Source organism: Bacillus sp. FJAT-47783 (assembly GCF_022808615.1).
Taxonomy (GTDB): domain Bacteria; phylum Bacillota; class Bacilli; order Bacillales; family Aeribacillaceae; genus Bacillus_BZ.
On record NZ_JAKZKS010000009.1, the window covers coordinates 1 to 57,671 of the forward strand.

Genomic DNA, 57,671 nt, shown 5'->3' on the forward strand with positions numbered 1-57,671 from the left:
CCATATTATCAGGGATTTATGCCGCTTACGATATCCTTGGTGTAGAAAGCTATGAACAACTTACAAAGCAAATATATAAAAGCTATGATGATTCGCTCGTTTTACGAAGAATGGTGGAAAAGCTGGATAACGAAAAACTTGATCTTATCGTCAAGCAGCTCGACGGTTACATAGGCGAAAAGTTGTTCCAACACACAAGGCTAAACCCGATTAAAGTTGCAAGCTTTTTCCTACGCCCGTTTCTAACCTAATTCCGTGTAAACAAATAAATATTTTGACATCGAATTTATAAGAAAAGGACAGCACGCTTGCTGTTCTTTTCGTTTTGGGCAAGCAGAAAAAAAGCGAATCCGCAAGTCATACAAGATATACGCAAGTTCATAAAAAAAACGCAACCGCAAGAGGGACGCGCTCACACCTTTTTAGCTGAAAGCTTCTTAAGAACGAAACCGAGGCTGTCCGAAAAGTAGTATTTACGCCCCTAAATCTCAAAAGGTAGACCTAAAGAATGTTGATTTGACAGCATTCTTTAGGTCTTAATTTTGGATTATTTTACCCTAAAATCGAATTTTTAGACAGCCCCGGTTTTTTTACTCAATGTTTATTCGGTACTTTTCAAACCAAACATGAACTTGTGCCAAAAAGGCGAGCAGCTGAGGGCCGGTCATGAGCTGGCCGAACCACGGTGTTTGGAACGTTTGTCCTTTTGAATCCATTAATTCGTTTAGTGCTTTTTTATTAAACAACTCGTGGAGAATCGAATCTTTATGTTGTAAAATCGAATTTAGCCATTTTAATACTCGTTTTGTATATTCGGGATGATGTGTTTTCGGGTATGGACTTTTTTTGCGGTACAATACTTCATCTGGAAGAGTTCCTTCTAATGCTTTTCGTAAAATTCCTTTTTCACGATTGCCGTGCATTTTCATTTCCCACGGGACATTCCATACGTATTCTACTAGCCGATGATCAGCAAATGGAACCCGTACTTCAAGACTTGCGCCCATACTCATTCTGTCTTTTCTGTCTAATAATGTCGTCATAAACCAAATCATATTGATATAAAAAAGTTGTCGGCGCTTCGTCTCTTCTTCGGACTCTCCATCTAATACAGGTGTTTCATTAATGGATTCTCGTAATTTTTGAATCGAGTATTCTTTCAATTTTAATCTTTTTTGCCATTCTTCTGTAAATAAACCCATTCTCTCTTCTGTTGAACGCATCCAAGGAAAGCCAGTTGATGCTAAATCTTCTTTACGATGGAACCATGGGTATCCCCCGAATATTTCATCCGCACATTCGCCTGATAAACTGACAACAAAATCTTGTTTTATTTCTCTACAAAACCAGAGTAAGGATGAATCAACATCCGCCATCCCCGGCAGATCACGAACGAGCACTGCTTCTTCTAAATGTTCTATAAGTTCTTTTTGCGTAATCATACAATTATGGTGAATCGTTCGGAATGTCGAACTCATCTTTTGAATAAAAGAAGTATCGGAATTCGGTTGAAATTCATTCGCTTTAAAGTGCTCATCATTTCCTTCATAATCGATGGAATACGTATGCAACCTACCTTTCCCTTCTTTTTCAAAGGCTTTTGCGGCGATTGCCGTTATCGCACTTGAATCAACCCCACCGGAAAGAAATGTACATAAAGGGACATCGGATATGAGCTGTCTCGTTACAGCATCTGTCAATAAAAAACGAATCTTTTCAACGGTTTCTGAAAAGGAGTCCTGATGCACATTACTTTCTACATTCCAGTATCGCCAAAGACGGAGACCTTCGCGAGAGAACGTTAATGCATGGCCAGGCCTTAGTTCCTTTATTCCTTTAAAAACACCCGATCCTGGAGATCTTGATGGCCCAACTCCAAACACGTCTGATAATCCCTCATCATTTACCACAGCCGAAATATCAGGATGGGCTAAAATCGCCTTTAATTCTGATCCAAAGAGGAGAGAGGGACCTTTTTGCGAATAAAATAACGGCTTTACACCAAGTCTGTCACGAGCTAAAAATAACGTCTGTTTATGTGAATCCCAAACGGCAAAAGCAAAAATACCGTTAAAGTAATCTACACACTTTTCATGCCATTCTATATAAGCCGTTAACAATACTTCTGTATCCGAATGCCCTTCAAACGTATAACCTTTACGTAGCAATTCTTTTCTAATATCTTCAGTATTGTAAAGCTCCCCATTATAGCAAACCGTATACGTCCTTTCTCCTTTTTTACGAACCATCGGTTGCTTTCCACCAGTTGGATCGACGACAACGAGACGTTTATGTCCAAAAATCACATGTTCTTCCGCCCAAATATTCGTATCGTCTGGCCCACGTTTCGTTAACGTCTCCGTCATTTTCGACACGGACTTCTTCTCGTTTGCGAGTGGGTCTTTCATATGAACCCATCCTGCAATACCACACATGCCAATCATCTCCTTCTCATGTTTCAGAACGGTATGGATCTATAAATGAAACTTTATATAGAGTGAAGCCTTTCTTTTCATTTCATTTTGAATGTTCTCTTAATGTTTTTTAGGCGAGGTCTCACCGTTAGTGATAACAACCACTTTATTTATGAAAAAATCATGTAGTTATTGTATGCAAGAGCCCATGTTGATTTGAGTTGTCTAAATGAATAAATTCCTTCACTTTTGTCCAAAACGATGAAAAAAGCTATTTGGAGGTGAATGTTCGTGATTTCAGAAGCAAAGGATCAGTTATTACGCGAACAAAAACGTTCATACATAGTGGGTACCTTTCATCAAGATGAGACAGAATGCTTTTTATCCTCTGAAGACGATGAATACATTCCCTTGAACGAAATCCACTTCAAAGCCGTTGAAGTAAATTTAAATGGAAGATGGAAAAATGGTGAATGGCTTGGAGATGGCTGTATTGATTTATGTGGAAACCATTATGAATTACAAGAAGGTGAAGTCATTCGCTTGAAGAAAAATTTAACTTACTGCTTTGAGCAAATGTTAGAAGAGCTGGCAGATACGAGTTTTATCATGTTTATTCATCACTTAAACAAACTTTCATTTTCAATATACGATTTCATCTATGGATATAACCAACGGATGTTTGATCACAAAGGTGCTTCCATTTATGTATTTGATAATGAAGAAAAAATTTGTTCCGTCCAACACGTTTTCAAACGAACAAATGGTTTTTCAGACCGCTTCGAATTTACGTTAAGCACTGGAGAGCGGAGTATCATTTCTACTTTCCAAAAGGAATAAACTTTCAGTGATTGACCGTCAAAAAAAAGCACTGGACGTACCCAGTGCTTTTCTCAAATGATTATTATACAAACTACATTCCTAACGGTAAGCGGAATCCAAGTAAAATGACTAAAATTAATACAACCCAAAAACCGATATAAATTCCTTTTGATAAATTCCCTTTCGTTTTACGAATGAGAACCATTTCCATTAATCCGATTAAAACAATTGCTAACACCGTTTTTCCGATATATTCACCAACAAATTTAGTCATTTGAAACACATTAAAGCGGAAAATAAGTTCAGCCCCTGTTGCAATGACAACTAAATAAAAAAGACGAACCGCCATATGTAGCCCTTTTGAATATTTCGCAAATGCAATAAAGAATAAAATAAGTAAAATCACCCAAGACGTAATGTGAAGATGCGTCATTTATAAAACCTCCTTTTTAATAACTATTCTAAAATAATCTTAACAAAATTCGTATAAAAAACATAGTGCTTACCCTCGTTTCCCTACTCATTTTTCCTGTAAGATTCATAAAATCGACAAATAGTGTGATAAAAATCACTAATTCAATGAGTTCAGAAAAGCGCAAGCGCCTTGCTCAGCGTCAGACAAACATGTTCTACGACGAAAAGGCGCTCTTTGCCTTTATTGGATGAAGGGTATTTGACTTCGAGAGAGTATAACAAAGCTCCATTCATTGCATTTTAACGCATTAGCGAATGTAAACTTTCTGAAACAACGAAAAAAGCAAAATCGGTTCATCCGATTTCGCCTTTTTTACTATTCTTTTACTTTGTTTTTAAGTGTACCGATTCCTTCAATCGTTACTTCGATTGTATCGCCACGTTGTAAGTATTTAGGTGGTGTGAAGCCTTTTCCGACGCCTGCTGGTGTTCCAGTAGCAATGATGTCGCCCGGCTCTAATGTCGTCCCTTTGGAAATAACAGAAATAATTTCTGGAATCGAAAAAATCATTTGTTCCGTATTCGCTTTTTGACGTATTTCACCATTTACTTTCGTTTCAATCATTAAGTGGTGAGGATGTGGTAATGAAGACTTATGTACAAGAACAGGTCCCATTGGACAAGATGTATCTAGACTTTTTCCTAATAAAAATTGCTTATGGCGACTTTGCAAGTCACGGGCAGTTATATCATTCATAATCGTATACCCGAAAATATACTCCATTGCTTCATCTGGATGAATCCGCTTACCTTTCTTCCCGATGACAATCGCTAATTCTCCTTCATAATCTAATTGTTCCGTAACATCCGTGTGTGGATCAATTTCTTCTTCATGAGCTATAACGGTTGTCGGTGTTTTCGAAAAAAGCATCACATGTTTTGGGATGTCTTCCTCTGTTCCTAACTCTAATGCATGATCTCGATAATTTTTTCCCACACAAAAAATATTTTTCATCGGCCTCGGAATTGGGGCTAATAATTGAATGTCCGAAAATGAATAAACATAGGATTCCCTTTCTTCTTGCTTTTTCACTAATTCCATCAATGTTTCAATATAATTGACAAATTTATCTCCTTGCTTCATACATTCCACCATTGAGACTGGTGTGAATTCCTCATCGTATAACTTTTTCTCTGCTTTTTGAATATCAATGACAAATTCTTCTTCAAAGATGAGCCCTAAAAAATGCCGGCCGTGTATTTCTGCTGTAACGAATTTCATATTTACCCCCATTTTGTTTTAAATCATTTCTTCTCATTCAATGCCGTTTGAATCATGACATCTTCTACATCTCTATGCTTACTATTCGCCAATACTTTACAAATTTCCTTTAAAAGTAACGGAGTTGTTTCAAAATTTTTAAATGGACTGACCACGGCCCATCCGTTTCGATTAATTTAGGTTTCCTTCCAATCGCTTTGTTAACTTGGTTAACCTTCTAGTAAACATATGGGAATTTTATTAATTTTTATTAAAGAATTACATTTTCTTCCGATAAAAATAATATATAATGATATTAATCCTATATAGAATGTGGATTAGCCTATACTGACTGATTTTTCACATTATTACCAACCCCATATGTGTAAATAATTGTATAATAATGCTTTAGTCGATTAGTCATCTATTGTATAATATTTTTAATTCAACAGGCAGAAAGTTGGGTATGCAGTGATGTCCATTAATCAAATTGAAACGGTAAGGCTCAAATTAATTGAGACAGCTAAAAAATACGGAATGAATTCAACGAAAACGATTCAATGTAGCCAAGAACTTGATACATTACTAATAGAAGAAATGCGTATGAAAAGGGAAGCAATGAAAAAAGCGAATGATTCATGAATTCATTGCCTCCTCTTTCTTTTTTTACCCCGGTTCATCTTCTTCCATTTATACACCTCCTCTAACACTTCGACATACAATGTATATCAAGACTAAAGCCTAAATTAAAGGGTGTTTTAAATGCCAGCCATTGTTGGAGCATTCAAAGTTAACAGCGTCGGAACGAGCAGTGTCGTTCACGTTGGTGATGTTATTACTATTTCTCCTAATAGTGTCGTTAAAACATTTGCAGGTGCTGGGTCGTTCAATACAGGTGACGGCTTATATGTAGTAAACCAAAATAGTGTCACAAACACATACGATAGTGATTTAGTTGACCAACCAATGGTACTAAACGCTTAGGAGTGGAAGTATGAATTTTTATATTCAACAATCGATTAATATTCAATATTTGCGTGTAGGCTCCGTCAGCAATTCTTCTGTTTTACAAATTGGAAGTGCCGGCATGATTAAACCTCTTTCGAACCTTTATAATACAGGTGGTTTTACGGGACCTGCTCCGTTACCGAAAAAGCCAGGTGTTGGCGTTGTAGAGCCTAGCTCTGCTCAGACGTTAGTACCACTTCAACCACCGGCTAGTTCTTAGGCATTCACCTAATTCCTCTCATCTGCATACAATACTAAGACTAATCATGCAGAGTGAGGTGACCGGTGATGAATTTCGACCCCTACCGCTTACAACAATATTTGGACCAATTGTACCAATATATTCTTCACCAAAGTGAGCGAATTGACTACTTAGAGAAAACTCTGCATTCCTTGACGGACGAATTAGCTGAAATAAAACAAAAGCCTTACACCAATATAGAAAAAGTCGAATATAAATTCGATCAATTAAAAGTTGAAACATTAGAAGGTGTGTTAAATATCGGTTTAAACCCAACAGACCCAGAGAGTATTGATCAATTTGATGTAGAGCAAAAAGGACTTCAAGTGAATGAAGTTCAAAAAGAAATAAAAAATCAAATTCAACAACAATGTCATACGAATGTGATGAATTATTTACAAAATGAATGCCCATCTAAAATAAATGAACTCGCTAAAAAACATCATGTGAATATAGAGGAAACGTACCAATTTTTAATTATTGAAGACATTAAAAAGCAAATTGATGGGCGAATTATGTATTACTTACAATCACTCCGTATTCATGAAAACGTTGATGTTAAACAGCAAGTAGAATTTGTTGAACGTAAAGTAAAACAAGACATTGAAAATTCCATTGTGTACTTCCTTCAAAAGATACCAAAAGAAATGAAAGGGGACAACACAGAATGAATTACACCGTCGTGAATAAAGATTTATGTGTCGGCTTCGTCAATATCATTGGTGTCTCAAGCTCCTCCGTGTTTTTAATTGGGGATACGAATACGATCTCTTTATCTTCCATTTTTGATACGCCGCCAGAAGCATTAATCGTAGGCGCATTCGTGCCACTATCTCCAGAGTAATGAGACTTCTTAACCGGATCACAAATGTTCAAGCGGCGTATATTAACTCGGTCGGATTAAGCTCCGTTTTTCAAATCGGGGATTCATGTACCATTACACCTACCGTCAAAGCTTTAGCTGTACAAAGGGAAGCTGACATATTTTTTGCACGAGAGGGAAACTTAAATGAATATCCGATTTTTTCGGAATCCATCCCACAACCAACATTTACGGAAGATTTTCAAGGTGCGACACATAATGAATGTCCATCCATTCAAGTAAAAGGAGTCCGTGTTTTAGCGATTTCCTCGTCTGCTGTTGCCCATTTCGGTTCAACAGATGAAATCCGAGCGGAAGCCCGTGTGAAACATATTCGTCAATTATTACACGGAGAATGACCTTTTATAAGCTCTTACTTTTTGAAAAAGTGAGAGCTTCTTCTTGTTATAATCCTAACAGAATTGTTGATTCGGAACTTGTTATCAAATGGATGCATATGATACAAGTAGTTCAAGAAAAAAAGGATGTTCGAAATGCCCGCAATTGTAGGTCCTATTAAAATTAATGAAGTATCTGGTGGTGTTATTAACTTCGGTGATTCCTTTTATCTTTCACCGAAAAGTGCTGGGAAGAGCGTATCGGGTTCAGGGAGTGGTAATACTGGAGATTTCCAAATCATCAATAATGGTTTCAGTGTATCTAGCGGAATCGATCCTGATATTAATGACCAAAACCAAACAGCGAATGCGTAATTCCATTATGACCCTAGAACGATTCAAATGTCCATGAATACACTAAGAATATACTATGAGAAAAGGTGTTTCAAATGCCCGCAATCGTTGGTCCAATTAAAATTAATTCCGTTTCCGGAGGGATTATCAACTTCGGTGATTCCTTTTATCTTTCACCAAAATCTGCTGCTAAGTCCGTATCTGGTTCAGGTGGAGGGAATACTGGAGATTTCCATATTGTCAATAACGGCATTAGTGTGACAAATGGTATAGATCCAGATGTGAATGATCAAAACCAGACGGCAAATGCTTAAAATATGTCTGGTTTTTCCTTTTTTTGTACGTAAAAAGAGGACAGCCTTTACGCAGACTGTCTCCTCCTTTAATTTATATTGTCTCGATTTTCACTCGCGTCCCACGGCCGGATGGTTCGGCTTGTTCAACGATGAGTCGCTTCGGAAGTCGGGCTCGTAACTCTTGTACGTGACTAATGACACCGACAGACAAATTGTTCGAGTGTAGTTTTTCAAGAGCGGAAACGACGGTATCAAGAAGGTCTGAATCCAATGTCCCAAACCCTTCATCTAAAAAGAAGAATTGCAACGGGTATTGACCACGAAGCTGTATTTGTGCTGATAAAGATAGAGCGAGTGCGAGTGACGTCATGAACGTTTCTCCTCCTGATAGCGTTGTGACAGGTCGTTTCACACCACCGTTGGCGTCATCCCGTATAATAAATCCACCTTGTGAATCTACTTCAATAGCATATCTTCTTCGCGTTAGTTGTCCTAATCGTTCCGATGCATCGAAACTGACTTGTTCTAGCTGTTCTTCAGCAATGTATTCTACAAAACTATTACCTTTAAAAATCGATTGCAGTTGATTGAGTTGTTCGATATGACGTTCTAAATGGTGCTTTTCTTCTTCTATTTCCATAAAGCGCTCGTGCTTATTTAAAATCGTCGTTAATTGTGTTTGAGCGGCCCCTTTTTCAGCAATGGCATTATTTAATCGTTCTTTCATTTCTCGTTTTTTAGTCTGTAATTGCTCCCACTGCTCTTTCGTAATCGTACGCCCATTTAATTTTTCAGTTACGTTTTGAAGAGCTGTTTCGATTTCTTTTACTGCTTCCTGATAAACCGTTACTTTTTCTTTTAGTCGCTGTTTTTCTTCGGCTGGTAGGACAGCCATTAAAGCTTCTTCAATTTGCTCGAACTTGGACGATTGCTTTTCTTCGTGCCATCTTACTTCCGCTTTTTCCAGCTTCTTCTGGGAATCTTCCCACTGTTTTTTCGCAGTATACCACTTACGTTGAAGATCGTGTAATTGATTGGATAATTGCTGCCATTCTTCATAAGCTGATTGTTCTTGTTGTTGATAATGCTTTAATGTATGTTCAACTCGTATTAACTCTTCATGAAGTGTGTGAATATTAATATTTTCTTCTTTAAATCGTTTTTCTTTCTCTTGAACCGATTGCTGTTTTGCTTTTAATTCAGCCGTTTTTGCCGACAATTCATTGGACGTTTTATATTCTTGTTCTTTTAACACTTGTTTTAATCGTTCTTTTTCTTCAATAAAAGCCACGCTTTTTTCGATTCGCTCCGTTAATTGTTCAACAAGCTCCTCTTTCTGTTTTAACCGCTCAAGTTTATCCTCTACTTCATCGATAGGAACATCTTCAAAAGCAGCTATCCAATTTTTCTTTTCTTCTTCTAGTTGTTCATATAGCCACTGTTGTTTTTCTTCCAGTTCCTTTACTTCTGTTTCAATGGAATGGGCTAACGGTTCTTGTTGTAGCTTTATTTCCTGAAGGCGACGAATTTCTTCATGTATATTCGTCAGTTTACCTTTAATTGATAAAAAGTCTTGTTGTAATGCCTTAGTTTCTGTCACAAATTGTTTAAATACATGTTCGATCGATTCATTTTCAGAAAGCGCATCATAGTGTATTAATGGTTCTATCGTAGCGGCGGTCACATCACGTACTTCTTGTAAAATGATTTGCTCTTTGACGATCGTTTCTGATAAGTCTTCCAGTTTTAGTTTTAACGTGCGAATGTGCTGTTCTTCTTTCATGACTGAATCAAGATCGTTTTCGAGTGTATCGAGTTTTTTTTGCCACTTCGAAAGTTCTTCAGCTGAGGAACTGATTTGTGGTGCAGGATGGTCGGTTGAACCACATACAGGGCAAGCCTCCCCTTCAATTAAATCTTTAGCAAGTTGCTTCGCTACTTCATGTGTACGAACCTTTTCGATATTGGCTCTGACTGTTTTTATTTGAATTTTTAACCACTGTCCAAATCGTTCCATTTCACGGTGACGCTCACTAACTAGCTCAAATAAACGATTTAGCGCAAAATATTTTTCAACTAATTGCTTCTCTAAAACACGCTTTTTCTCATCGATTTCTATCCATTGCTTAGAAAGCGATTGAAGCTGATCGTTTTTCTTTTGTATTGACTGATGAATCTCGCTCACTTGTGTATTCAGCTGATTGATTTGTTGCTTTTTCTGTAATGCCGTTTGGAGCTTTTCACGCTCTTCTACTCTCACGCTCGTTTCTTTTAGCTCTTTTTTTAGTTGAGCTTGTTTCTCAAGCGCTCTTGTTAAAATATCCTCAATTTTTCTTATCTCTGTTTTTGTTTGCTCAAATGAAGATTGCAACGATTTACATTCTCGTTGTAGCGAGGTTACTAGTTGTTCATCGTTTTTAAGCTCCTCGGAAATGTCTTTGAATTGGTGGAGCTTTTCACGTCTTTTCATTAAAACGGGCTCCTGTTGAGCTCGTTCTTGACGTATATGTTCAAACGCTTGTTTCTTTTCTTCGAATTGTTTTTTTGTGATCTCTACTTTTGCTGTTAATTCGTTCGTTTCAGCTTCATATGTTGATTGTTCTTTCGTTAACTCCTTGACAGCCTCTGCATAGGGCTTTAATCGTTCTGCCTCTTCAGCATCGATGAGCTGCTTTTCGATTTTCTGAAAATCTTCCTTCTGTTTTTGATACGTTTCCTGTTTTTGCAGAAGCAACTGCTGTTCATTTAGCCATTGCCAAATTTGTTGTTGTTCGTCATATGCTTGTGTGAAATGTTCATGTTCTTTTTCAACTTGTTCTAAATGCTTTATACGCTCATTTACCGCTTCTTTTGCTTGTTCAACCGCTTCCTTTGAAGCATCGCCAAGTCCGGTTTGCTCAGCAGAAAGTTCATTATACGTCGCTTTTGATGTTTGAAGTCGTAGCTTTAACTTTTTCGTTAATACATCACCGTACTTTTCTAAATGAAAGATTCTTTGTAGCATTTGCCTGCGTTCAGATCCTTTTAACGATAAAAATTCAGCAAATTTCCCTTGCGGAAGAACGACCGCTCGTGTAAAGTCATCAATCGTTAATCCTAATAATTCATGAATTTTTTCATTGACTTCATTGGCTTTATCAGCTAAAACAACGGTTTCGTCCCCTTCTTCCATTAGGCGGCAAATGGACGTTTTAATGCGGATATCGTCCGTTCGTTTAAATTTACGTTCAATTCGATAACGTTTCGTGCTCTTTGCATTGGCGAGTTCAAATGTAAAACTAACGGAAAGTTGATTTTCTGCATGGTTCATAATACCTTGCGTATTATTGGAAGCTCTTTCGACTTTCCCGTACAACGCAAGGGTCATCGCATCTAAAATGGATGATTTTCCGCTTCCGGTCGGTCCAAAGATACCAAAAACCCCACCGCTACATAACGCTTCAAAATCAATTTCTTGTTTTTCGCGGAAGCTATGCAAGCCAGCTATCGTTAATGTTATCGGCTTCAATTCGAATCAACTCCCACTTTCTCGTCTTCTGCTATAAGCTCTAAAAATAGTTGTACGAGCTCTCCTTCCGGTTCAGCTCCACCCGTTTGCTGCGCATAAAAACGTCTAAACACTTCATCGATCGGGACATTCTCTTTTCTGCTTTCTCGTTTCATTTCCTTGTCTGTTTGGAAAATAGGTCGAATATGAATAAAGCCATCATGGGCTTTTCTTAGGCGATGAATTTCTTCGAGTGATAAGTTATTTGTGAGCTGGATTTCCAGATCAATCCACGCATCTCTGTCCTTGCCTTCTTCCAGCCATTGATATACTTCTTTAAGCCCTGCTTTCGCTTTCCATTTGACAAGCGGCTTACCACTTGTTATATACACTTCTGAAACGGACGCTTCTTCTCTTGGTTTCACATCAATAATCGAAACGCTTTTCGCATAGCCTGCTTCCGAAAAGCTATAGGCTAATGGTGAACCGGAATATCTCGCCTTCGTTAGTGCCTTTTTCACATTTTGCGGTCGATGTAAATGACCGAGTGCAACATATTGCGCGTTCTGTGGTAAACTCGTTGCGCGTACTGTATAAGCTCCTCCGACTTCAATCGGCCGCTCGGAATCTGTCGATGCTCCTCCTTGAACATATAAATGACTCATCGCAATATTAACCGTATCTTTCTTAAATTGCTCAGCCATCAATTGAAACAAGTCACGAATTTTTTCATCATATTGATCGCGCAGTAGAATTTCGTCATGCTCCTCTGATAGCAATTGTTCTAACCTTGCTTCCGACGGATAAGCTAATGCTGCAACGTTTAGTCCTTCATTCAAAGAAGGTACAGGTATGGTGACAATGTTTGATGTCGGATAACCGATTAAATGGATATTTTGTTCTGTTGCAAGCGGCGATGAAGCAGAAAGCCTGTCTGGGTTATCGTGGTTCCCAGAAATGACTACAACCGGTCTTTTTCCTTTATCGGATAGCCTTGACATACTATCATAAAAAAGCTGTTCAGCTTGAGCTGGCGGATTCACGGTATCAAATACATCACCAGCCATTAAAACGACATCTATTTTTTCCTGTTCAACGATTTCTTGTAGCTCGTCTAAAAATTGTGCCTGCTCAGGAAGACGACTTCTTCCTTCAAGTGTCTTTCCTAAATGCCAATCCGCTGTATGCAAAATTCTCAAAGTTTTCATTCCTCCCTTACTTGAAGAAAGCTTGGGGCTGTCCGAAAAGGAGTATTTACGTCCCGAAAGACCGAAAGAATGTTGATTTTACAGTATTCCTTTGGTTTTAATTTTGGAGCATTTTACTCTAAAATAGACTTTTTAAACAGCCCCGGAATTCACGTTGTGAGTTATATTAATCGATTCCTTATTATAGCTTAATCGTTAACGGTCCATCGAAAAAGTATAAATATTTTTCAGCTAGCTGTTTCTTTGTAATTTTCTCAATGGCTCGTGCGTATAAATCGATTTGCACACGATAACGATTTTGCAAAGTTGGAATGGCTTCCTCGACAGTGGAAAATCTTCCACGAATTGTATCGGTCTTATAATCTAGTAACACGAGGCCTTTTTCATCTTCAAATAAGCAGTCGATAATCCCTTGAACTAAAACCGCTTCCCCTTCTAATCCATTTATTTCTTTTTCATATATTTCATTCGCTCGCATCGCGAAGCTAAATGGCACTTCTCGCTCTATATTTATAGCTCTTTTCAGTCTGTTTCCGATATCCGATTCCAAAAAGGCTAAAATTTGATCAACTTGTATTGATTTTGCTTGAACATCTGTTAAGATTTCTCTTTTTACTAAGTCTTCAATTAAGAATTCGATGGATTGTTTCGTTACTCCTTCGTTAAACGTCATATGTTGCATGACCGTATGCATAGCCGTTCCGATTTCTGCTTTCGATAATGACTTTTCTTGTAAAAACGTTGGGCGGTTAAATAAATAAGGAGACGACTGAAATACCGTATTGTCGCTATATTCATCTTTATTTAGCGTTTGGGATCGTTTAATATCTGAAACCGATTGTTTTGAGCGATGAGTCGTAGCTGCTTGAAATGGATATTGCCACTCAAGCCGAGACGTTACTTTCTCTTTCCATTCGCTTTCAACAGTTACTACTTCACGGTTCATAATGGCATTCATTTTTTCTTCTAATTGGTCGGTTTCTTCTCTAACATGGTCGTGAAAATGTGAATCATGAATAAGCTCGATCTGAAACTTTGCTTGGTATGAATATATGTCATGTTCCATCTTCATGTCCTCTTCACGCAATATATGTGCATCCTTATGACGAATGAGTGCAGGACCAATCCAATCTAAATAACATTTCGCTTTCGACCGTTCAAAATCAGGAAGTAGCCAATCTGAATGTGAAATCATCTGGCGCCATTCCGCAAACGATTTTTCTGCTTCTTTTACGGTGCCGATAAGCATAAGCTTCTCTTTTGCTCGTGTTAAGGCAACATATAACACTCTAAGCTCTTCTGAAAGCATTTCGATTTTCATTTTCTTCTTCATCGCAATAAGCGGAAGTGTCGGATAGCTAATTCGCTTTTTCGGGTCAATATATTTGGAAGCAAAGCCTAACTCTTTATCAAGTAAATACTTTCGGTTTAAATCCATCATATTAAACGGCTTCGAGAGTCCAGCAACAAACACAACCGGAAACTCCAAACCTTTACTTGAGTGGATCGTCATAATGCGTACGACATCTTCTTGTTCCCCTAACGCGCGAGCAGCCCCTAAATCATCCCCGCGATCTTGCATGCGTTCAATAAATCGTAAAAATCGAAATAAACCTCTAAAGGATGTTGTTTCGTATTGACGTGCTCGGTCATATAAAGCTCGTAAGTTCGCTTGACGTTGCTTCCCCCCAGGCATTCCCCCGACAAAATCGAAAAAGTGTGTGTCTCGGTACAACTGCCAAATAAGATCAGATACCGGCCCTTTTCTTGCTAAGTCACGCCATGTTGAAAGCCCGGCAACAAACGGTTTTATCTTTTCAACTACATAACCGTCTTCAGCACTTGACTGTTGTAAAAAAGTTTGAAGCGCTTCATAAAAAGCTCCTTTTTTCTTATACGTACGAATAATGGCTAATTCATTGGCATTTAGTCCGACAATCGGCGAACGTAAAACTGAAGCAAGCGGTATATCTTGATACGGGTTATCGATTACTTTTAATAACGACAACATAATTGCGACTTCCGTAGCTTCAAAATATCCTGTTGAAAGATTGGCATAGACAGGTATTCCTTGTTGTTTGAACTCCTCTATCAATTGCGGTGCCCACGGCATTGCCCGTAATAAGATGACGATGTCACGATAGGTGATCGGTCTTGTCCGACCGAGCTTTCGATCAAAAATTGGAAATTGCTTTTGGATCATTTCTTTAATTTTTGTTACCATTAATCGCGCTTCGAGCTGAGCTGTCTCAAGCTCTTCTTCTTGAAATAGCGCGATGTCGCCTTCTTCCGTTTCTTCTCGTTTAGCTCGGTCAATGATATACAATTCTGTCTTCATATCATCATTGTCCGGATACGAAGCGCCAAGCTTTAATTCGGCATCTTCGTTATAATCAATCTCGCCGACATTTTCTCCCATCACTTGCTTAAAAATATAGTTCGTACTATCTAATATTTCGGATCTACTTCGAAAGTTTTTCGCTAAATCAATGCGAAGACCGGAGCCTTCTCCTTCTGGTGTAAACCGTTTATATTTCGATAAAAACAAAAATGGTTCTGCTAAACGGAAGCGATAAATAGATTGCTTAACATCGCCAACCATAAATAAATTTCCGTCTTGTTCCTCTCCACTTTTGACGAGCTTTATAATCGCTTCTTGGACAAGGTTTGTATCTTGATATTCATCGACTAATACTTCCGCGAATTGCTGTTTGTAATATATTGCAGCATCACTTGGAATAAGCTCTCCATGCTCATCTTCTTCCGTTAATATTTTTAAGCAATAATGCTCCAAATCAGAGAAATCAACGAGCGCTTTTTCTTTTTTTACCGCCTCAAAACGGTTAGCAAATTGTTTCACTAAATTGACTAGTACTGTCATGACTGGAGCCATCATTTTCAAATCTTGCATGTAATACTGAATGTCCCGATTAAACAGCTCATCTTTCAGCTTTTGCACTTGCTTTTTCACGCTATCTCGCATTTTCGTCACTTGCTCAAGAAGCTTAGGGTCATATTCATCCCCTTTACACGGTTTAGCGCGTGAAGGCTTAAAGCTTTGTACCTTTTTCCCAAGTTCTTCCCAATCCGTGGCATGAATCATTTCTTCCATTTGCGCGATGTCATCCGTTAAGTTTTCAGCTCTCGGCGCAGGACCTCCGGCAATTTTCGTAATCTCTAACGCTCTTTTTAACTGTGTGATGCCACCTGCTAACTGCATGTGGACGTCCTTTTGTAAATATTGAAAGAATGGCAGTTCTTCAAAAGAACTTGTTTCATTGTGTTCATACATAGCAACAATCGTATCAAGCCACTTTTCAGGAGTTGGGTGCGAACGTGAAAATAAATATAAAGAACGGATTAAGCTTTGCAAATCCGTGTCCGTTCGATCACCTGTATACCGATCAACGAGATCAAAAAACGGTTCATTGTTTTCCATTCCATACTGTTCTTCAAATAGCTCATCTAACACTTCATCCATTAATAATTCGATTTCCGTCGCATCTGCAATGCGAAAACCTGGGTCTAAATCGATTTTATAATAGTACTTCCTAACAACATTCAAACAAAAGGAATGTAATGTCGAAATTGATGCTTTATTTAATAGTGTCAATTGTCTTCTTAAATGAAGGGATGCAGGATTTTCTTTTAATGCTTTTTCTAATGCCTCCCCAATTCGGTTTCGCATTTCCGCTGCAGACGCATTTGTAAAGGTTACGATGAGCAAACGGTCAACATCGATGGGATTTTCCTTCGAAATGATTTTTCGAATAATCCGCTCGACTAACACGGCTGTCTTCCCTGAACCAGCCGCCGCCGCTACTAAAATATCGCGGCCAGTTGACACAATCGCTTTCCACTGATCGTCCGTCCACTGGCTATTTTCTGGCTTTTTCATCCAATCACTCATCGCCATCCTCCTTTCTTATGATCTCTAACACTTCTTGTGCTTTCATATTTTTTAACGTTCGATATTCATTCTTTTCTAATGATTCGTCAAATTGACAGATCGTTTTAAATGAGCAATACGTACAAGGCTTTTTATCTTTTAGTTTGTAAGGTGAAATCGAAACCGTTCCATCCGTTATTTCCGATCCGATACGAATAAATTCCTTTCGAATATGGTGACGTAATACATCAAACTCTTGTTCACTTGCGATCGATGAATACGAATAAAAGCCACCCGTCTTTTTGATTCCCGCTGCTACAATATTAGAGCGTCCATGTTCAAGTGTTCGGTCCATTAATTTAACCGCTTCTTCTTCTCCTAGTAAGAGACCATTCATCTTAAAGCTTTTGAAAATTTCTTCTTCAATCACATCATCCGTTACTTGACCAGATGTTTGGATAAACGGGTCGTGAATATGGAAGTATAGTACCCCAGCAGGTGTCGCTTTTACCCCTAGCCATTCTTGAGAGTGGGAAATGACAATATCTAAATAAGTTAGCATTTGTAAGGCAAGTCCATAATAAACTTCCGTTAAATCAAGCACTTTGTCACTTGATTTAAAATCGATAATGCGAAGTAACGTACCTTGTGAGCTTTCCGCTTTATCCACGCGATCGATTCGACCGATTACCTCCATCGTGCAGCCATTTTGTAACGTAAAGCGAAACGGCGGAAGTTGTTGACTTTTTCCGAAGCCAAGCTCAATTTCAACTGGAGCAAAACCACTCATCCGTGCATGATCACTTAAAATAGACGACGCTCGAGTCATAATTTTTTGTAGCTTTCGCTTTAAGTAATGATGACGATTGGAACTTAATAATATTTCCCGCTGCAGCTTTGGTGCGAGCTGTTCCACTGCATCGAACGAAAGCTTTTCACACTGATTCTTCGTTAAATCACGCCAATCAAGTTGTAATTGCTTAAGACGATCAGACATCTGCTTTAACGCCGCATGGAATAATTGCCCGATGTCTGGGGCATTTAAGCGAAATGTTTCACGCTCCTTTAGCTTTAATCCATGCGAGGCAAAATGGGAAAACGGACATCTACGGAACAATTCCATCCTTGATACACTGCCTTGAATATGTTCTCCGTATAGCTTCCGGCTCACCTTTTTGTCTAACGTTTTTTCTTCATTTTTATAAAATAAACTGCTGATCACTTTAATAGCATGCTGCTTCCATTTTGAATTCGTCATAAAAAAGTTATAAACTTCCCACCAAACATCATGAATCGGATATTGTTTCTTCCAGTTTTGCAGTTGAGTCGTCAAAAGCGATAATGTTACATTTGGACTAACAAGAAACGAGAGTTGTTCCTCCTCATCCATCGTTTCCGGTTCATTCACAAACACCGTTTCCTTTACTTGTGGGAATAAATCGTTGAGACGGCGAATGATAACGGATGGAAGGAGCGCTTTTCCTTCCTCATCTGCTAACGGGTACGAAACGTATAAATGATTTTGAGCACTTGTTAAGGCTAAATAAATTAAAAAGTTTTCGTCTAATAACTGCCTTCTCGCCGTTGGAGCTAGCTCCAAGCCGCTATGGAATAACTGTTCACGATCTTCATCAGATAACACACCATCATCATTCGGCTTCGCTGGTAACACCCCATCATTCACACCGATCAAAAAGGTTGTTTTTAACCCGTAAAAGCGCGAGCGATCCAGACTTGCCACAAGCACTTGGTCGATGGCTGGAGGAACGAGCGCAAATTTCATCGATTCCATCCCTGCATCTAATACGTCTACAAATAAGGAGACAGAAATGCTTGCATCCCCCATCATTTCAACGAATTCATCGAGTAAATCCATTACGGCATTCCAAACTTGACCGTGTTCTCTTGCTTCTATTAATCTACCTTCTTTTTCTGCTTCCTGGCTTAATACTTCAAGCTTTTCCGGTACATTTAATTCTTCTAAATATAAATAAAGGGCTTCTGCCATTTTCCGCCCTGTTTTTGCTCGCTTCAATCGTTTACGAAGCGTTTCGATCGGCGGGACAATTACCTCTCTTAAATCATTGATGAGTTCCTCCATCTCTCGTTCTTCATCTGTTTTAACATAATCGTCCTCTAACGAATAATAGCGCCTGTATGTCCATCGTTCATTTGCTGTCCACTTCGACCCTTGAATGCCATATGATAGACAGTAGTTTTCTAGTACATCCATTTGTTCACGCATTTTTTGTTTCGATACATCTTGTGGATAGAGAAGCTCTGTTTTGACGCAGCGAAAGACCGCTTCATATCGCCAATTCCCTGTGATCACTTCAAATGATGAACGAATAAACTCTATAAGCGGATGATAAAGCATGGAACGCTTTTCATCGATAAAAAACGGAATCTCAAAATCTTTAAACACTTGTTCTATTAAATCATGGTAGCGATTCATATCCCGAATGAGCACGGCCATGTCACGATATCGAGCCCCTTCGTCCCTAACTAATCGTTTCATTTCTCGGGCAATCCCTTCCACTTCTGCCCGTTTATTAACAGCCTGTGCGATCGTCAAAGCTGGTTTCTCATCATAAGCTTTGGTCGGGCGGGATTCATAATAATTTTCTAAATGGATAAGGGACGGCTCTTCTTGAAATCGAACCATTTCCGTAAGCGTCACTTCATCGATATCGTGACCATTTAATCTCGCTAATTCAGCGAGTTTATGATACGTCATTCCTGTCATATGAAATAAATGTAATTCATGTGGTAAATGCTCATGGAACGGCTTATCAGCCGTAATGGCAATCGTTATGTTTTGAGCTGTTTTCATTAATGAGTCGATCACTTCATATTCTTGTGGAGTAAAGCTATGGAACCCATCTATATAAATCTCTGCTCCCTTTACATAGTCCGACTCGATTATTTTTTCAGCGAGCAATTTCAAATAATCTTCTGAATCAATATATTTATTAGCTAACTCCTTTTCCAGCTCACGATAAAGGAGCAGCATATCATGCAACTTATCTGCGAGTGCTTTTTCATGACTTAAATCATTTGCAAGCAAGCTTTGATAGCGGCCTTCAAGCTCTTCAGGTGAAACCATATATCGTTTAAACTCTGTTATCATTTGCTCGACATGGTCGATAAAACCTGTTTTATCACTCGCTTTTACGAACACTTTAAATTCATGTTTTTTCTTATCGATAATTTTTCTCAGCATCATGTGCACACCCGTTGATGATAAGTGCTTCCGGCTGATGCCACCCGTTTCTTGAAGAACACGCCAAGCTAAACGACTGAAGCTTAATACTTGTGCACGTACCATTCCATTTAATTCAGGTGCTTTCACAAGTTCATATTCCATCGCAAATGTCATTTGATCTGGAACAATATACATAATGGCAGGACCTTTGAGCGGCTCTTCTGTTAGCTGACCTTTTATTTCGCGTAAACATAATGCCGTCTTTCCTGTTCCGGAACGACCAATTAAAAAACGAACGCTCACACCATTCTCTCCCTTCATAAGAAATGCGGAAGGCTCCCCAATTGCGAATAACTCTCGCCCACTCTGGTAAGAAACGTCGCCTTCCTGGCTCCGCGAAAAACAAGCAAGCCGGCTAGAAGGTTGCTTTTCACCTTCTAGAGGACCCTCTTGTGACTCGAGCCGATGACGCCTGGAGCTGGACACAAAAAAGACTTTCTAAAAAACATGGAAAAAGGGACAATCGATTTGTCCCATTTGTTTCGCATTCCGTTTTTATTTTTCTACCTCTATTTTACTTGATTTATAAAAAAAAGTGTATCCGCAAGTTCGGTTCAAATTCGCACAAGTTTAGATCATAACTCCGCAAATCACAAAAGAAATCCACAACTTCGTAAAAAAAGCGCACGAGGGACGGTTCTGGTGATATTTTAAATAAGGCTGCCCACATGGACAGCCCCTAATCATTATATTTCTACTTCAACCCCGAAGTGGTCAGAAACGACAGGTCGATTTTCACCGTTAAAAACAACAGCTGACGTTTGCACAGGTATTTTTCGATTCGTGAAAATGAAATCAATGCGTAAATCGTGATGATTATCGTTCCAACCAGCTATTTTTCCTTTAACCGTAATCCCACAGTCTTTTTCCTTCGCTAATTCATACGTGTCATACAAACCGCTTTTCACCAAGTAATCATAGCCTTCATTTCGACTATTAGCATCATTATTAAAGTCACCCATTAAAAATACCCATTTGTCTTTATTTATACGACTTAATAACTGATCGACTTGATCTTGAAACGGCTCTTCCACATCCGTCCACCAACCGAGGTGACAAGAATAGAATAGTAGTTCTTCATTCTTTATCCTTACTTTTGCTTCTACAATTTTTCGAGATTTCCATTGATGGATGGAGTTGCTTCTCGATACATAGAATGATCTTGCTTTTTCAATGGGGTGTTTCGACAAAATCGCGACCCCTTCTTCATATGTATCATAAGCTAAATGTGACATATCCCAATAACAATGATAAGTAGGCCCTCCCATTTTCTTCAGTTGTTGTAAGATCATGAAGGCAAAATTATCTTCCTTTAGCTGACCTTTTACTCCTTTAGCATCGATAGACTGACTGACTTCTTGTAAAGCGATACAATCGTATTCATTTTCTAAAATAGCCTCTGCTATCCATTTTATTTTTTCCATTTGGTTTTCTTCTTGCCAAGAGTGACAATTTAATGTTAATAATTTCAAGGTTTTCACGCTCCTAGTAAATCTTGTATGTCAGACTTTATGACATCCGCTTTTGGACCGTAAATGGCTTGAACGCCATTCCCTTTCACAATTAAGCCGAGAGCACCTTGTTCTTTCCATTTTGCTTCATCTGCAACTTTTGACATATCGGTAACCGTCACACGGAGGCGTGTCATACATGCATCTACTTCTTCAATATTGTTTTCTCCACCTAAGAGTGCAATGATTTCCGCTGCTAGTGAATGTTCTTTTCTACTTACTTTTTGAGCATTTTGAGTAGTTTCTTCTGATTCGATATAATTTCCAGCGCGCCCTGGTGTTGGAATATTCATTTTCTTAATTAAGAAATTAAACACGACAAAGTTTACACTAAAGAATACGACACAAGAAATGACAAAATTAATGAGATCACGGATCAAGCCTGCTTGGACAATCATCGGCGTACGTGTTAGTAACTCAATGAAACCAAAAGAATGAATACGTAAGTTGATCATATCACTAATTGCAAACGAAATACCGGTTGTTATCGCATACACGATATACAAAATAGGTGCAATAAACATAAACATAAATTCAATCGGCTCTGTCACACCTGTTAAAAATACGGCTAACCCAGCAGATAAGAACATCGATTTATATTTTGCTTTTTTATCTTTATCGACATTGACATACATCGCTAACGCTATACCGAGTAAAGAAGCCGTTGAGGCGATGACTTGTCCTACTTTAAAACGAGCCGGTACGACATCAGCTAGTAACGCTTTATAGCTTTCCATATCACCAGCTGCTTTTAAATGGTTTAAATCGGTTACCCATGCAAGCCATAATGGATCTTGACCCGCTACAATTTGTCCAGCTTTCTCTCCCGTTAAAATCGTATATGTGCCACCAAGCTCCGTATAATTCATCGGTACGGTCAGCATATGGTGTAAGCCGAACGGAAGCAATAATCGCTCTAACGTACCATAAATAAACGGGGCAATAATGGGTGCTGAATTACGTGAAGAAGCGATCCAACGACCAAAATCATTTAATAACCCTTGAACAAATGGCCATACAAAAGCTAAAACAACAGCTGTTCCGACAGAATAGACGATCACGACAAATGGAACGAATCGTTTTCCATTAAAAAATGCTAAAGCTTGTGGCAGTTTGTCGTAGTTATAATATTTGTTAAATAAATTCGCGCCTAAGAAACCAGAAATAATCCCGACAAACACACCCATGTTTAAAGCAGGGGCACCTAATACAGATGTAAAGTAGTCTTTTACAAGTAGTTCACTATTGAATAACGATTGAATCGTTGCTTCAGAATCTTGAAGCATCGCACTGTTTACCCCAAAAATCGCCCCTGTGACACGATTAATCAGGATAAAAGCTAACAGAGCCGCGAATGCGCCTCCTGCCCGCTCTTTCGCCCACGATCCCCCTATGGCTACAGCGAATAATATATGCAGATTCGTAATAATAGCCCAACCGATATCTTCCATAATACGGGCAATCGCTTCAATTAGCGCAACATCGCCTCCAGCCATCGCAATGAGCTTCCCTAACGAGATCATCAAACCTGCTGCTGGCATTACCGCTACAACGACGATTAACGCTTTCCCAAACTTTTGCCAAAAATCAAAAGAAAACATTTTTTTCATGTTCGAACCCTCCTAATAATTCAAATATTGTGCAATCGTTTGCATTTCACTTTAAAAATTTTTTACCATCTAAAGCAATCGGTCTTTATCCGATTGCTTCAAGTTATTCAATTCGGTACACTCTCGTCTCGTACGGTTTTAACGTTACTTCTGTAATAGGTTCTCGCTCTTTCACATCATAATTATGCAAAAGTAATTGTTCAACGTGTAGTGTCATATTGTCATGTTTAAAAACAACTTCTTGCTCACTTAAGTTACAGATTACTAACACTTTTTGTTCCTCTAATGTACGTGTATATGCATAAATAGTAGGGTGCTCTTCCAATAAAAGATCGTACGTTCCATACGTCAATACGGCATTTTCTTTTTTCAATCGGATCATCTTTTTATAAAAATTTAAAATAGACTGTGGATCTTTTTTCTGTTTTTCCACGTTTATATTTTTATAGTTTGGATTTATTCCGATCCAAGGAGTACCTGTTGTAAACCCTGCATTTACTTCATCCGACCATTGCATTGGCGTTCGTGAATTATCGCGTGATGATGCCCATATAAGCTCCATAATTTCCTCATGAGGCATGCCTTCTTCAAACTTAATTTTGTAGAAATTTTTCACTCTTACATCGTCATACTCGTCGATTGTTTGGAAATGAACGTTTGTCATGCCAATTTCCTGACCTTGGTAAATGAACGGTGTTCCTTGCATAAAGAAATACATCGCTCCTAGTGCAGTAGCACTTTCACGCCAATACGTTTGGTCATTTCCCCACGTTGATACAATTCGTGGAATATCGTGATTTTCGATATATAACGCATTCCACCCTTTGTTTTCTAACCCTTTTTGCCATTTTGTTAACACTTTTTTCAGTTCAACAATATCGACATCCTTTTTTGATTCGGCATCCCAAAGGTCTAAATGCTCGAACTGGAACACCATATTAAATTTTCCACGTTCTTCACCGACCCAAAGCTCTGCATCTTCCACTTTTACTCCGTTCGCTTCTCCGACCGTCATAATATCGTACTTCGAAAAGGTTTCTTTTTTCAGCTCATCTAAGTACGTATGAATACCATCGACATTCATATGTTTTTTAAAGGATGGCACATATTTTAAACCTTTTGGGTTTGGCATATCAGGAAGTCCATCTTCTTTTTTTATATGGCTGATTGCATCAACACGGAATCCGTCAATTCCTTTATCAAGCCACCAATTCACCATCTCGTAAAGCGCTTTCCGAACCTTTTCATTTTCCCAGTTTAAATCTGGTTGCCTGCGAGAGAAAAGGTGTAAGTAATATTGATCTGTCGTTTCGTCATATTCCCATGCTGAGCCGCCAAAAATACTTTCCCAGTTGTTCGGTTCTTTCCCCTCTTTTCCGTCACGCCAAATATACCAATCGCGCTTCGGGTTATCTTTTGATGAGCGGGATTCAATGAACCATGGATGCTCATCACTCGTATGATTAATGACTAAATCTAAAATGAGCTTCATACCGCGTTTGTGAACTTCAGTTAACAACTCATCGAAATCGCCCATAGTTCCAAAATCTTTTAATATCGCTTTATAATCACGAATATCGTAACCGTTATCATCATTTGGCGATTGAAAGATTGGACAAATCCAAATAACGTCAATTCCTAATTGTTTTAAATAGTCTAGCTTCGAGATGACCCCTTTTAAATCACCGATCCCGTCACCATTTGAATCCATAAAGCTCCGCGGATAAATTTGATACGCGACCGCTTCTTTCCACCACGTTTTTTTCATTTCGATCCCTCTCTCTTTTTGTGCAATCGTTTGCATAAATTAATCATAACAATTTTTCATAAAATTTCAATGACCTTTTGTAAGTTTTGTCATTTTTTTCTTTAGAAATAAGATAGATCGTAATAAAATTGAAACAACTTCACTTTAATTGAGAAGTTCTCTCATTCTTACGGGAGTACGCCTTCCACTGAATGAAGTTTCACTTTATCGTGTTAAAAGCACTTCATATCATCATTGCCTTGTTTGTAATTGTGTTAGCGGCTTATGGTTATTTTGCCAATCAAGATGAGGTCCTTCCATATGTTATGACTTTATTAGGCGTTATGCTGCTTGTTGTGGGGCTTTCAGAAATGAAGCAGCATCGAAAAACGATTGCTGTTATATGTTTTGCAGCCTCGCTTTTTATATTTTTTGTCGTATTTTTTTAAACGTATACAATAAAAGAAGGTGCCAAACTTAATGGACACCTTCTTCTTTCTACCGGAAAAACCAACTCTACACATTTTATGACGGATTTACTTTTCCAACGACATCTTCCATTTTAACAAAGCCAAAGTGGCGACTATCTCGACTATTTAACCGATTATCTCCAATGACGAAAATACAATCATCAGGGACTGTTTTCTCACCTGTCACTTCTTCTAGCGTAAAATCTCCTGTTAATGGACTATTAAATCCTTCACTTTTTTCCTTTGGCAAAAACGACTCTTTCCTTTTCTCTCCATTCACATACAGTTGATCATTTTTATATTCAATTTCATCTCCAGGAAGACCGATGACTCGTTTTACTAATATATCCTTTTCCTTTGGAAGTTGGAACACGACAATATCGAAACGATCCATATCTTGAAACTTGTAACTCCATTTATTAATAGAGAAATGTTCACCCTCTGGCAACGTTGGCTGCATTGATTCGCCGTCGACCGTATATTCAGCAAAAACAATATTTTTTATTCGTCCTATTGAAACAACGAAAGTCAAGATGATAACCATTAAAAAGAATTTCTTCAAAGGACTCACCTGCTTTTTTTCTTTTTTTTGCTTTTTTCAATGAGTGAGACATTTAACCGTGCTTCAATTTTCCTTCCAATGAACCAAAGCACCCCGACAATAATGGTAACAACGACTGTTCGAATCGGCTGTTCCACAAGTGCCCGCAAATCATGCCCGATATAGCTAACTGTAAAAATCATAACAGCTTTTCCTGTAATGACAGCAAGGACAAATTGCCAAATGTTTATTCTTGATAAACCAGCGACTACATTGATGGCCGATGATGGTGTAAACGGAAAACAAAGCATAATAAATAGTGGGCCAAATCCATGCTTTTCAACCCAATGCATCATTTTACGAATTTTTTCATGCTTACTTAAAAAGCGGAAGAAGCGTTCCTGCCCAAACTTCCGTATAAGCAAAAAAACACCAATCGAGCCAACGACCGTTCCAATCCAAGATAGTAATGATCCAAGCCAAAGTCCAAATGAATTGGCGTTTGCAAACACAAATAAAAATAACGGAAGAAACGGTAAAAAGGCTTCAAGCATCGGTAAAATAATGCCTGTTAACGGACCTAATGCCCGATATTCAACAAACAATTTTTCAATATCTTCTAAATCGATAGAATTTAAAAAATTTATAAAATCCATTAGTACAATAGCTCCTCAAATCGTAACAGCTTCTATATTTATTGTACACCTTTTATGAGAAGTTTAAAATAGAAAAGCACAAGCGCCTTGCCCACCCTCACACAAACATAAACAACTTGTTCAATATTTTCACACTTTAGTGATGGTAAATTTTACAAAATAGCTTTTCCATACTTGAAAAAAAGAAATGAATCAAGTAAAATAAAATACGAACAAACGTTCTAAGAAGTGAGGGTATTACTAATGAATCGAATTCCAGAGACGATTCGTGATGTCATTGAACAGTCGATTTATTTGCCAATGACCATTACCGTTTTAAACCGAGATTTAAACATCGTAGAGAAAAGTCCATTCAAGCTCAAACAACCATACGTACACATCATCGAAGAAGCGATAAAGCTTGCTCAAAAAGACTTAGCTCATGCAAAACGTGAATTGCGGAAATTAAACATCAAAGTCCTTCGGCGAAAACAAGACGAAGCCTTTACCTTATATAGTTTTTTCTATAAAGGGTACGAAGAACAACACAACTACTTCAATCCAAGAATTCGCAACAAAGTATCCGAGCTGTTAGAGCATTATTTATTTGAAGCGAAGAAGCCAAAAGAAGAAGCTTAAGGGGCTGTCCGACAAGTCGATTTTCCGACTATGGTTGCCCCTATTACATCATATTTCAAGAGATTTGCCCTTTTCGGACAGCTCCCCTTATTGCGAAAATTTATGCATACAAATGGCTCGCTTTAAATTGTGCATACATCTCTCCTCAAAGTAGAACAATGGTTACGAATCCCGCTACCTATATTCCTTACGAAAAAACATCAAAAAACTGGTTAACACTCTTTCATTCCTTTGCGGAGCTCTCGTACAATTTGTTCATATAATAATGCTTTGGACCCGTCTGGAAACAATAAGAAATCCATTTTTCGTTTCTCTTCTTCCATTCTTGATGAAACAACCGTACGAAGTTGTGCTGTTCGATAAAATTGGTTACGAAAAGATGTAAATGAAATATCTAGCTTGATTGACTCATTATTATGAAACGTAACAATCGTTTGGTCATGTGCTTCCTTTTTAAAACCGGAAATGTGAGCATGTGAAAGCCATGCACATTGGGGTTTGGCTGGAGAATTTGTCGGGAAGAAATAAATCGTATTTGCTGGATCAATGACAATAGGCGGTTTATGAGTGATACCGATAAGCTCCTTCGTCCCGGTCTTTCTCCCTTGAAAGCTAGCGCCATAATAACGGCAACTTTTGTCAATAACTTGGGTAGTGCGAGTGTTAACATACACGACTTTTTGAAATTCAATAATTTTGGCTACTGGCTGATTAGAGTCAAAGTGGGGAAGAATCGCCATTGTTTGAGCATTAATGATATAATTGTCCAATATTTGTGCATCATTCCAGTTCGTGTTCATATACACAACTCTCCTTCAAACAATCTATACACAATTTACCATCTTCTTATGTATTTTTCTATATGTTAAACGTATTGAAATCAAAAATTGACATTATTTACAAAGCATTCATACTTCCTTAATAAAAAATAAAAGCTTGCGATTCAATTAATTAAATTTTCTAAAAATTATAAAAATTTGTTGATTTTTTAAGCTAATCACCATATAATAAAAAAAAGGCATCAGGGGTGATGTTCCATGAAGGAGCGCAAGTCTTATACAGAGATGATGAAGGCACGGTCATCAAAGGGTAGTTCGCAGGACTTTATGTTAGATGTTTATATTCAAATGGTGTTTGACGAGGCGGTGTTCAATTACAAAAAGCTTCAGCTAGAAGAGAAGGTGAATGAAGCGTTAGATCAATTAGACAAAGAACGGTTTCTTAAGCTTTCTGAAGAATATGCACAGTTTGTAAGGTTTGCATAAATCGTAGCCAATCCCTTTGGTGGATTGGCTTCCCTCTGTCATCATGAATGTACAGCAAAAGATGTTCCTATAAGAAAGAGCCAATCCTTTTATCGGATTGGCTCCCAAATGTGCGTCTTTTTCCCATCACCCTATTTTGTGCTTGTAAATTGTTCGGCTTCTGTGGAACCTTTAAGCGCGGTTGTTGAAGACGTTCCACCCGTAATGACTTGCGCGACTTCATCGAAATAACCTGTACCGACTTCACGTTGATGACGTGTTGCTGTATACCCGTACTGTTCACGATCAAATTCAGCTTGCTGAAGCTCAGAGTATGCTGCCATGCCTTCGTCTTTATATTTTCTAGCAAGTTCAAACATGCTGTAATTGAGTGCGTGGAAGCCTGCTAGTGTGACAAACTGGAACTTATAACCGAATTTTGCGATTTCTTTTTGGAAGCTTGCGATCGTTTGGTCGTCAAGCTTTTTCTTCCAGTTAAAGGATGGTGAACAGTTATACGCTAATAGCTTTCCTGGATATTTTTCATGAATCGCTTCTGCGAAACGACGTGCCTGCTCAATATTTGGTTCAGATGTTTCACACCAAATTAAATCCGCATACGGAGCATACGCTAATCCTCTAGCAATCGCTTGATCAAGACCTGCACGTGTACGGTAGAATCCTTCTGGTGTACGCTCACCTGTAATAAACGGTTGATCACGCTCATCAATATCGCTTGTAATTAAATCAGCTGCGTCCGCATCCGTACGGGCAATAATAATTGTTGGTACCCCCATAACATCTGCTGCGAGTCGAGCGGAAATTAAATTACGGATGGCTGTTTGGGTCGGAAGTAATACTTTACCGCCTAAGTGACCACATTTTTTCTCTGACGATAATTGGTCTTCAAAGTGAACAGCAGCCGCACCCGATTCAATCATTCCCTTCATCAACTCAAACACGTTTAACTGTCCACCGAACCCAGCTTCAGCATCCGCAACAATTGGTGCGAAGAAGTCAATGTCATCTCGCCCTTCTGCATGATGAATTTGATCAGCCCGTTGCAACGCTTGATTAATCCGTTTTACAACATGTGGAACACTGTTAGCTGGATATAAGCTTTGGTCTGGATACATTTGGCCAGCTAAGTTTGCATCAGCCGCTACTTGCCATCCGCTTAAATAAATGGCTTTTAATCCTGCTTTTACTTGCTGTACCGCTTGATTTCCAGTTAATGCACCTAATGCGTTAATAAAATCTTCTGTTTGCATGTAATTCCAAAACTTTTCAGCCCCACGCTTTGCTAGCGTATATTCAATGTCGATGGACCCTCTTAATTTAATAACCTCTTCTGCCGAGTATGGACGTGTAACCCCTTTCCATCTTTCATCCATTTCCCAGCTTTCTTGTAATTTCTTTACTCTTTCATTCATTGTCATTTATAATCTCCCCTTTGTTTTCTAATGAAATCTATAAAAATTGAAGTGGCTGTTCATAACGTAATCGCTGGCAAAATTCTTTGCTTTTTTGAACACCACACTCTAACTCCCTTACCCCAAAATTGTCGTTAAGCTAATTGTTCATATCCAGGAAGCGTTAAAAACTCTGTAAATTGTTCTGAGCGAACAAGTTTATCAAAAAGAATAGTCGCTTCTTCAAATTTCCCCTTTTTAAATGCTTCTTCCCCTAATTCCAATTTGATTTTCTGTAGTTCTTCTTCCTTTAATTGTTCATATAATTCAACCGTTACGTTACGACCGTCTTCTAACATTCCTTTTGGATGGCGAATCCACTGCCAAACTTGGGCTCTTGATATTTCAGCGGTTGCTGCATCCTCCATTAAGTTGTGAATCGGTGCAGCTCCACGTCCAGACAGCCATGATGCGATGTAGCGAATCCCAACATCAATATTTGTTCGAAGTCCTTGTTCGGTAATTGTGCCATTCGGTACCTCGAGCAACTGCTCCGCCGTAATCTCCATATCATCTAGCTTACGGTCTATTTGATTTTTTCCTTTCATGTATTGATCAAACATCTCTTTAGCCACAGGTACAAGTCCAGGGTGGGCAACCCATGTCCCGTCATGACCATCACGCGCTTCACGTTCTTTATCTTGACGCACTTTTTCAAAAGCAGCTTCATTTTTTTCCGGATCGTTTTTAACCGGAATTTGAGCAGCCATCCCGCCAATAGCAGGTGCTTCTCTACGGTGACATGTTTTGATCGCGAGTAAAGAATACGCTCTCATAAATGGAACCGTCATCGTAACTTGGGAACGATCTGGTAAAATCACATCTTCGTGATGGCGCATTTTTTTCAAATAGCTAAAAATATAATCCCATCTACCACAGTTTAACCCTGCAGAGTGTTCCTTTAGCTCATACAATATTTCATCCATTTCAAACGCAGCTAAAATGGTTTCGATCAGAACGGTCGCTTTTATGGTTCCTCTATCGATACCTAATTCATCTTGAGCAAAGCAAAATACATCGTTCCAAAAGCGGGCTTCTAGATGACTTTCTAGTTTTGGTAAGTAAAAATAAGGACCGGTGCCATTATCGATTAGTGTTTTTGCGTTATGATAGAAAAACAAACCAAAATCCATTAAACTACCAGACATTCTTTTACCATCTACAAGAATATGTTTTTCTTCTAAATGTAAGCCGCGTGGGCGAACAATTAATGTAGCTGTTCCTTCTTTCAGTTTGTATGTTTTACCGTTTTCATTTTCAAACGCAATCGTTTGATTGACTGCATCTCGTAAGTTAATTTGCCCTTCTATTAAATTGTCCCAGGTCGGTGATGTTGCATCTTCAAAACACGCCATAAACATTTTAGCCCCTGAGTTGAGTGCGTTAATCACCATTTTCCGATCAACTGGACCGGTTATCTCTACTCGTCTGTCTTTTAAATCTTCTGGTATTGGAGCAATGGTCCAATCGCTTTCTCGAACGTGCTTTGTTTCATCTAAAAAAGAAGGTTTTTCTCCCTTGTTTAAACGCTCTTGCCTTTCTTCCCTTTTCTTTAATAACTCTTTGCGTCGCTCTCCAAACTTCTGTTCAAGCTTTTCTAGAAATTGAAGTGCGTCTTTTGTGAGGATCTCGTTGTACGCAGGAGACTTAATCGGACCAATTACTTGAATACTTGATGTCGTCTTCATGTCCATTACTTTTATCACACCTTCCTATCTGTTGTTATAATACAGATTATTAATCTTTGATATTAATATATAACAGAGTGTTAGAAATTGAAATACTTTTTAGAAAATTTATCCTACACATTTTCTTATCGATGTTTATAAGTTTTCGTTAATGAGAATGAATCTAGAAAGACGAGAAAAGCGAAGGGCGCCTTGCTCACCATCGGACCAAAATGTTCTTCATTCAATCAAGTCGCTCTTTGCCTTTATTGGATGAAGGTTATTTGACCTCGAGGGGGTAAGTCATTAGTGAATTTAAACTTTCTGAAACAATAAAAAAGAACAGCCTTTCGCTGTCCCTCCCAAAAATATCCGCTTTTTATTGTTCATCTTCCTCTTGTATATAAAGAATCCGCTCCATTAAAGTTGGGTGTCCATATCGGAATATTTTAACGAGCCTTGGTGGATTTACTTCACTTAGTCCGTGCTTTGATAAATCTTGAAACGTTCTCACTGCAGCATCAGCATTTTCCGTCATTTCAATTGCATACAAATCGGCCTTTTTCTCTTGCACCCGTGACATCATGTTGGAAAATGGACTTACGGCAAACGACAGCATACCGATTATCATTAAAAACAGCGGAAGCGAAGAAATGTCGCGGATGCTCGTAATCTTCAGCTGCTCTTTCCATTTGCCACAAACAAAGCGCATGAGGCGACTCGTCAAGTACAGTCCAAAAAAGGAAAGGAGTAAATAGGCGCCTATGCCATAATAAATATGCTTCATCACGTAATGACCCATTTCATGTGCCATAATGAACAAAATTTCATCTTCCTCTAGCTTTTGTAACGTCGTATCCCAAAGCACGATACGAGAATTAGAACCAATTCCAGTTACATAAGCGTTTAACGCATTCGTTTTCATCGACATGTTGACTTCATACACATGTTCTGCAGGTATATTCGCTTCATCTGCAATCGCTAAAATTTTTGCTTCAAGTTCCTTATCTTTAAGCGGATAAAAATCATTGTATAATGGGTCAATAACAACTGGTTGAATAAACATCATAAAGAGAGAAAACGGGACTGATAATAGCCAAGCATAGAGCCACCAGCGTTTTTCAAACTTCCGAATCAACCAATATAAAACGACGACAATGAGCAACATTAAAGCATAATTAACGAAAAAATCGATGATTGAATCACGAATCCATCCAGATAGTGGCTGGGTTGTAATTTGGTAATCTGTTGAAATTTTATATCCGATCCATTCCAAAGGTAGTGTTAAAACCGTGACGAATAAGGATAGCCAGAAAAAATAAAGAGCTGTTTGGATGACGGAAATCTTTGACGCGGTTTGTGCCCACTCTTGAAACTTTTTTGATACCCCAACGCTCAATATGACAAAGAAAAGGAACCATTCGAGAGGAATTCCGATAAAAAATAGCAAATTTTTAATCCTCGAATAGTCTTGTGAAAGAACTAACTCTCTCCCATTCATAAATGTTTTTGGATCTACAGCTGTTCCTTCATATCCAGAAGGAATCGAATTATTTGTAACATAAAATAAATACCAATAAATAAACAAACCGTATAAAAAATAAAGAATTACGGATGCCGTGAGCCACTTTCTCATGGTAAGCCCCCTTCGTGTAGTCAAACTCTCTCTTTATCAGTTTAGTTAAAAGCTTGTCAAATTAGAACAAGCATTTTTAAAAAATAAAAAACAGGAGAAAAACCCCTGTCTTCCGTTTAGCGAGTTTAAATTGACTAAAAAAATACACTATAAAGACATAAAACAGCGATCGATGACATAACTACAATGATCGCATTTGCACCTATATAAGCAACAACAAACGCTGTTACGGCACCGATGACTCCAAATATAACATCTTCTTGAATGAAAAATACGGCGGGAATAATGAGAGCCCCTAGCGTTGCGTACGGTACATTTTTCAAAACGTTTTGCCAAAAAGGCGGCAAGTTCATATTTTGAAACATAACAAGCGGGAGCATTCGTGGAACGTACGTCACAATCGCCATTCCGATGAGAATGAGCATGATTTCCTTATTCATCTTCTTTCACCTCAAGCTTCCATTTTGTCCAAATCCACTCGACAAATATCGAGGCTGACAAAGTTCCAACAACGATAGACCATCCAGCAGACAACCATTCCATTAAAACAAATAATGAATTCATGACAGCAGCAAAGGTAGCTAATAGTAACACTTTCCGATGTCTTTTCATAGAAGGAACGAGAAGCCCAATAAACAATGCATAAAGAGCAATGGCCATACTCTCTTGAAGCACAACAGGTAAGTTGACACCAACAACGTGACCGACCCCTGAATGAATGACCCAGCTTGCATAGGAAATGAAGATGAGCCCAAACATATACGAGGTTGAAACCGTTCCTTGTTTTACCGAAGCAACCGAAAACGTTTCATCTGTGATCCCGAAGCTATAGAGCATTCGTTTCCAAAGTGAATCTTTTTCCATCTTTTCATTTAAAGAAGCAGACATTAAAAAATGTCGAATATTCACAATAAAAGTCGTTAAAATAATTTCTGCCGCTCCGACTCCTGCAGCAATAAAGCTAAGAGAAATATACTGGGCAGCACCAGCAAAGACAAACATGCTCATCATTACCGTTTCCATCAAGGTTAAGCCTGTCTGCTCCGCCAACAGTCCAAATGTTAACGCAACAGGAAAATATCCAATCGCAATCGTTAAACCAGCTTGAATACCTGAAAAAAATTCTGATTTCTGTTTTGTTACGGCCGATGTCGAAATCACTCTTCCTTCCCCCACTCTTTTTTACGATTCTGGATAATAAATAATTACGGTAAAATGCGTCATAACATCTGTTGAATTTCGGTAAATATGTGGTTCATCTGCTTGAAAATGAATCGCTTCTCCTTCTGTTAACCTGTACAATTCCCCATTTACCGAGAAGTCTAATGTTCCTTTCTGTACAAGAATATACTCTTCTACTCCCTTTAGGTGCCCTTCAGCTTCATGGGCATAATGAGCATCAAGCGTAACAGAAAACACTTCAAATTGCTTTCCGAATTCATACGGAAATAAAGGAAACACTTGATATTTTCCATCCTCATCTATAACTGGTGCAACACGATTTTTTGAAACAATCTTTACTTTCTTCGTTTCTTCTTTCATCAATGAAGAAAATGACACATGTAGCCCATTTGAGATTTTCCACAGTGTCGAAACAGTTGGATTGGATTCCCCCCGTTCGATTTGACCTAACATCGCTTTACTTACCCCCGTTAACTCGGAAGTTTTATCAAGGCTTAACCCTTTTTCTTTTCGAATTTTCGATAAATTTTTTGCAATATTTTGCTGAATTGATTCCATCATTTACACCTCGAAATCGTTTTGTATATTGTAACATACATTTGTGCGTTTTACTATACACTTATCCATGAGCAGTAGGAAATGACTATATGAGCTATACGACTCAACAGGACTTATGATATGATGTGTTATGGAGTAATCTGAGGATGTTTCAATGCATTTGTTGTACCATTTAGGAGAATTGACATGTTGATTAATATTTTGAAACCTTTAATTGTAAACTATATGATTATCATATCATTTACAGTTAGCACGAATCTTTTCTTTCCTTTTAAACGAAACAAACATTCTACGATGAAGGAAAAAGTGGTTTATGCATTGATTGGGTCAATCGCTGCAATACTATGTATGGTTTTTCCGATTGAAGTGCTATCGGATACGAATTTTGATTTACGCATGGTTATCGTTGTGGTCATTACTCTATATCAAGGAGCTGGGGTAGGTTTTGTTACCTTTGCCGCTGTCTCTATCATGAGATATCTCATTGGGGGACAATTTATTATACCCGGCATTATAATTAATTTTATTGCTCTTCTTATAGGCATTGTCTTTCAAAAACCATTCAGAAGAACTCAAAGCAAATGCAAAATCGCTCTATTTATTTTCAGTTTATATACTGCCTTGGCAATCATTACTCTGGAATCATTTGTTCCATTTTTACATTTAACCTTTTATTTAACTTACTTTTCTGCTTTTTTATCAACCATGATTGTCTTAATTTTTATGGTGGAAAAATTAATTACGATTAACGATCGACTTGATGAAGCTGTATATTTAGAAAACTTAAAAACTGTTAGCCATATGGCAGCCATTTTTGCTCATGAAATTCGAAACCCATTAACGACGGTTCGTGGGTTTATTCAATACTTAAGTTCAGATCATCGTCATCAAGAACTACCTCAATATTCTAACCTTATTCTAGATGAACTTGATCGAACAAACGATTTTATTTCAGACTACTTATCCTTAACGAAGCAAGGAAAAGGAGAGAAAGAGACGGTAATTGTTGAAACGATTTTACAAGAAACGATTGATCTGATGAACCCGACAGCTCAACTTAAAAAGATCAAGATCGAGGCCAATTTATCTAAGCAGCATTTCATTCATATTGAAAAAAATATGTTAAGACAGGCTTTGCTAAATATAATGAAAAATTCGATTGAAGCGATCGAAAACAAGCATGTAACTTCAGATGGAAGAATTTCCATCACAACGATCACGCTGTCAAATCAAAAAGTTGCCATTCATATTGAAGATAATGGCGTTGGTTTAACGAAAGAAGAGCTGCAAAGAATCGGACTTCCTTATTACACGACCAAATCGAAAGGAACCGGTTTAGGCACGTTAATTATGAACAAATTGATTCGTGATATGGGAGGAACGGTTCAATACTATAGTCAAAAAGGTCACTGGACGAGAGTCGAAATTATCTTTCCAATTACAACAAATAAAAGCCCCTGCTAACAAGATTAGCAAGGGGCTTCTTTTTTCAATCGTTTAATATTCTAGGAACCTAACAATACTCGGTCTGATACAGATCCGTTAATTTTTTCAAATTCTTGCATGAGTAATGGAATGGTGAGTTCTTTTTTCTTTTCCTCTAATGCTTCAAAAATAATTTCACCTCGGTTCATCATGATGAGACGATTTCCAAGGTCGATTGCTTGCTGCATGTTATGAGTAATCATGATCGTTGTTAATTGATATTCTTCAATAAATTTTTTCGTTAAGGAGAGGATCACTTCTGCACGTGCTGGATCTAACGCAGCGGTATGCTCATCTAGCAGAAGGACTTTTGGTTTTGTAAAGGTTGCCATCAACAAAGATAACGCTTGACGTTCCCCTCCTGATAATAACCCCACTTTTGCATGAAGACGATTTTCAAGTCCAAGCCCGAGTAATGATAGCTGTTCTTTGAACTGTTTTCTTCTTTTCGATGTCACACCTTTTACTAATGTGCGCTTATGAACACGCCCGTAGGCAATGGCTAAATTTTCTTCAATCGTTAATGTTGGAGACGTTCCAGCAAGAGGGTTTTGGAATACGCGCCCGATATATTGAGCCCGTTTATATTCTGGTAATGCTGAGATTTCGATCCCTTCTAACCATACTTCCCCATCATCAGGAAACAACTTTCCAGCCACAATGTTTAATAATGTAGATTTTCCTGCTCCATTACTTCCAATGACCGTTATAAAATCACCTTTATTAACTTCCAGATGTAAATCATTTAAAGCGACCTTTTCATCTAGAGACCCTTCATTAAAAACTTTATATATTTGCTTTAGTTGAAGCAACTTCCTCACCCCGCTTTTTCTCCATGACTTCTCTTCTGCGCAATATTTTTCGCTTTTTCTCTCTTTTTTTATCAATGTAACGCGGAATGGTTAAAGCTAATATGACGATACATGCGGTAATTAATTTTAAGTCTCCCGTTTCAAAAAAGTTAAATCGTAATGCGAACGCCACAATGAGTCGGTAAACGATCGCGCCGATAATAACCGCTAATGTAGCTCGAAAAATAGTCTTACTTCCGATAAGCGCTTCACCAATGATAACGGAAGCCAGTCCAATAATAATCATTCCAATTCCCATTCCAATATCACTAAAGCCGTTGTATTGGGCAATTAAAGCACCTGATAAAGCAACTAAGGCATTGGAAAGCCCTAAGCCAATGATTTTCAACAAATCAGTGTTCGCAGAAAAGCTTTGAATCATCTGCTCGTTATCGCCAACTGCTCGTAATGCAAGACCAACTTCTGTTTTGAGAAAATAATCAAGTATCCATTTTAAAAGAGTAACGAGAATCAACATCGATAAAACAACGGACCAAGTTTTCGGTGTAAAAGACATAAAGCTTTTAAACATTTCATCAATAGGAGCTAATACATGTAATAGATTCGTAAATAACGTTTCTTCTTGAAGCAATGGAACATTGGATCTGCCCATGATGCGCAAGTTTATAGAATAAAGGGCAATCATCATTAATATCCCAGATAAAAGTGGATTAATTTTCCCTTTCGTATGCAGTAAACCTGTAACAGTTCCTGCTAAAAAGCCGACAAATAAAGCCGTAATGGTTGCTAAAGCGGGAGGATACCCATTCACAATCATAACGGCACATACCGCAGCTCCTGTAACAAAGCTCCCATCAACCGTTAAATCCGGGAAATCTAAAATTCGAAATGACAAATAAACCCCAAGAGCCATGATGGCATATATAAGTCCTGATTCAAATGATCCAAAGATAGCTATTGGCATGTTTACACCCTTCCGACAAAAAAGTAAGCAACCAACAGCGGGATATCTATTCTCACTGTTGGTCTTGAAAAAGATTCATGCTAGAGTCTCATCTCTTATTTCTCGACAAATTCAGCTTCTGATTGCCAATCTTCAAGAATTTCGATGTTCATATCTTTAGCAGACGTTTCATTGATTAATAGTTTTAAATTTTGCGGATATTGAACGGGTAAATCAGCTGGCTCTTTGTCCCCTTTTAAAATTTGCGCAGCCATTACACCCGCTTCATAGCCAATATCAAAGTATTCAAAACCATATGCTGCGAATCCGCCTCTACGAACAGAATCGAGTTCACCTACAAATAACGGCATATCATGTTCAGCTGAAACGGAAATCACAGATTCGAGTGCTGAAACAACGGTATTATCGGTAATAATATAAATGCTATCTACTTTTCCAACTAAAGATTCAGCTGCTTGCTTTACTTCAGCAGACGTAGATATAGCAGCTTCTACTACTTCTAAATCAGTTCCTTCCATCGCCTTTTTAACTAGCTCTATTTGAGCAATGGAATTTTGCTCACCAGAGTTATAAATCATTCCGACTTTGTTCCCTTCAACATAGTCGCTAATAAATTGAACCGTGTTCGGTATCGCATCAGGATGCGTATCTGTTGTACCTGTTACGTTACCGTCTGGATTTTCCATATCTGTTACAAGACTAGCTCCAACAGGATCTGTAACAGATGTGAAGATAACAGGTATATCTTTTGTTGCATTCGCAGCTGCTTGAGCACTTGGCGTTGAATTAGCAAAAATTAAATCCACCCCATCACCGACAAGTTTAGTGGCAATCGTTTGGTTATTTGATGGATCTGCTTGTGCATTTTGCACGTCATATTCAACCTCTAACCCTTCGTCTTTCAATGCCTTTTGAAACCCTTCAAATGCCGCATCTAAAGAAGGATGCTCAACATATTGCGTAACACCTACTTTATACGTTTTCTCTTTGTTCGTATTTTCCTCATCTCCGCCTCCAGAAGTTTCACTAGAACCGCAACCGCTTAGAGCAACCATCAATAACATGGCAATGCTCAGGAGCATTCCTTTTTTCTTGATCATTCTTGGTCCCCCTTTTATGTACTACCTTTTGAACAAAATTATACCCGTAAATTTTATATTTTCAAGTATTTTCTGAAGATTTACAAAACCTTTATTGGATTTAAGGGAAAAAGCGTGTATTTATTAACGCGTTAATTGGCAAAATAATCTATTTCCCAATAATTCTTTTTTGTTACGAGACAAAAAAAGAGCCCCTGCACACGGCTAGGAACTCTTAAAACATTACTGTTTAACTAATTGATCTTTTAATGCTCGTCTTAAAATTTTACCTGTCGTATTTTTAGGTAACTCTTCTAAAAATTCGATGGATCTTGGAATCTTATATTTTGCTAAGCTGTCACTGCAATATTGAAGCAAGTCATCTTCTGTCAAGCCTTTATTTTTGCTGACAACAAAGCATTTAACCGCTTCACCGTATTCTGGATCAGGTATTCCGATTACAGCTGCTTCGACAACATCAGGATGATCATAAAGAACTTCCTCCACTTCCCGTGGATAAACATTGTAGCCGCCGACTAAAATTAAATCTTTTTTGCGATCGACAATGTAAAAATATCCTTCCTCATCTTTTTTAGCTAAGTCACCAGTGTAAAGCCAACCGTCACGTAAAGCGTGTGCTGTTTCCTCTGGCATTTTATAATACCCTTTCATCACGTTCGGTCCACGGACAGTTAATTCCCCAACTTCACCAGGAGCGACTTCTTCGCCCAGCTCATTGACAACTTTATTTTCTACGTGTAAAATGCTTGTCCCAATGGAACCAGCCTTTCGTGGACGATCAAGCGGATTGAAAGTTGTAACCGGGGATGCTTCAGATAACCCATACCCTTCCGAAACGCGAACATTGAATTTTTTCTCAAATCCATTTAATAAAGCAACAGGCATCGATGCACCGCCAGATATGCATAGTTTAAGAGATTGTAAATCACTCGGCTCTCCATCTTCGTACTGCAATAAGAAGTTGTACATCGTCGGCACACCGGCAAAAACAGTAGCTTTATATGTTTTTACTAATCGGAAGATTTCAGCAGGACTAAATTTTGGAACAATGATAACCGTCGCCCCTGCCATTAATGGCCCATTTAATGCAACCGTTAAACAAAAAACGTGGAACATCGGTAAAGCAGCAATCACTTTATCGTCATAGTTCATTTGTAAATAAGCTCCAACATCTGCTGCATTACTAAATACATTTTTATGTGTGAGCATAGCTCCTTTCGGTTTTCCTGTTGTGCCAGATGTATACAAAATAACCGCTACATCATCCTCCTGAAGGGTAGGCCCTTCATAGTGAGGGGAACCGTTAGCGACCAAACTTGTAAACGGTTCCAATTTTCCTTTTAATGAAGGAAAGCTTTCGATATCGATTGACTCAGACGATGTTGGACACGAAACGATGTTTACTACTTTTGGAAATTGCTCGTTCATCGTTTCAAATAATGGTAAGAGCTTATCTATTGTAATGACTAATTTTACATCTCCGTTGTTTAATATGTAACCAATTTCCTTAGAAGTATAAGTTGGATTGACCGGAATAACTGTGGCGCCCACTTTTAAAGCACCGTACAGAGAAATGACGAAATGTGGTGAATTTCCTAGAAGTAGTGCAATATGGTCCCCTTTGTTTACCCCAAGCTTTGTTAAACTATCTGCAAAACGGTTAATGGATTCTTCAAGCTTCTTATACGTGTAAGATTGATCTTGGAAAATATAAGCAATCTTCTCCCCATCCATTTCTGTTACTTCTTTTAGTCGTTCAACTAAATTCAAATTCTCCCACCCCTTTTTCATAAATGAATGAATAGCCATTCATTTATGTTTAAAATATTCTAAATTTATTATATTTAACGAAAAAAATAAAAACAAGGGGGACATTTTCAAAAAAATAAAAAAAGGTGCTCAAATGGCACCCATATCTAGCTTAGTAGACTAATTGAATAAATTCTTCTCTTTCAATGTTTCCAAAATAATGTTGAATGTCAACGTTTTGTAATGCAGCTTCAATCGCCTTTCGCTCATAACGAATGCCCGTTAATGTTTGCTCAATATCCGACACATCCCCTACTCCGAAGAAATCTCCATAAATTTTACAGCTTTTAATGAGTCCTTTTTGTACTTCAAGACGTATATCAACTTGTCCGACAGGAAAACGGTGAGAATGCTGTACGTTAAACTTCGGAGATTTACCGTAGTTCCAATCCCAATTTTGATAGCGTTGTTTTAAAATTTCATTAATTTTCTCCCAATCACGTTCTGTTAACTCGTAACGAGGAATTTCATTTTCTTCTTCAAAAATATACGTTAATAGTAAATGCTTAAACTGCTCCATCGTCATCGGTTCATGTAAAAATTCACTAATGTTCGCGACACGGCTGCGGATTGACTTAATTCCTTTTGACTCAATTTTATCTTTTTTTACGTTTAAAGCTGAAACGACGTGTTCAATTTCGGAATGAAACAGTAGTGTTCCATGAGAGAACATACGACCTTTCGTTGAAAATTGGGCATTCCCCGAAATTTTCCGACCGTTTACTAAAATATCATTTCGTCCACTTAATTCCGCTGGTACACCGAGTTTATGTAACGCCTTGACAACAGGATCCGTGAACTTCTTGAAGTTATGAAAGCTGTTTCCATCATCTTTTGTAATAAAGCTAAAATTCAAGTTACCTAAATCATGGTAAACAGCCCCACCGCCTGATAAGCGCCGTACAACATGAATCCCGTTCTTTTCGATATAATCTGTATTAATTTCCTCCACCGTGTTCTGGTTCTTACCAATGATAATGGATGGTTCATTTATATAAAAAAGCAAATACGTTTCATTTACATCCAAGTGTTTGACAGCATACTCTTCAATCGCTAAGTTTATGCGCGGATCTGTTATGTTTTCGTTATCGATAAAAATCACGTTTTTTCCTCCTCTAAAAATCCCAAGTAAGACCGCTCTTTGCCAGCTTTATTTTCCCATCATAAATCGTTTTTGCTTCCTTAATTAATTGTTCATGATTACCGAAATGCGGCAAGTGGGTTAAGCAAAGCTCTCGAACGGCTGCTACTTTCGCTATTGTAGCCGCATCATGACTATTCATATGACCAGCTTGTTTACCGTTTTGTTCTGCATACAAATTGCATTCACAAAGTAGTAAGTCGGCGTCATTTGCAAATGGAATGAACTCCTCTTTAAAGCTTGAATCCGCCGTATAAACAATCGTATGCTCTCCATCTGTAATCCGCATTGCATAGCACTCGACTGGATGAGCGGTTTGCAAAAATGTTAGCGTAAACGGACCGATTTCAAGCGGTACATTTGGATTGTATGCACGTCCTTCTGAAACACCTTTATATGTTAATGTTTGGAACTGTTGGTCATTTGCATGAGCATAAATCGGAAGTACTTCATTCGTTTTCTGTAACATGCCGCCAATGAGCCTTGCATACTGAAGTGGACCAATATCGGCAACATGGTCGTGATGGTAATGGGATAAAATCACGGCATTTAACTGCTCAGGTTGAATATAATATTGAAGCTGTGATAGTACAGCACTACCACAATCAATCAGTAAATAATATTGATCTTTCTCAAGTAAATAACCAGAGGTTGCCTCACCTTTCCCAGGAAATCCTCCCCAATAGCCGATAATCGTTAATTTCAAGGACTATCACCTCTTTTTTCGTCTTCTCACTACCAATATACCCATTTTCGTAAAAAAATGCACGAAATCACCTTTTGTTACAAAACAGCATTGACAAAAAACAAACTGTTATAATACAATATGATTAACAACGATACGGAGGGGATACAAAATGTTAGAAAAAATGACTGAATTTTTTAGAAATTTACCACCCAAAAAATGTGTAAACTGCGAAAAAGAAATGGAAGAACAACATGAGTGCTATGGAAATGTATGTAACGAATGTTTACATGTGAAATAAGCGTTTCTATATAAAAAAACCGAGATGATCTCGGTTTTTTTATGTTCTTTTTAAATAAAGTGAAACTTCATTCAGTTCGTTTTTTTCATCCCCCGCTGAATGTTAGTCCCTACGGGGTGATCTAAAGGCCCTTGTGACCCACAGGATGTGGGTTACACAGACGTTGCCACAGGACGTGGCGCTCTTAGTCTGTGTTCTTTATGTTCGGACCTTTACGGGCAGTGTCCCCCCACCTATCTTCTTTGCTTTATTACAGAATCTTGAGGTGGGGGTCTTACTGCCCGTTAAGAGTGGGATAAAATTTACATCATAAAAAAATCCAGAACAAATGCATGAAATACACGTTCTGGATTTTTTCTTTATTATTATGTTCTTACCGTTGATTCTCGAACAACAAGAGATAATGGAAGCTTGTAAACTTCTTGTTTTTTGTAGTTTTTGTACTTAATTTTATCCATGATGACTTGCATTGCTTTATGAGCCATTTCTTTTACAGGCTGATGAACGGTTGTGATCATCGGCTCTAATAATTCCGTAATTGCTTGATTATCGTATCCGACAACTGCTAAATGTTCAGGTACCTTCATTCCGATTTTCTTTGCTTCTGAGATCACACCTGCTGCTACTTCGTCCGATCCTGTAAAAATAGCTGTCGGCCTATCAGTCAATGCCGCAATCTTTGTTAACACGTTTTTACCATCTTCAAATGTAAACACATTTTGAAACATGAAGTTTGGATCGAATTCAAGACCACGTTCTTGATGTGCTCGTTTAAAACCCTTTTCTCTCGCTTTTGTCACATTACTATTGACGTTCCCGCAACAGTATGCAATTCGTTTATGACCATCTTCAAGCAAGTGACTTGTTGCCAAATATCCTCCGTACTCTTGATCCATATGAACAGTTGGAATATTCGCTCTCTCATCATATTCATTGCATAAAACGATTGGACCATAGTCAAGAAAAGGTTCAATTTGCTTCCAGTCATTTAATAAAGTCGTTAAGATAACACCATCTACTTGCTTCGTTTTTAATAGATTTAAGTAGTCTAGTTCTTTTTTGGCTGAGTATAACGTTTGGCATACGATCAATTGATAATGATATTCAGAAGCTGTAATTTCTAATGATTCCACTAACTGACCGAAAAACGGGTTCATCACCCTCGGAATGATCACCGCAATCATTTCAGTTTTTTGACTGCGTAAACTTCTTGCCGATGAATTTGGAACGTATCCTAATTGATCCATCGCATTTAAAACTAACTGCTTTTTGTTCTCCGAAACATACGGATGGTTATTAATCACACGGGATACCGTCGTGCGTGACAAACCCGCTAACTTTGCTACATCTTCAATTGTGGCCATTCCACATCCCCCTAAACTATCAGAAACCGCTTTCACTAAATTGATTATAGGAAATAAAAATGGAATAATCAAGAAAAAAACTACCAGCAATCACTGACAACTGTTTCAAATTAATCTATATTGAGATATTAAAAAGGGATTACCGTCTAGATAATCCTTTAAACAAATAGGTCTCAAAAAGGTTCGCGATTTCTTCTTTTTCAAGTGGTTCGTGATATTCTTCCCAGTCAAATATAAGGGCATGGTAAACCTTTAGCATGACAAATGCCGTCATTTCTGGGTCACACCGTTCCACCTCTCCGTTTTCAATCGCTTGTTCGATCTTTTCTTTTATATAATGGACGATCATTTGTTCAACTTTTCGTACTACTTCTTGAGCAGCAGGTGTTCCAAACTCTTTACTTTCTTGAAAAATTTTTATCGTTAATGAATGGTTCATTCGATATTCAAGCATTTTATACAGAACTCGATGAACGTTTTCAATGAACGAGTCAGATAAATTCATTACTTTATCTGCTTCTTCTCCCATTTCAGTTAGTAAAGAAGTGGTGATTTCATCAAAAAGTTCTTCTTTATTTTTAAAAAAGGTATAAATCGTTCCTTTCCCGACATTGGCCATCTTCGCTACTTGATCCATCGTCGTTGCCTTGTAGCCAAAATGAGTAAAAGACTTCGATGCCGCTTCTAAAATGGCTTGCTTTCTATCAAAGCTCAATGAAAACACTCCCTACAAATGAGAATTTTACCGCCTTATTCATCACTTTTTCCTGTTTATTTATCAGTCTCTCTCTTTTTTTCATCACTTCCATACATTTATCAATCACTTTCTCTCTTTTTTCATCACTTCCACACGTTTATCGATCACTTTCTCTCTTTTTTTCATCACTTCCACACATTTATCGATCACTTTCTTACTTTTTCCATCACTTCCACACATTTATCGATCACTTTCTCTCTTTTTTTCATCACTTCAGCTTTATCCAATTATAAAAAACACTGGAAACCCAGTGTTTTCATGATAGATTTAAAAATTGCAGTACATCGCGAACAGCATGTTTTCCTTGGTCGATACAGTCTGGAATACCGAGTCCTTCAAAAGAAGCTCCTGTTAAATAAATACCTGGATACGTATTTGCGACATTTTTCTTCACTTCTTGAATTTTTTCTTTATGTCCAACATTATATTGCGGCATCGATTGCTTTAAACGTGTGACAATTGAAAATTCTGGTTCTCCTTTTATTTTCATGATTCGCTGTAAATCTTCGATAACAGTCTTTACAATGATGTCATCCGATTGTTCGACGATTGCTTCATCTCCAGCTTTTCCGACATACGCACGCAATAGTGCTTTTCCTTTCGGCGCTGTATGTGGCCACTTTCGATGTGTCCAAGTACAGGCTGTGATTGTAAAACCACTATTTCGAGAAATGACAAAACCAGTACCATTTCCTGTTAGCTGAACCCCCTCTTCCGGAAATGCCATTGCAACGGTCGCCACAGATGTAGCCGGCATATTTAAAAAGTATGAGAAATCTACATCATTTTCTTTAAAAAGATTGTTCAATGCTTGATGGGAAGTAGCGACAACGACAGCATCTGCTTGTAATGTCGTTCCATCACCTAGTAAAAGCGAATAACCGTTTTCGGCTCTTTTCAGTTCATTCACTTTCATACCTTTTTTCACTTGAACATGTTCGAGCTTCCCTTCAAGTGTCTCAACAACCGACTGCAAGCCTGTTCTTACCGTTTGGAAAATTCCTTTTTTTCGTTTAGGACGATTTGTAGGCATCGTTTTTTTCATTCCGAGTATTAAACTGCGATGCTTTTGTTCGATTTCATAAAATTGCGGGAATGTCGCCATTAAGCTTAGCTCATCAATATTACCTGCATAAATCCCAGATAGTAGTGGCTCGATTAAATGATCAACGACTTCGCTTCCTAATCTTCTTCTGAAAAACTGTCCTAACGATTGATCACCTTCTGCTTGCTTTGCAGGCAAAAAGAAATCGCTAGCAGCGCGGATTTTCCCTGGTAAAGAGAAAAGGCCTGAAGTAATAAAAGGGCGAATATTCGTTGGAATGCCCATCACCGATCCTTCAGGAATTGGGTTAAGTCGGTCACGAGCATAAACATATGATTGTCCTGTAGCATTGTTGACAAGCTCGTCCGCTAATCCAATGTCTGAAATGAGCTCTGTCGCACTTTTCTTACGTTCTAAAAAAGAGTCTGGGCCACGCTCGATCACAAAGCCGTCACGTTGAACCGTTTCAATTTTCCCTCCAAGCCGTGGCTTCGCTTCAATTAACGAGATCTCAACAGGAAGTCCTTTTTCTATAAGTTCCTTTTGCAAGTAAAATGCTGTCGATAAACCTGTAATTCCCCCGCCAATTATCACGACTTTTTTCTTTTGATTCATTTTCATCGCCTTCTTCTATTTCGATAATCTCATTTTCGCTTCTATTTTACATGTTTTAATACAACTGAAGCTAAGCAATCGATGAATTCCCGTTTCGCATTTGGCATCTCTGGTCGATAGTAGCTTGCGTGAAGTTCATCTGTTACCTCTTTACATTCAATATCATTGTCATATAACACTTCTAAATGATCCGCAACGAATCCAACCGGAATGTATACAAATGTGCGGTAGCCTTTTTGTTCGAATAAATCTCTCGTTAAATCTTGCACGTCTGGACCAATCCATGGTTCAGGTGTATTTCCTGCACTTTGCCAGCCGACAACGTAATCCGTAATTCCCGCTCCTTCTGCAATCAAGTCTGCCGTTTCTTGAAGCTGCTGTGGATACGGGTCACCTAATTTAATAATTTTTTCTGGTAAGCTATGTGCTGAAACGATAAGAACTGCGGATTGTCGTTCTTCCATTGTCATACTGTCATACGTTTCTTTCACTTGATTTACCCAGTAGTCAATAAATTTCGGCTCTCTATACCAGCTTTCAATGGAAATGATGTTTGGCCCGCCGAGCTTTTCTGCCGCTTCCACTGCACGATTGTTGTAAGATTTCACGCTAAATGTAGAAAAATGTGGTGCTAAAACGATACTAACTGCTTCTTTCATCCCATCTTCATACATCGCTTGAACAGCATCTTCAACAAACGGCTCAATATGCTTTAAGCCTAAATAGCTTTTGAACTCGATTTCATCTTGAATGTCATTTAAATACTCTTCCAACTTTTTTGCTTGTTCTTCTGTAATTTTTGCAAGTGGAGAAATGCCACCGATTGCTCGATAGCGCTCTGTTAATTCTTGTAATGCTTCTTCACTTGGCTTTCGACCATGTCGAATATGTGTGTAATACCGTTCAATATCTTCTTCTTTGTACGGTGTTCCATACGCCATTACTAACAATCCCATTTTCTTTTTAGCCATAAACCTTGCACCTCACTAAAAACAATGACTTGAAATCATCCTTAAATAAAGTGAAACTTCATTCAGTGGGGGGTTTTTTCATCCCCCACGGGATAACCTAAAGGCCCTTGTGACCCACAGGATGTGGGTTACACAGACGTTGCCACAGGACGTGGCGCTCTTAGTCTGTGTTCTTTATGTTCGGACCTTTACGTTCAGTTGTCCCCCACCTATCTTCTTTGCTTTACTACAGAATCTTGAGGTGGGGATCTTACTGCCCGTTAAGAGCGGGATTAAATGGAGGTGGAAGAATCCACCCCTCTTCCCATTAAACTCTTTTCGAATAGTCGTGAATGAACGTTGTTAACTTTTTCAACGTCTCTGGCTTTACTTGTGGAAATACGCCATGACCAAGATTAAAAATGAAGCCATCCTGCTTCATACCAGCGTCTAAAATGGCTTTTGCTCTCTCTTCGATGACTTCCCACGGAGCCAGTAAAATAGCTGGGTCAAGATTTCCTTGTAACGTCTTTGTTAAGCCCATTTCTCTTGCCTCTGAAATTGGCAGGCGCCAATCTAATCCGACAACATCTAGTGGTAAGTCATGCCAATCTTTCGCTAAGTGGCTCGCGCCAACCCCAAACATAATGAGCGGCACATTTTTTTCGCGCAAAGAAGAGAAAATTCGATCCATTGTCGGCTTTATAAAGTAGCGGTAATCTGCAACATTTAATGCACCGACCCAAGAATCAAAAATTTGAATCGCTTTAGCCCCCGCATCAATTTGCGCCTTTACATATGTAATCGTTACATCCGCAAGCTTTTCCATTAAGGCAAACCATGCTTTCGGCTCTGAATACATGAAAGCTTTCGTTTTATTGTAGTTTTTCGAAGGTCCGCCTTCAATCATATAGCTTGCTAAAGTGAAAGGTGCACCGGCAAATCCGATTAGTGGAACAGATAACTGTTCCTCTGTTAAGAGCTTAATCGTATCTAGTACGTAAGGAACATCTTGTTCAGGATGTATTTCACCGAGTCTTTCCACATCGTGTAATGAACGAATTGGATTATCAATAACAGGCCCAACTCCTGATTTTATTTCAACTTGAACACCGATAGCAGGTAGTGGCGTCATAATATCTTTATAAAGAATCGCTGCATCGACATCATATTGCTCAACTGGAAGTCGCGTTACATAGGCGCATAATTCCGGTTGATGGGTAATTTCAAATAAGCTATATTTTTCTTTTAAAGCACGGTATTCAGGCTGTGATCGCCCCGCCTGTCGCATATACCATACTGGTACATAGTCCGTTTTTTCGCCTCTAGCAGCCTTTAAAAATATATCATTAAACTCATTTTTTTGAGTCATCATAATCCCCCTTTAGATGCAATTGACATGTATGACTAAATCTGTCCTTTTACAATATAACGTTTTCACCTTTTCTTGTATAGAAATATAGTCGAATTTTCATAAAATCGACGAAACCATATGATCATTCCTTGAAGCTAACACTCGCCATTTCCACTTACCAAGAAGGAGTAATAAACTCCGTCCCCTCTCCTTCTGATTTCGTTTGTGGATTATACGGAACTACTTGGTAAGCATCTTTTGAAAACACGTTGACAAATGTTTCGTCGAAAGAGCCTTTTCCTTTTACACTGCCAATATACTCTTTTGTTTTGCCTTCTCTTTTTCGATAAATTTTATATACGACTCTTTCATCTTCTTGTGGATTCCATGTGAGCTTCACCGTAAATAATTGAAGGGGCTTGAAATGATACGATACAGTTAAATCCTTGACAGCTTTCAAGCGAATCGGTTCGTCAAGGTCGTCTAATCCTTCAGGAACAGAAAATGCTGTTTCCGTTTCAATATGTGTATCTTTTAAGATCGCTTTAAATAATTTTGTTGCGGAAGTGCTACCTGACTTTAAATGATTTCTTTCATTCGTCTCATCATATCCGATCCATACAGCTCCCGTTACTTCAGGAGTAAACCCTGCAAACCACGCATCCATGATTGCTCCTTCTTTCCCAGGGTAAGAGGTCGTTCCCGTTTTCCCGGCTAAAGCACCTTCGTAATCACCGACTCTAGCTGTTCCTTGTTCAACTACTTGCTCAAGCATTCTTGTCATATTCCAAGCCGTTTGCGGTGAATATACTTGTTTTTGTTCTTTCTCTACTTCTGCCACTACATTTCCTTCTTTGTCCACAATTTTTTCAATAAAATACGGTTGGCTATATTGGCCTTTTTGCGCAAATGTTCGGTAAGAATTGGCTAACTCAAGTGGGGACACACCGTACTTTAAACCACCGAGTGCAATCGCAAGACCTTCATCTTCAATTTGAATACCATTTTGTTTTAAATAATGTTTACTCGTTTGAACGCCAAGCTGATCCAAAAGCCATACAGCAGGTGCATTCTTTGATTCGATGAGGGCGTCAAACATTGTAACAGAACCGCTGTATTTGTGATCGTAATTTTTCGGTTCATAATCGCCGTAGCTCATTTCCTCGTCTTTTAGAAATGAATAAGGTTCATACATCCTTTCTTCCATCGCTGGAGCGTAAACTGCTATCGGCTTGAAAGTAGAGCCTGGCTGGCGTCTTGTTGTAAGACGATTAAAACCTTTTCGAACATACTCTCTGCCACCAATAGCTGATAATACCCCTCCTGTTCGATTGTTTAAAAGGACGAAGGCTCCTTCTACCTTATCATTCGTTCCAGGGAAAAACGCTTTATCCTTGAACATTTCATACGCCTTTTGTTGTAAATGCACATCGATCGGTACTGTGATTTTATAACCACCTTTTAAGATCGCTTCATTGGATAGATGATAACGTTCTTCCGCTTCCTTTAACACCATATCCATATACGTAGATAGCCAAGGCAACTCCTCTTTTTCTCTTACATTTAAGCTAAGCGTCTTTCCTTGACTTATCACCGCTTCTTTCGGTGTGATAATATTTTGTTCCTCCATTAAATTCAGTACGACATTGCGACGCTCTATACTTTTTTCCGGATTTAAGATGGGGGAATACGTTGTCGGAGCTTTCGGTACCCCTGCAAGTAAAGCAGCCTCTTCAAGCGTTAACTCATTTACATCTTTTTGAAAATAAAATTGACTAGCTGCTTGAATGCCGTATGTACCGTGTCCAAAATAAACTTGATTTAAATACATTTCTAATATTTTTTCTTTGCTATATTTTCGCTCTAAATTAATGGCAATAATCGCTTCTTTTGTTTTCCGTAAAAATGTTTTATCATTTGTTAAAAATACATTTTTAGCTAATTGTTGTGTAATAGTACTGCCGCCTTCCACTTTCCCGAAAGCAAGCACATCTTTATACAATGCTCGTCCGATTGCCCATATATCAATTCCGTTATGTTCATAAAACCGTTTATCTTCAACGGCGAGAAATGCTTGCTCTACATGTTTTGGAATTTCATCGATTTCCACGTATTGACGATTTTCAACAAATACATTCGTAATTGTGTTTCCTTCTAAATCTACGAGAGAAGAAGAGGCATTTAAGACAAGCTTCTTTTCGTCAATAACATAATTTCCGAGAAAAAGAATAAACATATATCCAACGAATGCAAGTATTGTTGTTAAAATAAACAGTATAGTCATTTTCCTAGTATTTTTTTTCAATCGTTCGTCACCTCTGACAAGATTACTAACCTTATTATTGGTTAATATTGGCTATCATATGTGCTATAACAAAAATAAGAAAGGAAGTCTATCCTTGATGAATTTTTATATAACGTATGGGACGATTGGGTACTTACAACAATTGTTGTCTTCCCATCCAAATGAACCTTTCATTCTTATGCAAAATAAGAGTGGAACCATTCTTACTCACGAAACCACCAATGCCTCTTTATTTAAAGAACCGAAAAAATACAAAGTGATCAATTCAGACGGAGTGATTCCTGCAAAGGCCACTTTTGCTGCATTTCACTACTTTTCCATATCTGATGAAGGAATACCGTTATTTGAACACGACACTACAGCAAAAATAATGAAGACAAACCCTCCATTATCGGCTTTCCGGGTATTACGCCCTGTTCAAAACGATGCATATATCATTGTAACCTTTTGGGAAAATGAAACACTTTATCAAAACTGGATCGCTTTAGATCCTCTTCAATTTATCAAAAAAAACTATACGAAAAAGAAACTATTTTCTCCATCTTCCTATACTACTACTTATTACATTGTACAAAAAGAAGATGGTTAAAACGACAGCATTTCCTCGGAAATAGGTAAATTCGACAAATTTTGTGCATTCTCTTAAGGTAGATCACTCAATTAGCTTTATTAAATATATTGACAAAATGAACAAATAACGAAGCATCAAACTCTCCAGAATTCACAAAACAGCACGTTTATTTGTCGTTCCGGTAAACCCAGTGAAAAATTTCGAGACGTCACTGTGACCATACCTAAAACAAAAACTTTCACACTTTAATGCTTTACATTTTTATCCGAGCGGGGTTGCGACCCAAAAATAAAAAAGCCTATCACCGATTTAGGGAATAAGCTTTTTTATAATCTAATCGCCTTCTTAATTTTATTTATGATTTCAGTATAATCATTAGGGTCTAACGTGAATCCAATTGGATTTAATAACTGTTCTCTTTCAACAGTATATACCTTATGGGTTCTTAAAGACCCTTCTTTCCCCCGAATATTTACTGGGTAATCAAGGTCAGAATTATCTCTTGGTGGGTGTTTTGTGCAGACACAAATAATAACATCATTTGTATCATTATCGTCACTTATTACAAATACTGGTCTTGCGGTCGAGACTCCATTTGGTAACATGAATTTTGCAAAGAAAAACTCGTCAAAAGATGCATTAGCTCTACATTGACGAATGTAATCGTAATATTTACTCATAGATCTCTGCTAATGTTTCCTCGTATAAATCTTCCCAGTAGTTTTCGTCCTCAGCAAAATCCTCAACCACTGAAGGAGTGACAGTAACAGGTTTTACTTTGTCTAGACCGAGCTCTTTTTCCATTTCCCGAATAGATTTACGTTCCTTCACAAAAATCCCATCTTTTTGGTATTTTGTTCAGTTGCACAATGTTATTATTTTATTTTCCCCAACTATGTTTATATAAACATAAGAAACGTACACCTGAAAAGTGAAAATTCGTCATCGTTATATTTACTCTTTCCACAACTAAATTTGACTGATATGCAACAGATAGCGCTTCATAGGTCGTCAAGTGGCTCATTTTTCAATTAATATGGTGGCTCACTTTATGTTACCATATACATTCTTGGAAGTTTCGCCTTTTTGGTAGGCTAAAACTCTTCTTGCTTAACAATTTTTTCTTCCATTTCCCAAAGTGTCCTTTTATAATAATCATCCTTTTGCCTTTCGGTCACTCATCCCAATTTAAAAATGATGAAATATTTAAAAGTCGTTGCTCCTTTTTGACCAAAACCAATCTATAAGATAAGTGAAAGGGATTTTTTAAAAAGATGGGAAAGGAAGGGATTTGTGATGAGTAAATTATTGATTCATGAGCATCTTATTTTGATTTTGCCGACGTTAGTTCAAAAGGTTGGATTGTATGAGGCAATTTTTCTTCAACAGCTTCATTATTGGCTAACGAAAAGTGAACATGTACATGAAGGCAGACGCTGGGTGTATAACTCGATGGAAAGCTGGCACGAGCAGCTTCCGTTTATTTCCGTCAGTACGATCCGCCGAATGGTTAAAAAGCTGGAAGAAGAAAAAATCATCGTAACAGGAAACTTTAATCGTTCCAAACTGGACCGGACGAAATGGTACACAATTCATTATGAGGCGCTTAATCCCTTATTAGATGATGATCAATCGAGTAACCAACGAGAACATATGAACCGCTCTGTGAGACCCCATGATTTGTCCAACGTGAACGCACCATTACCAGAGACTACTTCAGAGACTACTACAGATAAAAAAGAAGAAGAAGATAACGCGCGTATCATAAACCCGTACACCTTTTCGAACAAATATGAGGCGCTTAATCCCTTAGGTGATGATCAATCGAGTAACCAACGGGAACATATGAACCGCTCTGAGCGACCTCATGATTTGTCCAACGTGAACGCACCATTACCAGAGACTACTTCAGAGACTACTTCAGATAAAAAAGAAGAAGATAACGCGCGTATCATAAACCCGTACACCTTTTTTGAACAAAATGGCTTTGGGACGATCGGCGGTTATATCGCAGAAAAAATTAAGTATTGGTGTGAAGATTTATCAGACGAGTTAGTCGTCGAAGCGATGAAGCTCGCCGTTGAATACGGCGCAAAAAATTGGTCGTATGTCGAATCGATTCTACGTTACTGGTATGACAAAGGGTACGAAACAGTGGCTGATGTTCACCGAGCGAGAAAAGCATTTAAAGAGCGAATGGCGCAAAAAGAGCGTCACAATAAACCGAATTCACCCACGCCACCAAGCGATACGGAATACGACATGAACGCCGGAGAGGATGACGATGTATGATTGAAAAAGCGTTCCACGGCACTTTGATAAAGGAAAACGCCTTACTCAAAGATACTGCCATTGTCCCTTTCTGTTTTTTACCTTTTATTACAACCATCACCAAAAGTCGGGGTTGATAATTTCTACCTGAATCCGTGACAAGATGTTTATCTTCATTCATTTTAATGGATTTTATGTCACCCCCAAGTTACGGTGATGATCCATTTCTTTACACTTTATCTTGGGTTATAGTATAAAATTGGTAGCTTATAATCTAAATACGGAAATTCGCCATTTCCAACAAACGGAAACTTAAAAGAACTTGCTTACTCTAATAAAGCCTTACGACGAAAAGACATTTTCATCTTTACACCGTAAGACTTTTTGACTAAAGAAAAGGTGTCTAGAGCTAGACGTACTTGGAACACCTCTTTCCCTATTCCGAGAGCAAACGCATTCGAAATAAATATTTCACACACTCTCCTAAATGTTTGACTAAATGATAGTTCGCTACACCTCCTACGACCGCTCCAAAGCCTGGCATTATTTGAAGGAGCTTTACAATATCCAGATAATCTCGGTATTCTTGTTGAAGTGAACGCCAATCGAGTTTTTTTTGTTCCGCTTTTGTCTCAGCCCAGTTTTCAATCATAGATAGCATTTTTATTTTATGCTCCTCACGTGAAAATGCGAACTGAAAGACGTAAAGAAGAAAGAGACGCTCTTCATATTGATCTGTATCAAATCCGTATAATGCAGCCGCTTCAAATAGAAATTTCATTTTAATACTTAAAAACAGCGGAAAATCAGCGATCCCTAATAATATTCCTCCAGCACCAGTGCCTGCACCTTCAAGAGCTGCTGCTTTTCGATAGGATTGGATTAAATGTTTTAACGCTTCTTCTTTTTCTTCTAAGCTTCGGTCGTTATGATACATTTTTTTCGGCAAATATTCGTTCCCTTTTAACGTCGCTTCGATCATTTTTTGAATACTCGTCGTCATAATTTCGTGAAATCTTTCCGGTATTAAGTGATTCAACTTTTTCTGCATTTGTTTTGATGTCCGACTCCAAATAGAAGGCTTTTGCAGCTGCTTTAACCTCCATTGGAACAATTCATCTCGCAACTCTTGTTCGTTCATTCACCGTTTCAATTCCTTTCTAACCGTAGTATCCTTATATACGATTAAATAAGGAACTAAGTTTCATCTTGGTAGACTGAGCATTTACTTCACAAATCGTTTCGATAGATACGTGTACACGAGTATATAGGCGAAGGCAATGTTTATACCGAGTTGAATAAACCCTATTCCGATAGTTGTTTGTATCATAACCGCAATGGTCAACAACCCTTCTTGAATGACGAGTATAATAAATAACAAACGTAAAAAACTTTTTTGTTTTAAACTATGTTTCACTGGATACAGCCGGGGAACGGTTAAGATGTCGTGTTGCTTAAATAAACTGACTAGTTGAATGCTTGTTAAAAAGAGCATTGTTGCAGAAAGAAGCACACTGCCAATGAATGACAACGGAATGAAAAAAGCAATCACAACCGCAATCCCAAGAAGCCGTATAAAAATGCCAAAGTAATCACCTGTTCGTAAAAACGAGCGTGCATACAAATAGAAAAAAGTGTTTTCCTGTTTATATGAAAATGCCGCTAACGTCCAATCTAACCAGCTACGGCGTTTCACTTTATTTTTCAGTTTCGGAACATCTGTAAACAAATTGGCGATTCGATAAAAGGTATGCTGTCTCCGATTTTCTTCATCAATTAAAAACTCCCATTTCACTGACTTTTTTTTCGCCATTTGCTTAAAATAGAGCCAATATAAAACCATGATAATTATCATGAGCAATGTAAACATATGGGCTTTTACAATAAAGAAGTAAATAAACAAGAAATTGATGACAAATCGGACGATAACATCGCTCATTTGTGATGCTCTGTCTGGGAAATGCGTTAAATGCCAATGGACGGCTTGATTCCAAAGCTTTACTAAGAGCAGTGTTCCAAACAGGATGAATAGTCCAGATGAACTCGTTGAAAAAACACGTACATATAACGGTACAATGATAACCGTTACAATAATGAGCGGATACAGCTGTGATATGTAACTATATGTGAACGCTCGTTTAAAATACGTCGAAAACTCCTTCTCTAACGGAAGCAAAAAAACAATATCAGGCTCTTTTAACAATGTTCGTACATGGGCAAATGTTACGACAAATGTAAAGAGTAATGGAATGATAAAAGGAGCTGGAAACGTCTCTGGAATATTTCGGAGCCACCCTTGATACCAATACGCTCCTCCCCCAACAACGAAAATCATCACAAATAATAAATGGTCGTTAAACATATATCGAAGGTACGTTCTAAGTTCTTTTAAATATTCAGATAATCGATTTTTCCATATGTCCTGCACTGATTTCATTCTTCTTGCTCCTTCGTTAACTGAATGTAAAGGTCATCCAACGTGGCATTTTGCATACCGAATTGTTCTTGAAGCTCTTTTAACGACCCTTTTGCTCGAATTTCCCCATTATGTAAAATAATAAATGAATCGCAATACCGTTCAGCCGTTGCTAAAATATGGGTAGACATTAAAATTCCTGAACCTGCCTCTTTTGCCCTGTTCATCATTTCTAACAAGGAGTGAATAGCTAATGGGTCAAGCCCCATAAACGGTTCATCAATAATATACAATGACGGCTGTACTAAAAACGCACACATAATCATTACCTTTTGTTTCATCCCTTTAGAAAAATGAGCTGGAAACCATTTTAATCGCTTTTCCATCCGAAATTCTTTCAGTAAAGGATGCAGCCGCTTTTCAAACGTCTCTTTATCCAGTCCGTACGCCATAGCCGTTAACTCTAAATGTTCGTATAAAGTTAATTCTTCATATAAAATAGGGGTTTCTGGGATAAAGCTTAATTGTTTACGGTACTCCTCGTGTTGTTCTTGGAATGTTTTTCCATTAATTTTAACCACACCTGACCTTGGCTCCATTAACCCAATAATATGTTTTATAGTTGTACTTTTGCCTGCCCCATTTAAACCGATTAACCCGACAATTTCGTTTCGATTCACTTGAAATGAAACATTTTTTAATACAGGTTGTTTCGTATAACCTCCTGTTAACTGTTCAACACTTAATAATGTCATCTTCAAAAAATCCTTTCTATAAAAGAATGTACTTGCCCATATCATACCAAAATCTGTCCACAAATTCTTCTTTCAAAAATGGGTATAAAAGATGGAAAATCGGACATCATAATGTTTGAAGAGGGACATCAACTTGAAAATGAGGTGTTTGTCAAAGACAGTTCAAATTAGAATCGTCGAAAGACCGATTCAAACGTAAG

Annotated in this window: 52 protein-coding genes and 1 pseudogene; 17 read left to right on the plus strand and 36 right to left on the minus strand. The window is 38.1% G+C overall.

The features are described 5' to 3' along the window. Positions 1-251: pseudogene (locus MLD65_RS08285) on the plus strand (NAD(P)/FAD-dependent oxidoreductase); the annotation flags it as partial. 339 nt (positions 252-590) lie between these two features. Here the strand turns inward: MLD65_RS08285 and asnB are convergent. Beyond that, positions 591-2,435 carry an asparagine synthase (glutamine-hydrolyzing) gene (gene asnB, locus MLD65_RS08290; RefSeq protein ID WP_243291410.1) on the minus strand — a complete coding sequence of 615 codons (1,845 nt, stop codon included), beginning with the start codon at positions 2,433-2,435 and terminating at the stop codon, positions 591-593. 270 nt (positions 2,436-2,705) lie between these two features. Here asnB and MLD65_RS08295 point away from each other — a divergent pair, with 270 nt between their 5' ends. Continuing rightward, positions 2,706-3,254, plus strand: a complete 549-nt coding sequence (locus MLD65_RS08295; RefSeq protein WP_243291411.1) for a DUF2777 family protein — start codon at positions 2,706-2,708, stop codon at positions 3,252-3,254. A 73-nt stretch (positions 3,255-3,327) separates the two neighbouring features. Here MLD65_RS08295 and MLD65_RS08300 read toward each other — a convergent pair whose 3' ends face one another. Both MLD65_RS08300 and MLD65_RS08305 read right to left on the minus strand, forming a co-directional pair. Continuing rightward, positions 3,328-3,669, minus strand: a complete 342-nt coding sequence (locus tag MLD65_RS08300) for a YisL family protein (RefSeq protein ID WP_243291412.1) — start codon at positions 3,667-3,669, stop codon at positions 3,328-3,330. Between the two features lie 357 nt (positions 3,670-4,026). After that, positions 4,027-4,932 (minus strand): fumarylacetoacetate hydrolase family protein, encoded by a 906-nt coding sequence (locus MLD65_RS08305; RefSeq protein ID WP_243291413.1) that lies wholly within the window; start codon positions 4,930-4,932, stop codon positions 4,027-4,029. 453 nt (positions 4,933-5,385) lie between these two features. Between MLD65_RS08305 and MLD65_RS08310 the strand changes: the two genes are divergently transcribed. From MLD65_RS08310 to MLD65_RS08345, 8 genes are all read left to right on the plus strand, one after another. Further along, positions 5,386-5,553, plus strand: a complete 168-nt coding sequence (locus MLD65_RS08310) for an aspartyl-phosphate phosphatase Spo0E family protein (RefSeq protein ID WP_243291414.1) — start codon at positions 5,386-5,388, stop codon at positions 5,551-5,553. A 120-nt stretch (positions 5,554-5,673) separates the two neighbouring features. After that, positions 5,674-5,895: a spore germination protein gene (locus tag MLD65_RS08315; RefSeq protein WP_243291415.1), complete on the plus strand. Its 222-nt coding sequence runs from the start codon at positions 5,674-5,676 to the stop codon at positions 5,893-5,895. 10 nt (positions 5,896-5,905) lie between these two features. After that, the gene (locus MLD65_RS08320; protein ID WP_243291416.1) at positions 5,906-6,139 is read left to right on the plus strand and encodes a spore germination protein GerPB; all 234 of its coding nucleotides are present in this window, start codon (positions 5,906-5,908) and stop codon (positions 6,137-6,139) included. 68 nt (positions 6,140-6,207) lie between these two features. Beyond that, positions 6,208-6,831 carry a spore germination protein GerPC gene (gene gerPC / locus MLD65_RS08325; RefSeq protein WP_243291417.1) on the plus strand — a complete coding sequence of 208 codons (624 nt, stop codon included), beginning with the start codon at positions 6,208-6,210 and terminating at the stop codon, positions 6,829-6,831. Beyond that, positions 6,828-7,004 (plus strand): spore gernimation protein GerPD, encoded by a 177-nt coding sequence (locus MLD65_RS08330; protein ID WP_243291418.1) that lies wholly within the window; start codon positions 6,828-6,830, stop codon positions 7,002-7,004. The genes gerPC and MLD65_RS08330 overlap by 4 nt, the downstream gene beginning before the upstream one ends. Beyond that, the gene (locus MLD65_RS08335; protein ID WP_243291419.1) at positions 7,004-7,381 is read left to right on the plus strand and encodes a spore germination protein GerPE; all 378 of its coding nucleotides are present in this window, start codon (positions 7,004-7,006) and stop codon (positions 7,379-7,381) included. The genes MLD65_RS08330 and MLD65_RS08335 overlap by 1 nt, the downstream gene beginning before the upstream one ends. Positions 7,382-7,516: 135 nt before the next feature. Next, complete coding sequence (locus MLD65_RS08340) at positions 7,517-7,735, plus strand: spore germination protein (protein ID WP_243291420.1); 219 nt, start codon at positions 7,517-7,519, stop codon at positions 7,733-7,735. A 74-nt stretch (positions 7,736-7,809) separates the two neighbouring features. Next, positions 7,810-8,028, plus strand: a complete 219-nt coding sequence (locus MLD65_RS08345; RefSeq protein ID WP_243291421.1) for a spore germination protein — start codon at positions 7,810-7,812, stop codon at positions 8,026-8,028. Between the two features lie 73 nt (positions 8,029-8,101). Here MLD65_RS08345 and MLD65_RS08350 read toward each other — a convergent pair whose 3' ends face one another. The 7 genes from MLD65_RS08350 to MLD65_RS08380 form a co-directional block, all read right to left on the minus strand. After that, positions 8,102-11,518, minus strand: a complete 3,417-nt coding sequence (locus MLD65_RS08350; protein ID WP_243291422.1) for an SbcC/MukB-like Walker B domain-containing protein — start codon at positions 11,516-11,518, stop codon at positions 8,102-8,104. Continuing rightward, positions 11,515-12,696 carry an exonuclease SbcCD subunit D gene (locus MLD65_RS08355; protein WP_243291527.1) on the minus strand — a complete coding sequence of 394 codons (1,182 nt, stop codon included), beginning with the start codon at positions 12,694-12,696 and terminating at the stop codon, positions 11,515-11,517. The genes MLD65_RS08350 and MLD65_RS08355 overlap by 4 nt, the downstream gene beginning before the upstream one ends. A 190-nt stretch (positions 12,697-12,886) precedes the next feature. After that, positions 12,887-16,615, minus strand: a complete 3,729-nt coding sequence (gene addA / locus MLD65_RS08360; protein WP_243291423.1) for a helicase-exonuclease AddAB subunit AddA — start codon at positions 16,613-16,615, stop codon at positions 12,887-12,889. Next, positions 16,608-20,102: a helicase-exonuclease AddAB subunit AddB gene (gene addB / locus MLD65_RS08365; protein ID WP_243291424.1), complete on the minus strand. Its 3,495-nt coding sequence runs from the start codon at positions 20,100-20,102 to the stop codon at positions 16,608-16,610. Before addB ends, addA begins: the two co-directional genes overlap by 8 nt. A gap of 443 nt (positions 20,103-20,545) precedes the next feature. Then, entirely contained in the window at positions 20,546-21,331 is a 786-nt protein-coding gene (locus tag MLD65_RS08370; protein WP_243291425.1) for an endonuclease/exonuclease/phosphatase family protein, read from the minus strand. A gap of 5 nt (positions 21,332-21,336) precedes the next feature. Beyond that, positions 21,337-22,980: a PTS transporter subunit IIBC gene (locus MLD65_RS08375; RefSeq protein ID WP_243291426.1), complete on the minus strand. Its 1,644-nt coding sequence runs from the start codon at positions 22,978-22,980 to the stop codon at positions 21,337-21,339. 103 nt (positions 22,981-23,083) lie between these two features. Continuing rightward, the gene (locus MLD65_RS08380) at positions 23,084-24,748 is read right to left on the minus strand and encodes a glycoside hydrolase family 13 protein (RefSeq protein ID WP_243291427.1); all 1,665 of its coding nucleotides are present in this window, start codon (positions 24,746-24,748) and stop codon (positions 23,084-23,086) included. 191 nt (positions 24,749-24,939) lie between these two features. On the opposite strand from MLD65_RS08380, the gene MLD65_RS08385 reads away from it, so the two are divergent. Further along, positions 24,940-25,176: a DUF3953 domain-containing protein gene (locus MLD65_RS08385; RefSeq protein ID WP_243291428.1), complete on the plus strand. Its 237-nt coding sequence runs from the start codon at positions 24,940-24,942 to the stop codon at positions 25,174-25,176. Positions 25,177-25,252: 76 nt separating this feature from the next. Here the strand turns inward: MLD65_RS08385 and lepB are convergent, their stop codons facing one another. Both lepB and MLD65_RS08395 read right to left on the minus strand, forming a co-directional pair. Beyond that, entirely contained in the window at positions 25,253-25,759 is a 507-nt protein-coding gene (gene lepB / locus MLD65_RS08390; RefSeq protein ID WP_279326012.1) for a signal peptidase I, read from the minus strand. A 5-nt stretch (positions 25,760-25,764) separates the two neighbouring features. Then, positions 25,765-26,394, minus strand: a complete 630-nt coding sequence (locus MLD65_RS08395; RefSeq protein ID WP_243291430.1) for a TVP38/TMEM64 family protein — start codon at positions 26,392-26,394, stop codon at positions 25,765-25,767. A 243-nt stretch (positions 26,395-26,637) separates the two neighbouring features. Here MLD65_RS08395 and MLD65_RS08400 point away from each other — a divergent pair, with 243 nt between their 5' ends. Beyond that, entirely contained in the window at positions 26,638-27,012 is a 375-nt protein-coding gene (locus tag MLD65_RS08400) for a YhjD family protein (RefSeq protein WP_243291431.1), read from the plus strand. A gap of 212 nt (positions 27,013-27,224) precedes the next feature. Here the strand turns inward: MLD65_RS08400 and MLD65_RS08405 are convergent, their stop codons facing one another. Then, positions 27,225-27,812: a competence protein ComK gene (locus tag MLD65_RS08405; RefSeq protein WP_243291432.1), complete on the minus strand. Its 588-nt coding sequence runs from the start codon at positions 27,810-27,812 to the stop codon at positions 27,225-27,227. 237 nt (positions 27,813-28,049) lie between these two features. Between MLD65_RS08405 and MLD65_RS08410 the strand changes: the two genes are divergently transcribed. Continuing rightward, complete coding sequence (locus MLD65_RS08410; protein WP_243291433.1) at positions 28,050-28,277, plus strand: IDEAL domain-containing protein; 228 nt, start codon at positions 28,050-28,052, stop codon at positions 28,275-28,277. Positions 28,278-28,408: 131 nt separating this feature from the next. Here the strand turns inward: MLD65_RS08410 and aceA are convergent, their stop codons facing one another. The 6 genes from aceA to MLD65_RS08440 all read right to left on the minus strand — a co-directional run bounded on the left by aceA (position 28,409) and on the right by MLD65_RS08440 (position 34,771). Then, on the minus strand, positions 28,409-29,695 hold the full coding sequence (gene aceA, locus MLD65_RS08415; protein WP_243291434.1) for an isocitrate lyase: 1,287 nt from the start codon (positions 29,693-29,695) through the stop codon (positions 28,409-28,411). Between the two features lie 128 nt (positions 29,696-29,823). Then, positions 29,824-31,416: a malate synthase A gene (gene aceB, locus MLD65_RS08420; RefSeq protein ID WP_243291528.1), complete on the minus strand. Its 1,593-nt coding sequence runs from the start codon at positions 31,414-31,416 to the stop codon at positions 29,824-29,826. 358 nt (positions 31,417-31,774) lie between these two features. Further along, positions 31,775-33,031, minus strand: a complete 1,257-nt coding sequence (locus tag MLD65_RS08425; RefSeq protein WP_243291435.1) for a M48 family metallopeptidase — start codon at positions 33,029-33,031, stop codon at positions 31,775-31,777. A 134-nt stretch (positions 33,032-33,165) separates the two neighbouring features. Then, entirely contained in the window at positions 33,166-33,471 is a 306-nt protein-coding gene (locus MLD65_RS08430) for an AzlD domain-containing protein (protein ID WP_243291436.1), read from the minus strand. Then, positions 33,464-34,189 (minus strand): AzlC family ABC transporter permease, encoded by a 726-nt coding sequence (locus MLD65_RS08435; RefSeq protein WP_243291529.1) that lies wholly within the window; start codon positions 34,187-34,189, stop codon positions 33,464-33,466. Before MLD65_RS08435 ends, MLD65_RS08430 begins: the two co-directional genes overlap by 8 nt. A gap of 24 nt (positions 34,190-34,213) precedes the next feature. Further along, a complete protein-coding gene (locus MLD65_RS08440) occupies positions 34,214-34,771 on the minus strand; it encodes a helix-turn-helix domain-containing protein (protein ID WP_243291530.1) in 558 nt (185 codons plus the stop codon). Between the two features lie 186 nt (positions 34,772-34,957). Here MLD65_RS08440 and MLD65_RS08445 point away from each other — a divergent pair, with 186 nt between their 5' ends. Next, positions 34,958-36,235 carry an ATP-binding protein gene (locus MLD65_RS08445; protein WP_243291437.1) on the plus strand — a complete coding sequence of 426 codons (1,278 nt, stop codon included), beginning with the start codon at positions 34,958-34,960 and terminating at the stop codon, positions 36,233-36,235. Between the two features lie 41 nt (positions 36,236-36,276). Here MLD65_RS08445 and MLD65_RS08450 read toward each other — a convergent pair whose 3' ends face one another. From MLD65_RS08450 to MLD65_RS08475, 6 genes are all read right to left on the minus strand, one after another. Then, the gene (locus MLD65_RS08450; RefSeq protein ID WP_243291531.1) at positions 36,277-37,068 is read right to left on the minus strand and encodes an ABC transporter ATP-binding protein; all 792 of its coding nucleotides are present in this window, start codon (positions 37,066-37,068) and stop codon (positions 36,277-36,279) included. Continuing rightward, a complete protein-coding gene (locus MLD65_RS08455) occupies positions 37,043-38,032 on the minus strand; it encodes an ABC transporter permease (protein ID WP_243291438.1) in 990 nt (329 codons plus the stop codon). The genes MLD65_RS08450 and MLD65_RS08455 overlap by 26 nt, the downstream gene beginning before the upstream one ends. Before the next feature lie 95 nt (positions 38,033-38,127). After that, the gene (locus tag MLD65_RS08460) at positions 38,128-39,132 is read right to left on the minus strand and encodes an ABC transporter substrate-binding protein (RefSeq protein ID WP_481748506.1); all 1,005 of its coding nucleotides are present in this window, start codon (positions 39,130-39,132) and stop codon (positions 38,128-38,130) included. A gap of 222 nt (positions 39,133-39,354) precedes the next feature. Next, positions 39,355-40,902: a fatty acid--CoA ligase family protein gene (locus tag MLD65_RS08465; protein ID WP_243291439.1), complete on the minus strand. Its 1,548-nt coding sequence runs from the start codon at positions 40,900-40,902 to the stop codon at positions 39,355-39,357. A 151-nt stretch (positions 40,903-41,053) separates the two neighbouring features. After that, on the minus strand, positions 41,054-42,043 hold the full coding sequence (gene lplA / locus MLD65_RS08470) for a lipoate--protein ligase (RefSeq protein WP_243291440.1): 990 nt from the start codon (positions 42,041-42,043) through the stop codon (positions 41,054-41,056). A 13-nt stretch (positions 42,044-42,056) separates the two neighbouring features. Continuing rightward, positions 42,057-42,788, minus strand: coding sequence for an MBL fold metallo-hydrolase (locus tag MLD65_RS08475; protein WP_243291441.1), 732 nt, complete (start codon positions 42,786-42,788; stop codon positions 42,057-42,059). A gap of 151 nt (positions 42,789-42,939) precedes the next feature. Here MLD65_RS08475 and yhfH point away from each other — a divergent pair, with 151 nt between their 5' ends. Continuing rightward, a complete protein-coding gene (gene yhfH, locus MLD65_RS08480) occupies positions 42,940-43,068 on the plus strand; it encodes a protein YhfH (protein ID WP_243291442.1) in 129 nt (42 codons plus the stop codon). A gap of 365 nt (positions 43,069-43,433) precedes the next feature. Here the strand turns inward: yhfH and MLD65_RS08485 are convergent, their stop codons facing one another. The 6 genes from MLD65_RS08485 to MLD65_RS08510 form a co-directional block, all read right to left on the minus strand. After that, complete coding sequence (locus tag MLD65_RS08485; RefSeq protein WP_243291443.1) at positions 43,434-44,432, minus strand: LacI family DNA-binding transcriptional regulator; 999 nt, start codon at positions 44,430-44,432, stop codon at positions 43,434-43,436. 139 nt (positions 44,433-44,571) lie between these two features. Then, positions 44,572-45,147, minus strand: coding sequence for a TetR/AcrR family transcriptional regulator (locus MLD65_RS08490; protein ID WP_243291444.1), 576 nt, complete (start codon positions 45,145-45,147; stop codon positions 44,572-44,574). Positions 45,148-45,445: 298 nt separating this feature from the next. Continuing rightward, positions 45,446-46,849, minus strand: coding sequence for a protoporphyrinogen oxidase (hemY, locus tag MLD65_RS08495; protein ID WP_481748507.1), 1,404 nt, complete (start codon positions 46,847-46,849; stop codon positions 45,446-45,448). Between the two features lie 41 nt (positions 46,850-46,890). Continuing rightward, a complete protein-coding gene (gene hemH / locus MLD65_RS08500; protein WP_243291446.1) occupies positions 46,891-47,820 on the minus strand; it encodes a ferrochelatase in 930 nt (309 codons plus the stop codon). Positions 47,821-48,127: 307 nt separating this feature from the next. Then, positions 48,128-49,171 carry a uroporphyrinogen decarboxylase gene (gene hemE / locus MLD65_RS08505; protein ID WP_243291533.1) on the minus strand — a complete coding sequence of 348 codons (1,044 nt, stop codon included), beginning with the start codon at positions 49,169-49,171 and terminating at the stop codon, positions 48,128-48,130. A gap of 157 nt (positions 49,172-49,328) precedes the next feature. Further along, the gene (locus MLD65_RS08510; protein ID WP_243291534.1) at positions 49,329-51,437 is read right to left on the minus strand and encodes a transglycosylase domain-containing protein; all 2,109 of its coding nucleotides are present in this window, start codon (positions 51,435-51,437) and stop codon (positions 49,329-49,331) included. A 115-nt stretch (positions 51,438-51,552) separates the two neighbouring features. Between MLD65_RS08510 and MLD65_RS08515 the strand changes: the two genes are divergently transcribed. Next, on the plus strand, positions 51,553-52,047 hold the full coding sequence (locus MLD65_RS08515) for an antibiotic biosynthesis monooxygenase family protein (protein ID WP_243291447.1): 495 nt from the start codon (positions 51,553-51,555) through the stop codon (positions 52,045-52,047). Positions 52,048-52,355: 308 nt separating this feature from the next. Here MLD65_RS08515 and MLD65_RS08520 read toward each other — a convergent pair whose 3' ends face one another. Both MLD65_RS08520 and MLD65_RS08525 read right to left on the minus strand, forming a co-directional pair. Beyond that, entirely contained in the window at positions 52,356-52,709 is a 354-nt protein-coding gene (locus MLD65_RS08520; protein WP_243291448.1) for a type II toxin-antitoxin system PemK/MazF family toxin, read from the minus strand. Continuing rightward, positions 52,702-52,860: a hypothetical protein gene (locus MLD65_RS08525; protein ID WP_243291449.1), complete on the minus strand. Its 159-nt coding sequence runs from the start codon at positions 52,858-52,860 to the stop codon at positions 52,702-52,704. The genes MLD65_RS08520 and MLD65_RS08525 overlap by 8 nt, the downstream gene beginning before the upstream one ends. A 465-nt stretch (positions 52,861-53,325) precedes the next feature. Between MLD65_RS08525 and MLD65_RS08530 the strand changes: the two genes are divergently transcribed. Continuing rightward, the gene (locus tag MLD65_RS08530; RefSeq protein ID WP_243291450.1) at positions 53,326-54,321 is read left to right on the plus strand and encodes a DnaD domain-containing protein; all 996 of its coding nucleotides are present in this window, start codon (positions 53,326-53,328) and stop codon (positions 54,319-54,321) included. Positions 54,322-54,736: 415 nt separating this feature from the next. Here MLD65_RS08530 and MLD65_RS08535 read toward each other — a convergent pair whose 3' ends face one another. The 3 genes from MLD65_RS08535 to MLD65_RS08545 all read right to left on the minus strand — a co-directional run bounded on the left by MLD65_RS08535 (position 54,737) and on the right by MLD65_RS08545 (position 57,471). Then, complete coding sequence (locus MLD65_RS08535; RefSeq protein ID WP_243291451.1) at positions 54,737-55,441, minus strand: EcsC family protein; 705 nt, start codon at positions 55,439-55,441, stop codon at positions 54,737-54,739. A gap of 84 nt (positions 55,442-55,525) precedes the next feature. After that, positions 55,526-56,737: an ABC transporter permease gene (locus tag MLD65_RS08540; RefSeq protein WP_243291452.1), complete on the minus strand. Its 1,212-nt coding sequence runs from the start codon at positions 56,735-56,737 to the stop codon at positions 55,526-55,528. Continuing rightward, on the minus strand, positions 56,734-57,471 hold the full coding sequence (locus tag MLD65_RS08545) for an ABC transporter ATP-binding protein (RefSeq protein WP_243291453.1): 738 nt from the start codon (positions 57,469-57,471) through the stop codon (positions 56,734-56,736). Before MLD65_RS08545 ends, MLD65_RS08540 begins: the two co-directional genes overlap by 4 nt. Positions 57,472-57,671 lie beyond the last annotated feature (200 nt).

Bases quoted from the DNA above. Each gene is read 5' to 3' on its own strand.
- MLD65_RS08535 (WP_243291451.1), bottom strand. From the start codon at position 55,441: ATGAACGAACAAGAGTTGCGAGATGAATTGTTCCAATGGAGGTTAAAG.
- MLD65_RS08520 (WP_243291448.1), bottom strand. From the start codon at position 52,709: ATGAGTAAATATTACGATTACATTCGTCAATGTAGAGCTAATGCATCT.
- MLD65_RS08405 (WP_243291432.1), bottom strand. From the start codon at position 27,812: ATGAACACGAACTGGAATGATGCACAAATATTGGACAATTATATCATT.
- asnB (WP_243291410.1), bottom strand. From the start codon at position 2,435: ATGTGTGGTATTGCAGGATGGGTTCATATGAAAGACCCACTCGCAAAC.
- MLD65_RS08510 (WP_243291534.1), bottom strand. From the start codon at position 51,437: ATGACTATACTGTTTATTTTAACAACAATACTTGCATTCGTTGGATAT.
- MLD65_RS08530 (WP_243291450.1), top strand. From the start codon at position 53,326: ATGAGTAAATTATTGATTCATGAGCATCTTATTTTGATTTTGCCGACG.
- MLD65_RS08305 (WP_243291413.1), bottom strand. From the start codon at position 4,932: ATGAAATTCGTTACAGCAGAAATACACGGCCGGCATTTTTTAGGGCTC.
- MLD65_RS08545 (WP_243291453.1), bottom strand. From the start codon at position 57,471: ATGACATTATTAAGTGTTGAACAGTTAACAGGAGGTTATACGAAACAA.
- MLD65_RS08385 (WP_243291428.1), top strand. From the start codon at position 24,940: ATGAAGTTTCACTTTATCGTGTTAAAAGCACTTCATATCATCATTGCC.
- MLD65_RS08395 (WP_243291430.1), bottom strand. From the start codon at position 26,394: ATGGATTTTATAAATTTTTTAAATTCTATCGATTTAGAAGATATTGAA.
- MLD65_RS08330 (WP_243291418.1), top strand. From the start codon at position 6,828: ATGAATTACACCGTCGTGAATAAAGATTTATGTGTCGGCTTCGTCAAT.
- MLD65_RS08300 (WP_243291412.1), bottom strand. From the start codon at position 3,669: ATGACGCATCTTCACATTACGTCTTGGGTGATTTTACTTATTTTATTC.
- MLD65_RS08320 (WP_243291416.1), top strand. From the start codon at position 5,906: ATGAATTTTTATATTCAACAATCGATTAATATTCAATATTTGCGTGTA.
- MLD65_RS08310 (WP_243291414.1), top strand. From the start codon at position 5,386: ATGTCCATTAATCAAATTGAAACGGTAAGGCTCAAATTAATTGAGACA.
- hemY (WP_481748507.1), bottom strand. From the start codon at position 46,849: ATGAATCAAAAGAAAAAAGTCGTGATAATTGGCGGGGGAATTACAGGT.
- MLD65_RS08315 (WP_243291415.1), top strand. From the start codon at position 5,674: ATGCCAGCCATTGTTGGAGCATTCAAAGTTAACAGCGTCGGAACGAGC.
- MLD65_RS08485 (WP_243291443.1), bottom strand. From the start codon at position 44,432: ATGGCCACAATTGAAGATGTAGCAAAGTTAGCGGGTTTGTCACGCACG.
- MLD65_RS08410 (WP_243291433.1), top strand. From the start codon at position 28,050: ATGAAGGAGCGCAAGTCTTATACAGAGATGATGAAGGCACGGTCATCA.
- MLD65_RS08440 (WP_243291530.1), bottom strand. From the start codon at position 34,771: ATGGAATCAATTCAGCAAAATATTGCAAAAAATTTATCGAAAATTCGA.
- aceA (WP_243291434.1), bottom strand. From the start codon at position 29,695: ATGACAATGAATGAAAGAGTAAAGAAATTACAAGAAAGCTGGGAAATG.
- hemH (WP_243291446.1), bottom strand. From the start codon at position 47,820: ATGGCTAAAAAGAAAATGGGATTGTTAGTAATGGCGTATGGAACACCG.
- MLD65_RS08340 (WP_243291420.1), top strand. From the start codon at position 7,517: ATGCCCGCAATTGTAGGTCCTATTAAAATTAATGAAGTATCTGGTGGT.
- yhfH (WP_243291442.1), top strand. From the start codon at position 42,940: ATGTTAGAAAAAATGACTGAATTTTTTAGAAATTTACCACCCAAAAAA.
- MLD65_RS08455 (WP_243291438.1), bottom strand. From the start codon at position 38,032: ATGCCAATAGCTATCTTTGGATCATTTGAATCAGGACTTATATATGCC.
- MLD65_RS08400 (WP_243291431.1), top strand. From the start codon at position 26,638: ATGAATCGAATTCCAGAGACGATTCGTGATGTCATTGAACAGTCGATT.
- MLD65_RS08335 (WP_243291419.1), top strand. From the start codon at position 7,004: ATGAGACTTCTTAACCGGATCACAAATGTTCAAGCGGCGTATATTAAC.
- MLD65_RS08425 (WP_243291435.1), bottom strand. From the start codon at position 33,031: ATGAGAAAGTGGCTCACGGCATCCGTAATTCTTTATTTTTTATACGGT.
- MLD65_RS08445 (WP_243291437.1), top strand. From the start codon at position 34,958: ATGTTGATTAATATTTTGAAACCTTTAATTGTAAACTATATGATTATC.
- MLD65_RS08540 (WP_243291452.1), bottom strand. From the start codon at position 56,737: ATGAAATCAGTGCAGGACATATGGAAAAATCGATTATCTGAATATTTA.
- hemE (WP_243291533.1), bottom strand. From the start codon at position 49,171: ATGACTCAAAAAAATGAGTTTAATGATATATTTTTAAAGGCTGCTAGA.
- MLD65_RS08460 (WP_481748506.1), bottom strand. From the start codon at position 39,132: ATGATCAAGAAAAAAGGAATGCTCCTGAGCATTGCCATGTTATTGATG.
- MLD65_RS08380 (WP_243291427.1), bottom strand. From the start codon at position 24,748: ATGAAAAAAACGTGGTGGAAAGAAGCGGTCGCGTATCAAATTTATCCG.
- MLD65_RS08375 (WP_243291426.1), bottom strand. From the start codon at position 22,980: ATGAAAAAAATGTTTTCTTTTGATTTTTGGCAAAAGTTTGGGAAAGCG.
- aceB (WP_243291528.1), bottom strand. From the start codon at position 31,416: ATGAAGACGACATCAAGTATTCAAGTAATTGGTCCGATTAAGTCTCCT.
- gerPC (WP_243291417.1), top strand. From the start codon at position 6,208: ATGAATTTCGACCCCTACCGCTTACAACAATATTTGGACCAATTGTAC.
- MLD65_RS08430 (WP_243291436.1), bottom strand. From the start codon at position 33,471: ATGAATAAGGAAATCATGCTCATTCTCATCGGAATGGCGATTGTGACG.
- MLD65_RS08345 (WP_243291421.1), top strand. From the start codon at position 7,810: ATGCCCGCAATCGTTGGTCCAATTAAAATTAATTCCGTTTCCGGAGGG.
- addA (WP_243291423.1), bottom strand. From the start codon at position 16,615: ATGAGTGATTGGATGAAAAAGCCAGAAAATAGCCAGTGGACGGACGAT.